Source organism: Paenibacillus sp. JCM 18996, assembly GCF_055392555.1.
This window is the reverse complement of the sequence record NZ_AP043884.1, coordinates 2387231-2444901: the sequence shown is the minus strand read 5'-3', so window position 1 is coordinate 2444901 and position 57671 is coordinate 2387231. Positions and strand designations below refer to the sequence as shown.

Here is a 57671-nt window from a genome sequence, read left to right as displayed (position 1 = left end):
CGGAGCTGTTTCCCTGAAAAGCTTGCCTTACGGCAAGGGTATTAGGGGGAATCGGAGAAGCACACGTTACCGTGCTGAGGTGTTCCATTGAATACCTGCTAAGGCTGCATGCTGTGAGGCATACGGCAAAATCTGGGTGGTACCACGGAAGATTTAACCCCTTTCGTCCCGTCAGGCACATATTGTGTCTTGGGATGTGAAGGGGTTTTTTGGTTTCATAAGAAACCGATCCATTCGGAAGGAGGAAAAAGCATGAGTATTGGAGCCGAACCGTTGCGCTCTAAGGAAGAGCTGATCAAGAAAGCAATGCAGCCCGACATCATCAGCGGATCAGAAATTCTGCTTCGCAGTTTATTATTGGAAGGTGTCGAATGCGTGTTTGGCTATCCGGGAGGTGCTGTTCTTTACATCTACGACGCTCTGCACGGTTTCTCCGATTTCCAGCATCTGCTGACCCGGCACGAGCAGGGGGCCATTCACGCGGCGGACGGATATGCCAGATCAACCGGCAAAGTTGGAGTATGTATCGCCACATCCGGACCGGGAGCAACCAACCTGGTCACCGGGATCGCAACAGCCTACATGGACTCCGTACCGCTGGTGGTCATTACAGGCAACGTGGCCACTTCCTTTATCGGAACCGATGCGTTCCAGGAAGCGGATATTACCGGAATTACGATGCCAATAACCAAACACAATTATCTGGTCCGCAAGGTGGAAGACCTGCCGCGGATCATCCATGAGGCGTTCCATATCGCAAATACAGGCCGTAAAGGTCCGGTACTGATCGACATTCCAAAAGATATCTCGGCCCAAACGACCGAGTTCAAGCCGGCGAAGGAAGTATCGATTCGTGGATACGAGCCGCAGCTTCCGCTGGCTACAGATCAGATCGAGAAGCTGGTGCAGCGGATTGAATCAGCCGAAAGACCGGTCATTATTGCAGGCGGCGGAGTCGTATACTCCGGCGCGCACAAAGAGCTTTTGGAATTCGTAGAAAAAACGCGGATTCCGATTACAACCACTCTGCTCGGACTGGGAGGCTTCCCAAGCGGCAATGAGCTGTGGATGGGAATGCCGGGAATGCATGGGACGTATGCGGCCAACCAGGCGATCCAGAATGCGGACTTGCTGATCTCCATCGGTTCCCGGTTTGACGACCGCGTAACGATGAAGCTGGAAGGCTTCGCCCCCAAGGCGCAATGTATAGCCCACATCGACGTGGATCCGGCCGAGATCGGAAAGAACGTAAAGACGGATATCCCCGTGATCGGTGACGTAAAAGCGGTATTGGCCTATGCCAACACCTTGGCGAAACCGGCGAAGTCGCAGCAGTGGATCGAACAAATCGCCGAAAACAAGAAAAACTACCCTCTGCGGTACAATGACTCCGACACCGAGCTCAAGCCTCAATACGTTGTTGAGATGATCAACGAGACGACTAAAGGGGAAGCGATTGTCACAACAGATGTAGGACAGCACCAGATGTGGGTTGCGCAGTTCTACAAGTTCCAGAATCCTCGCTCTTTTGTAAGCTCGGGCGGGCTCGGGACGATGGGCTTCGGATTCCCGTCGGCGATCGGCGCCCAAATGGGGAATCCCGATAAACTGGTAATCTCCATCAATGGAGACGGCGGTATGCAGATGTGTGCCCAAGAGCTTGCGATCTGCGCCATCAACAACATTCCGGTGAAGATTGTGGTCATCAACAACCAGGTGCTTGGAATGGTCCGCCAGTGGCAGGAGCTTATCTATGAAAACCGCTTGAGCCATATCGACCTTGCCGGAAGCCCGGATTTCGTCAAGCTGGCGGAAGCTTATGGAGTGAAAGGACTGACTGCCGGCAGCAAGGAAGAAGCGCGCAAAGCATGGCAGGAAGCGATGAACACCCCCGGACCGGTGCTGGTCGAGTTCAAGGTCAACAAGTCCGAGAACGTCTACCCGATGGTAATGCAGGGCAGCACGATCAGCGATATGGTAATGGGGGATGAGCAGCAATGATGACGAAGCATACGATTTCCATTCTTGTCAACAATCAACCAGGCGTCCTGCAAAGGGTCGCCGGCCTGTTCGGCCGCCGCGGCTTTAACATCGAGAGCATTACAGTAGGGGAGTCCGAGGAAATCGGGCTATCCCGGATGGTCGTCGTGACCATTGGCGACGACAAGACTTTGGAGCAGGTGACCAAGCAGCTGTATAAGCTGATCGATGTGATCAAAGTCATTGACCTCAGCTCCAACCCGATGGTGGCCAGAGAATTGGCACTCATCAAAGTGCAGGCCGAGCCCGCGTTGCGTCCCGAAATTCTTGGGCTGGCGGAGACCTTCCGCGCTGCCGTCATCGACATCGGCCCAACTTCATTGATCGTTCAAGTCATTGGAGAGTCCACCAAGATCGAAGCCATGACGGAACTGCTCAAGCCTTACGGCATTAAAGAGCTTTCCCGCACAGGCGTTACTGCCATGACCCGCGGCATAGCTGATTAAACGCAAGTTCAACCTCTTTTGCGGCATCCGCGTGTCCTATGAGTCTTTTATGCCGTAAAAGGTTAACTCAATAAACTATAAAACTTCATCATTCTAAGGAGGACTTATCCAATGGCAGTGAAAATGTATTATGAGAAAGATGCGGATCTAAGCGTACTGAAAGGCAAAACGATTGCGATTATCGGTTACGGAAGTCAAGGCCATGCCCAAGCTCAGAACCTGAGAGACAGCGGGCTGCAGGTTGTTATCGGACTTCGTGAAGGCCGTTCCTGGGAACAAGCAAAAAATGACGGCTTTGAAGTGTTAAGCGTAGGCGAAGCGGTTCAACGCGCTGACGTGGTTCAAATCTTGATGCCGGACGAAACCCAAGCGTCGGTTTACAAAGCAGAAGTAGAACCTAACTTGAAAAAGGGCGCAGCCCTTGTTTTCTCCCACGGATTTAATATCCATTTCGGTCAAATCGTGCCGACAGCCGACCTTGACGTATTGATGGTCGCTCCCAAATCCCCTGGTCACATGGTGCGCCGCGTGTACGTTGAAGGCTTCGGAGTTCCCGGCCTGATCGCTGTAGAGCAGGACGCTTCCGGTAAAGCTGCCGAGATCGGTTTGGCTTACGCCAAAGGTATCGGCTGCACCCGCGCGGGATTGATCGAAACCACCTTCCGCGAAGAAACGGAGACCGACTTGTTCGGTGAGCAAGCTGTACTTTGCGGCGGAACTTCCGCACTGGTGAAGGCAGGCTTTGAAACTCTTGTAGAAGCAGGATACCAGCCTGAGATTGCTTACTTCGAGTGTCTGCACGAACTGAAGCTGATCGTTGACCTGATGTACGAAGGCGGACTGGCTTCCATGAGACATTCCATCTCCAACACTGCCGAGTACGGAGACTATGTAACCGGACCTCGCGTCGTAACGGACGAAACGAAGAAAGAAATGAAGAAGGTTCTGGAAGACATTCAGCAGGGTAAATTTGCGCGCGACTTCGTTCTTGAGAACCAGTCGAACCGTGCGTTCCTGACTGCTACACGCCGCAGAGAATCCGAGCACCAGCTTGAGGTGGTAGGCCGCCAGCTGCGTGAAATGATGCACTGGATCAAGAAGTAATTAAGGCATAGATGTACGGGCACGTACATAAACGTGTTAAATAGCGGTCGAGGGTTAGAACCAGTCGGAGAGCCCTCGGCCATCGTTTATGTTAGATTAAAAACGAGAGATATCTTCATGGAGGTGATCCGATGAGAAAGATTTATATCTTTGATACGACTCTAAGAGACGGCGAACAGTCTCCGGGTGTGAATCTGAACATGCAGGAAAAGGTGGAAATCGCCCTGCAGCTCGAGAAGCTTGGCGTAGATCGAATGGAGGCGGGTTTTCCGGCGGCATCTCCAGGGGATCTTGCAGGTGTCGACGCGGTAGCCAAGGCAGTGAAGAACGCCACGGTTATCGGTCTGTCCCGCTCTCGCACACAGGATATTGACGCAGTCAGAGAAGCTTTGAGGAATGCCCAGGATCCCTGCCTGCATCTGTTTCTTGCCACGTCTCCAATTCACCGCCAGCATAAGCTGCGCATGGACAAAGGGCAGGTGCTTGAAACCGCGGAGGCAGCTATTCGATATGCCAGGAAATATTTTGCCAAAATCGAATTTTCACCGGAGGACGCAGGCCGCACAGAAATCGACTTCCTAATTGAAGTCACGGCTATGGCCATTCGCGCTGGAGCGACAGTGGTGAACATCCCCGACACCGTCGGCTATCTGTCTCCGAACGAATACGGCAGCATTTTCAAGACATTGAAAGAAGAAGTTCCGGGTATCGAAAATATTCAGCTAAGCGCGCACTGCCACGATGACTTGGGAATGGCTACCGCGAACGCGCTTGCCGCGATCATGAACGGGGCCGACCAGATTGAAGGCACGATCAACGGCATCGGAGAACGCGCAGGCAACACGGCGATTGAAGAAGTGGCGATGGCTCTTGAGACGAGACAGCATTTTTATAACGCGAAGACTTCGCTCGTCCTTGGCGAAATCTCCCGCACCAGCCGATTGGTGAGCAGATTGACCGGGATGGTCGTTCCGGCGAATAAGGCGATTGTGGGAGCGAATGCTTTTGCCCATGAATCCGGTATCCATCAGGACGGTATGCTCAAGGAGAAAACAACCTACGAGATTATGTCCCCCGAAACGATCGGACTCAAAGAAAGCAAGCTGGTGCTGGGGAAACACTCCGGACGCCATGCGTTCCGCGAGAAGCTGACGGATCTCGGTTACAAGCTGAATGACGAGCAGGTCAATCACGCTTTCGGGAAATTCAAGGATTTGGCCGATAAGAAAAAGGATGTTTCCGACGAGGACATTCGCGCGTTGATCGAAGAGAAGCTGATTACCAGCCCGGAGGTATTCACACTGGAGACGGTTCAAGTTTCCTACGGAAACCGCTCCGTTCCTACGGCAACGGTTCGCGTGAAGAAGATCGACGGACAAATTTTCGAAGAGGCCGCTCTGGGCAACGGTTCGGTTGATGCGATCTACAATGCGATTGACAAAGCCACTCAAGAGACGGTTGAGCTAGACGATTACACGATCCAATCCGTTACTCACGGAAAAGACGCCCTCGGCGAGGTACATGTTGTGCTGAAGCAGGACGGCATTTCCGAGCAGGGCAGAGGAGTGTCGACCGATATTCTGGAAGCCAGCGCTCGTGCGTACATCGACGCCCTGAACCGGTTGATCGATAAGCGCAGCCAGCCTGCCTCCCAACGCAATAATATGACATTGATTTAACATTTTCTGTATAAAAGTCCCCGTTCATCGGCTGTGAAGCCGTACAGCGGGGGCTTTTCTTGTGCGGGAGCATAGAGTTACACTGCGGTGGTGGAGCGTGAGAGTTGATCATCTACATTAATGGAAAAGGTTTCATCAGAGCCGGCAGGAGAACTGAAAGGACGATAGTACTGTATGTTAGAGCAGATCATGGAGGAAATTATACAAAACCGCATACTTCCGGATTCGATTTATCATTGGGGTGAATTAAAAGGGGGGACCGACAGTACAGTCGGGGTAATTGGGACCCAAGTTATGCCGGAAATGTATGTGGTAAAATCAAATACATCCGAGCGAATTGCCGCGGAGCTGCATTTTTACCAAATCTATCGGGGGTTGCCGTTGCTGCCGAACATCAAATATGCGGATGCGGAATACCGTTATATCATCTACGATTTTATCCCGGGAGAAACCCGTTATAGCCGTGGAACGAAGCAGGATCTCCTGCACAAATTGATAAGCTTGATGATTAAACACTACGTTCCTCCCGAATCGCCGGATGATTACGAATGGGTGGAGGATCCAAAACGTGTAGAGCATGACATTGATTATTCCGTCTCTGTAATTGGGCCTCATCTTAAGGAAGAGGACCATGTTCTGGTAAAGGAGATTCACAGGCGCCGGAGCAAGCGGATAACGAAAAAGGATCTCTATGTGCTGCACGGTGACTTCGGCGTTCATAATTTTTTGTTTGAACATGGAAAGCTATCCGGCGTTATAGACCCGATTCCTTCAGTCGGCCGCCGGTTGTACGATCTTTTGTATGCATTTTGTTCGTCGCCGGATGATCTGCATTTTCCCATTTTGCTGCAAGCTGTAGAACAAATGAACAGTGAATCGATTCATAGAAACGAATTAATAGAGGATATGGTTATGGCATTGTATTTTCGGATCGCTACATGTTTACTGCATCATCCGGAGGATCTGACTCAGTATCAGCATGCATGGAAGGAATGGAGACAATTGATTGATGGTAATGACGGACACTGAAAATTTTCAACAAAAATAAAAAAGGGAATATTAGGGAAAATATTGAAAACTGCGCTTCAAGTATTTTTGTGACGTGTGAGCTAAAGTGATAAGCGAGTACATAAATCTCTTTAAAAGATGTCTGTTGCAAAAAATTGAGCAGCATTTTGGATATCCGATTTGTAAGACCAAACAGGAGTAAGGAAACGGGGGCATTGTTAACGAAATGACTGGAAAAACTGCTGCCATAATTTATATCATCTCCGGTCCGTGCGGGGTGGGCAAGTCTACAACCGCCAGACAGCTTGCCAATATTTTAAATAATGCCGCACTGATAGAAGGAGATTCTGTCGACTCCATGCTGATAGGTAAAGAGGAGCTTCCTTGGGAGGAACGCCTGTCTTTAACGTGGGAAAACATACTTTCCTTGACGCGCAATTTTGTTCATAACGAATTTAACGTAGTGATTGATTACGTGATTGAAACGGAGCTCGACTGGTTTTGCAAAAATGTTTCAGACTTGCATGCACAAATCAGGTATTTCGTTTTAACTGCAGCAGAGGATTCGTTAATCCATCGTCTTAATGAACGAGGGAGCGGCGATTTGATTGAGCGTTCTCTATTTTTAAAAAATCAGCTGGAGAATTGTGCTTCAAACCGGCGGTATCTATATGACACTACTTCTAAACCGACGCCGGAGATTGTAAAAGAGATGGTTAATCGGTCAGATGATTACCAGTACCTGTTTGTACACTGAGATTAAATAAAACCGACTGTTCAAGCTAAGGGAACAACGTACTTGACAAAATGTATGTAACTAAAAGAGGGGCGGGGTGAACATGAAAATTGTTGCCGCAACTGATTCAGACTATGGATACATTCGAGACCGTGATCATCATATTTTAGAGAGCTTAATCCTGCCGAAAATTAAGGGTAAAGAAATATATATACTGCGCAACGATGATCAATGTATTATCGGATGGATGAGGCACGGATATTTTTGAGTTTTATGCAACGCTAGCGACGGAAAATGGAGTTAAATTCAGCATAAAAAAGGGCCTCATTACCCACTTAACAGTGGGGTTTGAGGTCCTTTCGCTTATAATTTGGGATGTGCCTATTAAATGCGAACATTTTTGGGACAGCCCCCTTAAGGGCGATTTATTTTTGGCTTGCTTGTTTTTTAGCTTCGTGTGCGGCTTCGTCCCGCCTCCACTCGTCAGAATGGAACGGGACGTTCTTCGTCACTTGCCACCGATTATAAGGTAAATGTATGAACAAGACAGGTCCCTGGTCCTGAGAAACAGGTTTCTTTCTTAATTCACCCGAAGGGTGATTGTGTTCTGAAAGGGACTGTTCCCAAAAAGAGGCTGTTGCCCAAATCTGCGGTCTTTTGCGTTAACTCAATTACAGCCCGACATGCGCTTCGTCGAACTTGTGCAGGGCGGCTGCCAGGCCGGCCATACCTTTGCGCATCGTTTCCTCGTTGGAATGGGAGAAGTTCATTCTCATCGTGTTATAAGCAGGATCTTCCGCGTAGAAGGAGGAACCGGGCACGAAAGCCACGCCTTCTTCGACGGCGGCTTTCAGCAGCTCTTCCGCTTTGATATGAGGCGGCAATTCGACCCAAATGAACATTCCGCCCTTAGGCTCATTCCAACGGAGCCCTGGCCAATTCATCTCGGTGAGCAGCCGCACCATCAGCTGCATTCTTTCTTTGTATTTCGCCCGGATCAAGGAAATATGCGCATCCAGGGCAAAATGCTCGAGCAGCTGATACAGCGCCTGCTGGTCCATCGTGCTGGAATGCAGGTCGGCGGCCTGCTTGGCCCGCGCGATATGACGGATCAGCCCGGCGTCGCCGATCACCCACCCGGTGCGGAGAGCGGGCGCCACCGTTTTGGAGAAGGTGCTCGTATAGACGACAACACTGCCCTCAGGGTGCTGGTCCAGGGAGAACAAAGTCGGATAATTGGCCTCCTCCTCAAACCGGATTTCTCCGTATGGATCATCCTCGAGAATCAACACTCCGTTCATTCGGCATTGCCGGACCACTCCCAGCCTTCTTTCCAGACTCCACACTCTTCCTGCAGGATTGGAGTAGGTCGGAATTACATAGACGACCTTCGGGTTATGCTCCCTGATTTTGGCGGACAGATCGTCCAGTACCATTCCCTGCTCGTCGGTTTCTACGGACACCAGCTTGGCGCCCCTCGATTTAAACACCTGAAGAGCGGCGAGATAAGTCGGCTTCTCCACAAGTATGACATCGCCCGGATCGATGTAGACACGCGTAAGCAGGTCGATTCCCTGCTGGGAGCCAGTGGTGAGCAGCATGTTGTCGGGCGTTACGTTCATGCCCTTGCGCGCCATTCTCCTGCAGATGCTTTCGCGCAGCGGCGTATAGCCTTCAGTGAGGCCATATTGCAGCGCCTGGTTCCCCCCGTCAAACACTCGCCCAAAAGCCTCTTTTACCGCCTGTAAGGGAAAATAGTCCTCGGCAGGCAGTCCCCCCGCGAAAGAGACGATGGATTTTCCCTGGGTAAGCTTGAGAATGTCGCGCACAGCGGATGAATTGAAGTTGTGGATCGTATGAGAAAAACGGTAATTCATGGACGATACTCCTCCCGATGGCATTTACAAATTTTTTATTTAATTATACAGCAAACACCCGTTGAGGCGAACTAAACTTTTTATCGCAGCAGGAAAGGGGGCGGAACGGGCGGAATGAATTATTTTGCATGAAAAATGATACAAAACCGGGCCGGGGACCGTCTTATCTATAGCTGCAGCTGAAAGGAGGCAATCCGCAGCTGGATGCTGTCGGTGCCTGGCTTCACAGGGTGCTTACGTCTGACCAACCGCCGTGCAGCGCCGTACCGCGTGCCGGGAGAACCGTCATTTCAAATCCTGAAAATTGGTTTTGTCCTTCCACAATTTCTCGAACTCCGAAGTCCATTCCTGAGCGACCTTGGAGTCGTGGATCACGACCAGAACTTCATCGTTGGCGGATGTTGCGTTTGCCGAATAATCGAACGACCCTGTGGTGACCGCAGATTGATCCACTACCGTGATTTTGAGGTCCATGACCCCTTTGTGGGTATTTTCCTTAACCGGTATTCCGGCTGCCTTCAGCAGCTTTAATTCTTTTGACTGTGCGGCGTTCCTGGATTCGTGCTGGTCGGTGATGATCCTTACTGCAGCGCCGCGTTTTTTGGCTTCGATAATGGCGCTTACGATATCTTTATTGGACAAAGTGTGGACGGCAATATCCAGCTTGGTTTTGGCTTGGGCGATTGCGTTGATCAGCACTTTCTCCGGTTGCTGTTTGTCGCGGGTAAAAGCATAATCGATTTGCGGCTTCGGGGCTTCGGATAACTGCTGCTTAGTTGCATCTGACGTTGGCTGCTGCTGTTTTGCGGAATCCGTCTGCTGCCCGCTTGCGGGCTTTTGGTTGTCAGCGGTTGCAGAACCGGTATCGGCGGGCGGTTTGGCTTGGGCATCGGCAGTATTGCTTTTGCTCTCGTTACATCCTGCAAGAGGGAGAGTCAAGGTGGAAAACAACAATAAGATTGCTGCGCTTTTTTTCATATATTATCTAACCTCCATACCAATATAAATCCAGCTTAAATCAATAGAATCGAGAAAGCTGTAGAACCGTGGCTCGGGAAAAAGCACTGATACTGTCCGAACGTGGCGGTAAAAACAGAATAGGCAGACAGTCCGCTGCGTCGCGGTAAAAACAGAGTATGAAGACAGTCCGCTCCGTAGCGGCAAAATAGAATAGACCGACAGTCTGCCTCGGAGCGGTCTTCGATGGTTTTTTATAGGCAATACCTATCAACATCATAGATTTTATATCTTTGTCAGCTATAACGTTTCTATGTTACAAATGTAGATATGATTATTGCGCTGAAAACAGGTTGAAGGAGTGGACAAGATAATGGCAGACGTAAAAAAGATTGCGGTCATCGCAGGGGACGGTATCGGGCCTGAGGTCGTTGCCGAGGCGGAGAAAGTGTTGAAGAAGACGGAGGAGCTGTTCGGCTATCGTTTCGAAACGGAGCATGGGCTGTTCGGAGGCATTGCGATCGACCGGAAGGGCACGCCGCTGCCGGAAGAAACGCTGCAGCTGTGCAAAGGCGCGGACGCTGTGCTGCTGGGAGCGGTAGGCGGACCCAAATGGGACAACAACCCAAAGGAACTGCGTCCGGAAACCGGATTACTTGGCATCCGCAAGGCGCTGGGGCTGTTCTCCAACATTCGCCCGGCTGTCGTGTTCGACTGCCTGAAAGAAGCCTCCACACTGAAGCCTGAAGTGCTGGAAGGCACGGACCTGATCGTGGTCCGCGAATTGACCGGCGGCATCTACTTCGGTGAGAAGTTCCGCAGAGAATCCGCGAACGGGGAGGAAGCCGTTGACACCTGCGTGTACAACGTGTCGGAAGTGGAGCGCATCGCAAGGCAGGCGTTCGAAATCGCGCGCACCCGCCGCAAGAAGCTGGCGTCTGTGGATAAGGCGAACGTGCTGGAAACTTCCCGCCTGTGGAGAGAGACCGTAATCCGCATCTCCGCGGATTATCCGGATGTCGAGCTGGAACACGTGCTGGTCGACAACTGTGCGATGCAGCTGCTGCGCCGTCCGTCCTCGTTCGACGTCATCGTCACCGAGAATATGTTCGGCGACATCCTGAGCGACGAAGCGGCCATGCTGACCGGCTCGATCGGCATGCTGCAGTCCGCTTCCCTCGGAGAGGGCAGCTTCGGCTTGTACGAGCCGGTGCACGGCTCAGCTCCGGACATTGCGGGACAGGGCATCGCGAACCCGATCGCAACGATTCTTTCCGTGGCGTTGATGTTCCGCCTCACGTTCGGGTACCACGAGGCGGCCGATTCCATCGAACGCGCGGTCAAGAACGTGCTTGACGCCGGCCACCGTACCGGCGACATCGCCGTGGACAAGAATAAAGCCATCGGCACGACGGCAATGGGCGACCTGATCGTAGCCGCCATCACGAAGTAATTCCCTTAGCCTTTCGCGGAGAATGATCCGGGGAAGGCTTTTTTTTGAAAATATTGAATTATGATTTTCGTCGGCTGTGGATAAGTGTTGACTAAATTCGATAAATTTGTGAATAAGTGTGGATTTAGATACGTGGATCGCTGAAATGTTGTTTTGCATCGCCAGATCCTCCGTTTCCAATCCAGAAGATCACCTTTGGAATCCAAGAGTTATATCGTCTAGAATCAATTCAGCTTCAGCGAAATGCCCCTGCTCTGACGGTCTGACCAGCCGCCGTGCATCGTCTGCCGGCAGAACCGCGAGTTGGGAAAAATTAAAGGGAATTCCTCTATTTAATTTGACTTAGATATTGTGAGAGGCGCATCTAACTGGAAAACCTCCATCTAAATCAGCGGCTATTCTAATTTTTGACTGAATGGATTGAATTAACGGGAGAATTTCCATCTATTTGCATAGGAAAGCAACCAAACAGGACAATTATCAGGAGATTTTCCAGTTAATCAAAGTAATCCAGCATTCCGCGGGCGAGCAGATATCGGACAACCCTTTCACCATTTACGCGCAAAGAAGGGAGCAGCCAGCCTTTTGTACATAACTTTTTCAACATCAATACCGCCGTCTTGTGATCAATCTCAAAATGACGCTCTACATCCTTAGGCTGGATCGGCCTATCCAGTTGAATCGCGGGACGTATGATTTCTTTCCCGGCAAGCAATACGCGCGAGACTGGCATCCGGCAGGGTTGATACCGGCACAGCACGGTGCGCAGCAATGTCACGCACAGCTCGGGCCGTTGTCCGACGTCGTCGTAAGCGAAGGAAATCACGTTAAATAAGATTTGCCCGCCAATCGAGCGAAGGGGGCGTGGTGACGTTCTTTTGTGAGGCTTGCAGCGGGTAAATTGCATCTTTTGCCATAATCCTCTATAATAATAATAATTATTACTTGTTTATAATAATTCTAATTATTGACTTTCACATCTTTGAATGCTACCATTTTAAGAGTGAAATTCGATGAAATTAAGGAGGAAATTACACAATGGCAGATCGTTTGGTCGGTAAGAAGGCACCTGATTTTACTATGGAAACTGCTCTTGGCAACGGCAAGGATTTCGGCAAAGCATCCCTGTCCGACTACAAAGGCAAATGGCTCGTTCTGTTCTTTTATCCTCTTGACTTTACATTCGTATGCCCTACGGAAATTACTGCGCTTAGCGAAGCTGCAGACCAGTTCTCCAAGCTGAACACCGAGATTATCGGCGTTTCCACGGACAGCATCCATTCCCACCGCGCATGGATCAATACTTCCAGAGACGACAACGGACTGGGCCAGCTGAACTTCCCGCTCGGAGCCGACCTGACTCATCAAGTTGCCCGCGACTACGGCGTACTGATTGAAGAAGAAGGTATTGCGCTTCGCGGATTGTTCATCATCGATCCGGAAGGCGAATTGAAATATCAAGTCGTTAACCATAACGATATCGGCCGCAGCGTGGAAGAAACCCTCCGCGTGCTTCAAGCGCTTCAATCCGGCGGATTGTGCCCAATGAACTGGAAGCCTGGACAAGCTAACTTGACTGCGAAGTAAGATTGGCCTTTGAAAGAAAAAGCTCTCTACCGCCTGCCCAGGCAGGGTGGAGAGCTTTTTTTGAAGAAAGATATATGTTGTTTGGGCGGCCCGCAGAGCATTTTTATGCGTCAGATGTAACTTTCCGAGCTGGCAGCAAGCTGCTCCAGCGGACATGCTTGGAAGGTTTTAAGCCGCTTTGCGGGATTTATTCTGCATGTTAAGAAGGAGGAGCCGTTCATGGATGTGCCAAAAGAATTGAAATACAGCCAGGACCATCATTGGGTGCAAGCAAACGGCAGGACGGCCGTCATCGGAATTACGGACTTCGCCCAGGACGAGCTCGGAATGATCGTATTCGTCGAGCTGCCTGAGGTTGGGGACACGCTGAAAGCGGGCGACCCGTTCGGCAACATGGAGTCCGTGAAGACGGTCTCCGAGCTGGTCATGCCGGTCTCGGGCAAGGTGCTTGAAGTAAATCCGCAGCTCGCAGCCGCTCCGTCTAAGCTGAACGTGGATCCTTACGGTTCGGGCTGGTTGATTAAAGTGGAGCTCACCGACGAGGCAGAGCTGGACAAGCTGTGGGACTCGGACAAATATGCTTCCGCTTATGTAGTGGAAGAAGAATGACCGGCAGTGCCGGCAGGCTGAACTTAAGGCGGAGATGTATGGTGCCGCAGGGTTCGGCCTTTTATTTTTTTGCGAGCATTTCTCCTGCTTGACACTTCTGTCTCCGGTCTTGTATAACGGATTTTGACGGACTTTTTAGCAATAAGAGCTGAGAGGGCAGATAGGAGGGAATAAATGTCCGCACGCTGCAGAATTTTTCAATGCACTCTATGTAAACTCATTATTATCCCTTTGTTCGCCTGCTTGTTAACTTTGAAGCTGTTTCCTTGTGCGGCCGTATATGCGCAGCCTTTGTTCACGGATCTGTCGGATTCTTATGCCCGGACGGAAATTGAGGCCTTGGCCCAGGCGGAAGTTTTGGCTGGATACCCCAATGGTACTTTTGCTCCCGCTAAATCGATCAACCGCGCAGAGTTTGCCAAGCTTATGGTGATGGCTCTGGGTCTGAAGGAAAATCCGGCATTTGCGGCCAAATTTGCCGATATCGATCCCAAAGCTTGGTACGCAGGATATGTAGGAGCAGTGGTGGAAGCCGGAATTGCCGAAGGCACTGCGGCATCTGCGTTTTCGCCTAACGCTGAGGTCAGCCGGGAAGAACTCGTCGTGTTCTTCACACGCGCGTTCGGACTGGAGGGTATGGCGAGGAAGCTTCCAATAGATACCCCTTTTACGGATATGGGCAAAATGTCCGACTGGTCCAAGCCATACGTGAACCTTGCCTACAAAATCGGTTTCGTGCAAGGGTTCGAGAACAAGGACGGCACCCTGAGCTTTCGCCCAAAAGAAACGACGGACCGGCAGGATGCGGCCAGATTGACCTATGAATTCATTGTAAATATCGCCAAATATATGGAAAAAGCCAACGAATTAACCAAACCCGCAGCCGCCAATCCGAAAAATTGACCGCTCCCACACCGGGAACGAGCCCCTCGAACTGCTGAGCCCCGCGGTCCTGTTAATGCATGCGGTTACTGTGACCAAAACCATATGCATAAAAAACAAAAAGGCTATCCCAAAAGCAGATTTTGTCTGCAAAAAGACGCCTCGGTTTGATTTAGTTTTATCGGTGTTCGGTTAGATAGCGCCCGATTAGGTCTCCCCGCGTATGACCACCCGCCGTGCAATGCCGCAACGGGCGCCGGGAGAGGCGCGCATTGGGAAAAAGCGCCCCGCGTAATTAAGAGTTAATCCGCCAGCAGCTTCTTATACTTGTTCAAATATTTCACCACTGTCAGCACATAAGTGGCATGCGACCAGGTCAGCGGCGCTACGGAAACCGGGCCTCCGTCGAACGGATCGAGCTGTTCAGGCAGGATGCCGCTTTCAATCGCGTGCTCGACCACCCACTCCAGCGTTTTTCTGGGGCTGTCAAGATCTGCCAACGTTTTGGCGCATTCGATTTCCCATTCCGCGATCCACAGCGTGCAGATGATCCAGGGATTTCCCGGCACATTCGCGATATCGGTGGACTTTTGAAAATAATAATCATGATGGTATCTGGCCACACCGCCTACGGCGGTATTGATCGTAAGGCCGTTCTTGTTGGCGGTCATCGTCTTCACGACGCGCTCATCGTCCGCGGGCAGCACGCCGAATTCGAAAATGCCGTATACGCTGCTTTCCAGCGTTTTGTCTTTGGCCCATTTGCCGTCCTCTATATATAGTCCCCGCACGAACCGCCCTTCTTGCTCATCCCAAAGATGAGTGAGTATGCCGGTTTTAATTTTTTCGGCGGTATGCTTGTAGCGTTTGCTTCTCTCGTCGTCCCCGAACAGGGAGCAGAAATTGGACGCAGCGATGAGGCCCCCGTACACCGCAGATGCGGTAAAAGTATAAATCCCGTACCGTTCCTCCCACAAGTCGTAGCTCGGTTTCGGCAGGTTCAGCTCCTGGTCGATATAGGAGGACATAAACCGGGCCGTTCTGCGGATCAGATTACGGAATAACGACTGCGCGAGCTCGATATTGCCATGCATCAGGAAATCGTTCCAAAGCGCGAAAAGCACCAGCGCCGTCTCATCCTCCTGGATCGGGAGCTGCTCTTTTCCCCCATGCACGTATGGATGCCAGGAGGAGCCTACCGTTCCGTCCGGATTGTATTTGTGGTGCAGATACCCTTCGGGCGAAAGCACATTCGCACAAAAGTGGAAGAACGGCTCGATCATCCCGTGATATCCGGCCTGCGACATCGCGTAAGCGATCAGCGCGCCGTCCCTCGGCCACATATAGCTGTAATGGTCCCGGTTGCTCTGCATGATGTCGGAGTCGTTGGCGGCGATAATCGCCCCGTTCACATCCGTCTGGGTGCGGACGATCAGAAGGCTTTTCTTGAACAAGCCCACGACCTCTTCATTCAGGTCTCCATAGTCTCTCGCCGCCTTATTGGCCCATCGCTGCCAGTAGATTTGCACACGATCGAGCAGCTTGCCCGGATGCGAATCTCTCACATAAGAATCCAGCGTCTTGACTTCTTCCAAATTTCTTCCTGCGGTCATCCAATAATACAGCGTTTGCTCTGAGGACGGCGGGACGAACAGCCTGAACGAAATGGTGGAATCCACAGAGCCTTGTGCGATCGGATTGCCCATCAAATGGCCGTCTTCCGCGTCTCTCCAGGTCCCCTCGGCTTGATAGAATCTTTTTACACCCGTAGTATATTGATAGATTCCCTGACTCCCGGTGCTGCCGCTGAACATGAAATACCGGTCCTTCTTGTAATGAAAAACGGTGTTGTTGCCCGGATAATAAGCCGCGGTATCGCCTACTTCGGTCTCGTTGATGACTAAATCCTGGTTGAAAAACATCCGCACCTCACGGACCGACCCATATTCGTTGTTGATGCGTACGCGCTTCAGATAAATGTCTTCCCTTTGATGGATACCATCGTTTATGACAAGAGAGATGCCAAGCCCCGGATGGGCCGCCTTGACTTCAGTCACCAGGGAATCCTGCAGATAGGATAGCCCGAAATTCCACTCGCTGTCGCTCAGCCAAGAGAATACGCCGTCAACCCAGATGCCGATTCGGCAGTGATAGCCTCCGATATGATTCAGCTGGCCGACATAGGGATAATATAAATCACGCATATACGTGTGTCCGTCAAGGTTAATGAGGAATTTTCCGTTTCCTATTACGAGTTGTCTTGGCAAAGCATTCACTTCCCGTCTACAAAGTATATTCCGGCTGGGGAACAATCGGTGGACTAATGATAAGTTTGCGTATATCGTACCTTTTTGAGAAAATAGGGTCAATCTCTGTCTCGGCATCCAGCTGGCTGGAGCGGCTTGAGGTCATTTTAATTCTATCGGTCTGGCGCTGGTCATTTTTACTATATAGTCATATCCATTAGTAGAGTTTATAATCATATGAAAGTCATCTTTTTTGATAGGGCTGAAAGAATCCCTGCGGCCGGTATGATACTGCACGACAAGTTCTAAGGCTTGATCGTCATAGCCGATAAGAGCAATTTGCTTGGAGCGGATGGGAAACATGTTCACTCTTTTCACCTCTTCCTTGGAATCAGGTTAGGCATAACTCCTACCCAATAAGTATGCGCACGCCCGGATGAATAGAATTTGTACACCTTTCGCTGACGCGCGCATATTCTGAGGCAAAAGCGACCGCCAAAGAGGAATCTTTCGTATCGCCATAGAATACATTAGCAACCAAAGGATTGAATGGAGGGAATCCTATGAGTTTTTGCTGCGGAGCCAGTATGATAGGAACCAAAGGGACTCTTAAATATATAAGGACCCAGATTCACAATGTGCCGATTGTGTTTTGTCCGGTGTGCCATAACGTGCGCGTCCATTATATGATCGAGAGCGAATATGAAATTTTGGCGGAATATGCGCATGGGGACGGGGCGGTTGAAGTCGATTTTCTCGACTATGTGGACGGGAAGGACAACGAAGCGCTGTATGAGAACTGCGTGAACCACGAAGGCGAAGAGCCGATGGCGGTGGTCAAAAGCCAGACGGACATGGCGCTCGACCTGCTCAGTGTGGCCAAACAGCTGAATGACGAGGAATGGAAGGACCAGCTGATCAAGAGGCTCACGACGCTCAGTTCCAGGAGAAGAAAGCTGGAGAAGAAGAAAACGGCCAGGAAATAGGCGAAGAAAGCTGGAACAGCAGAAAATGGCCGGGAAATAAGCGCGACAGACGCTGGACTGCAAAATGCGGTTGGCGTTTTTTTGTTATATAGCAAAATATGATTTCGGCCGCTATGGATAAAGAGTTGGTAAATTCGCTAAATTTAGGGATAGGTGTGGGTTTAGATATATTAATCCGCTGGGGGATACTGTTTTGCGCAAATCCTCCCGTTTCCCATCCAGAAGTCCAAGGTCATCTTCACGTTTGCACAATTTCCGCTGGTGGGCTGGACACATATGGTATAATAGCTTTGTTCAAGGCGGTACATTGCCAAAAAAGAAGATTGCGGCGAAATGTTTACCCCCGTAATTTCTACATATACTTCGAAACTATTTAGGTGAGGTGGCATGTTTGTTTCTGGTACTGTTTCAAAAATTTCTCGGCAAGCGCCAGTCGGACCACCCGAATAACAATGATATACAGAAATTAACACCCGAGGAGATGGTCGTAAGAATACAGCAGGGGAACCTCAAGCTGCGCAACCAGTTTATTACGGACTATCAACCGTATGTGGCCAAAGTGACAAGCAGGTTCTGCAAAAGATATATCGATCCGGCGCGGGACGATGAGTTCAGCATTGCGCTGGCCGCGTTCAACGAAGCGGTCAACCAGTATTCGGCGACGGTAGGACGGTCTTTTCTGGGATTTGCCGAAACGGTGATACGGCGCAGGCTGATCGATTATTTGCGCAAGGAGCAGCGGTTTTCCCAGCAGGCTCCGTACAGCTCTTTTGATGTGGAGGACGAGGAGGAGCAGATTGTCAATCCCGTCGAGATCCATCAGGCGATCGAGCAGTATGAGAAGCAGAAGGGAGCAGAGGAGCGGCGCAGCGAAATCTCCGACCTTAACGCCACCCTGCAGGAGTACGGCATCAGTTTCATGGACCTGGTGGAAAATTCGCCAAAGCATAGCGATTCCCGCAGGATTCTAAGCGAGATCGGCCGGGTGATTTCGGAAGACACCGAACTTAGCGGGATCCTCTACAACAGGAAGATGCTGCCTATTAAAGAGCTGCTGCAAAAAGTGCAGGTCTCTCGCAAAACGCTGGAACGCAACCGCAAGTATCTCATTGCCGTGGCGCTCATCTACAGCGGCCCATATCCCTACCTTAAGGAATATTTGCACACGGGAGTTAATACTGAAGAAAGGAGTCTACCTCATGAGTAAAGGCATCGTCATGGAAATGACGCGACGTCGGATTATTGTAATGACGCAGCAAGGAAGCTTTGAGCAGATTCCGCGCAAAGGCCAGAGCTGCGAAATAGGTGAAGAAATCTCATACAGCCCGGCGAAGCGTGCCTGGAAGCTGCCTGCCGTCATGACAACAGCCGCGGCAGCCGTTATTTTCTGTTTGTTCCTGGCCATCAGTTTGCCGGGGCAGCGGCAGCAAGCGGCGGATCCCGTAGTAGCGTACATTTCCATTGACATTAACCCCAGTGTGGAAATGGGGATTGACTCCCGCGAGAATGTGCTTGAATTAAACGGTCTCAATCAGGATGGGACCGATATCATACGCTCCATTCCGTATAAAGGCAAGACCCTTTCGGAGGTCGCTTCGCTCCTTCTGGACAAGGCGGAGCAGGGCGCTTTGGGCAGGGGCGAAGGGGACATTGTAATCGCTTCGACCGCTGTCGGTTCATCCGGCGCCGTGAACGACACACTTTTGGCCGCGAAGCTAAAAGATCAGGTTGCGCAGCATCTTCAAAAAGCTCATCCGGACAAAGTTTCGAGCTACGTGGTGACTGCTTTTGCCGCGCCTGTGGAGCTGAGGGTAAAAGCCAGGGAAGACGGCTTGTCGACAGGGAAATACGCGCTCTGGCTGGACGCGAAGAGCCAGGGAACCACGCTGCCGCTGCAGACATTCAGAGACACTTCGATCCGGCAAATCGCCAAAGAAAACAGCGACTTCGGACAGCTGATCCATAACGGTAGGCTCCCTGGCAAGGCGGATTTTAAAGAGCTTCTGGAGGAGGAAGTTTCCGGCAAGCTGGATCAAAAGATCAGGGATCAGAAGAACGGCAAAGCTCCGGCAAGCGGGATTACAAACGGAAGTGACGTCAGAGACAACAGCAGCGGCGACAAAAACAACGGCAAGACCGGCGGCAATTCCGCTGACAAACACAATATCGGCAGCGCCCCGGCGAGCAATATAAACGGCGGTAATGTCGGCCAGCAGAGCTCCTCCAAATCCAATAGCAGCAATAAGGATCGCAACTACGAACGCAGCAGCGATAACAATTCCGGCAATGGCGCTAAACAAAATAATGACAGGAACGGCAGCGACTATCGAAATTACATTCCCCCGGCAATCGTACCCGCACCCATCACACCCGCACCCGTAGTGCCCGTACAACCGGCTGTGACCGAGTCCCCTGGCACAAACAAGGGCAAGCGTGACGAACCAAATGATAACAACAATAACGACCCCAGGCGCGGAGAGGCAAAAAAGCAGTACGACCAGAAAAAAGACGATATGAAGAAGAAGGAAGAGAGCAGTAAGCAGGAAGACCGCAATAAACGGGAAGATATCAAAAATGAGAATGAACGCCAAAATGAAGACAGCAAGAGAAAGCAGCAGGAGAACTCTCCACGCACCCAACCCGGCTCCTCGAACGAGGGGCAGCATTCCACTGATCATCGCAATGAGAGATCGGGGGACTAGCTTCCTTATACTTTTGTCGCAATGCTTGTATGCACAGAGAAATCTCTGTTCGTACAGGCTTTTTTACTATCATCCCGGTCAGAGGAGGCATAAATAATTATCTCGAAGTAAAGTCCATATTATGGTAAAATTAACAGACGGTGTATAAATTCGTGTGACCGGACTTTTTTGGACGATTTCACTTCGACCTAGCCGGCAAATTGCAAAGTATCCCCAACCTGCAGGTAGAAGCAGAGGTTCAGGAGGAGATTATTTTTGTCGAAAACGAAAAGGGACTTATATCAAGAGCATTCGGAAAGCTGTCATCAATCGTTATTGAACGTCAAAAATAAATACGAAAACATTCTCCAGTATATGGACTGCGGAATCGCTTTGATCAATGAGGAGGGATTTATTACTTTTGCAAATATGAGATTGGCGCAGCAGCTCCGAGTGCCCAGAACGGAAATCGTGGGGAGGTCTATAAAGAAGCTGATCAGATTGCGGGTGCTGCCGAAAATGCTGCGGAAACAAATCCACCGAATGTATAGAGAGATGTATTTGTACCGCTCGCCTTACAAAGAGATCATGGATGACAAGGGACGGCACTTTTTTGTCACGGCTACTTACGGTGAGGAGCTTGACGGCGAAATTTTGATCAGTGTCAAGGACGTCACGGAGTTTAAACAGATCGAGCAATCCGTTTACCACAACGACAAGCTGGCCATGCTCGGGAAGATCGCCGCTTCCATCGCCCATGAGATCCGCAATCCCCTCACTTCCATCCGCGGCTTTATTCAGCTCCTGGAGCCGGACCTTAAACATTTGGGCAAGGAAGATTACGCCAAAATCATCATCAGCGAGATCGACCGGGCGAACGACATCATATATGAGTTTCTCAATTCTTCCAAACCAACGGCGCCTTCAAGGAAGAAGATCCAGGTGGCCGAGCTCATTCAGGAAGCGGCCCTTTTATGCGAGAGCGAGGCCCTGCTGAAAGGATGCGAGATTGTAGTCGAGCCCATCGATCCCTCCATTACTTTCCACGTGGATGTCAAACAGATCAAGCAGGTGATACTCAATTTGCTGAAGAATGCGCTTGAAGCGATAACCACCCACACTTTATACCGCAAGGGAATGATCTGGGCTCGTGTCAAGAGGGTCGATGCCTGTGTCGTGATCAGTATACAAGACAACGGGAGCGGGATGGACAAGAAGACGCTCAGCAAGCTGTTCGATCCCTTTTTCACTACGAAGAAGGAAGGGACGGGGCTTGGCTTGTCCGTGTGCTACCGCATCATTAAAAATCACAGCGGCACGATTAAGGTCGAAAGCGAACTCGATAAGGGCACGGAATTCCACGTTTATCTGCCGGTCGGCGGCACTGATTTTTGCTAGAATCATGCTTTGAAATTTAACTTCAAGCCGCTGTCGAAGGATATGGCAGACCCGGCTTTTTTGGTTTACAATGGGAAAGAACATGGTGGATGGAAGGAGAGCGGACATGAGATACACGACATTCGGCAAAACGGGATTTTCTGCGTCATCGCTCGGTTTCGGGGCCATGAATCTGCCAGGCGTCCCGTTCGAGCAGGCCAAAGCGGCGCTCAATTACGCGCTGGACCAAGGAATCAACTACATCGATACGGCTGCGGGCTACCGCAACAGCGAGGAGATCATCGGCGACAGCATTTCCTACCGGAGGGGAGAGTACTTTCTGGCCACCAAGACTAACAAAAGGGATTACACTGCCGCCAAAGAAGAGATCGAGCGCAGCCTGACCCGGATGAAGACCGATTACGTGGATTTATTGCAAATCCATTATGTCAATACAGTAGAGGAATATAATTCCGCGATGGAGGAAAATGGCGCTTATCAGGCTGCCCTGGAAGCAAAGCGCGAAGGAAAAGTCCGCTTCATCGGCATCACCGGGCACCGGCCGGATCTGTTGGCCGAATGGGTCAGCAAAGGGCAGTTCGACCAAGTGCTGTTCCATTTGAATTTGGCCCAGCCGTTCGCGCTGAAAGAATTGATACCGATGGCAAGCTCGCTGGGAATGGCTAAAACCGCAATGAAACCGCTTTCCGGCGGATTTATTCCATCCATTGAGAAAGCGATCCGGTACCCTTACAGCCAAGACGTGCATGTGCTGATTTCGGGCATGGTCAGCGTGGAAGAAGTCAAGATGAACCTGGCTGCAATGGCGACTGAAGTGGAAGAGGAGGAGCGAGCCGAGCTGGAGCAGTTGGCTGCGGAATTGGGCAAGCACAACTGCAGACGCTGCAATTACTGCTCCTGTCCGCTTGGCGTTAAGATACCGGATATTATGATTTCCAGCGAGTTCCGCAGGACCTTCGGCCTGCTTCCCAAAGGCCAGGGATTTTATAAAGACCAAAAGGATAAAATAGTATCCTGCGCGGATTACGAGCCATGCAAGGAAACGCCTCTCTGCGAGCAGAAGTGCCCTTACCACCTGCCTATGCGGCAGGTGATTATGAATACAGCAGCGGAATTGGCGTAATGAACGATTAAGGAGATTAGCTTTTTATGAATGCTTATAATATTTCATTCTCTGCCGCGCCCTTGAACGAAATCCGGGAGCTGCTGCAGCCGCCGGCCAAGGCGGATGCTTTGGTACTGCCCCTGTGTTCGACCGAAACGGGCAGAGCAAGCTGGATTCATCCCGCGTTGGATGCGGAAATCAGCCGGCTTGTAAGCCAGGGTTTATACACAGGGCTGCCAGGCCAAGTGGAGCTGCTGCCTGCATTGGGCATGTTGCCGTATTCCTATTTGATTCTCGCAGGAGTGGGGGAAGGGAACGCCTCGAATTATAGAGATGCCGGCGTGTATATCGCGAGAGCGATGTGGACCAGGAAGATCGGCAGCGCTGTCGTGTTGATTGACTCTGATCCTGCGCGTCCGCTCCAGTCGGACGACCAGGCGGCCCTGCTGTCGGAAGGGCTGCTATTGGGCCAGTACCGGATTCGCAGCTACCGCAAGGATCAAGTTCAATCGCATGCCATAAGCGATATTACTTACGCATACATAACGGCTCCGGCCGCGCAGGCGCATTCTCAGTGGATTCTGAGAGGAATTGAAAGAGCCGAGTGCTTCGCCGACGGAACCAACTACGCCCGGGATCTTACGAACGCTCCCGGCAATTTGCTCGTACCCGAGAATTTGGCGCAGGAGGCGGCCAAGTTAGCTGAGCGTCACGGGTTCGGAGTCGAGATCCTGGATGAGCGGGCCATCGATGCCGAAGGCATGGGCGGCCTGTACCACGTAGGAAAAGGCAGCGTCAATCCGCCGCGTATGATTACGCTGAAATACCAGGGCAAGCCTGAGTGGGAGGATGTTTGGGGCTTGGTCGGCAAAGGCATTACGTTCGACACAGGCGGGATTTCCATGAAGCAGCCGGAAGGCATGGAAGAGATGATCAGCGATATGGGAGGCGCCGCGACGCTGCTCGGTTTTATGGAGATCGTCGGGAGGTTGAAGCCTCGGCAGAATATTCTGGTTGTAATCCCGTCCGCGGAGAATATGCCGTCGGGAGGCGCATTGAAGCCCGGGGACGTAATCCCGACGTTAAGCGGCAGGACCGTCGAAGTGTTGAACACGGATGCAGAAGGCCGCATCGTGCTGGCCGATGGAGTAACCTACGCCAAGCGGCTGGGTGCAAGCCGGATTATTGACGTCGCCACTTTGACCGGCGCGGTGCTGGTGTCATTCGCGGACGTGGCGACCGGTGCGGTCACCAACGACGAGGCGTTTCTCGCCGAGCTGCTCGCTGCGGCCAAAGACGCCGGCGAGAAGGTATGGCCGTTTCCGAATTATCCGGAATACCGGGAGATGCTGCGGAGCGACGTGGCGGATATCAAGAACGCCACTGCGAAGCGCTGGGCCGGCAGCATAACGGCGGGCTTGTTCATCGGCGAATTCGCCGAAGACACTCCGTGGATTCACCTGGATACGGGAGGCACGGCATGGCTGTGGGGAGAGCGGGGCGTCGACCCGAAGGGCGGAACCGGCGTGATCGTCCGGACTTTAGCCCGACTCATCTGCGGCGAACAATAGACCTGTCGTCGCACCGGCACGGGAGAACGGCACCGTCACCGGCAGAACCGGCACGGCACGGGAGAACGGCACCGGCACCGGCAGAACCGGCACGGCACGGGAGAACGGCACCGGCACCGGCAGAACCGGCAGGGGCACCGGTAGAACTGCGGGTTGGGAAAAATTAAAGGGAAATCCTCCATCTAAATTGACTTCGTTATCGTAGGAGATGCATATAACTGGAAAACCTCCATCAAAATTAACGGTTATTCTAATAATTCTCCGGAATGGATGGAATTAACTGCACATTTTCCACTTATATGGCTACCAAGGCAATCAAACTGAGCAATAACAGTATGTTTTCCCGTTAATCAAAGTAATCCAGTGTGCCTCGGGCCAGCACATACCGGACAACCCTTTCGCCGTTGCCGCGCACGGAAGGCAGGAGCCAGCCCTTTTCACATAACTTCTTCAGCATCAGGACCGCCGTCCTATGATCAATCTCAAAATGACGCTCTACATCCTTCGGCCGGATGGGCCCACCGAGTTGAATCGCAAGACGTATGATTTCTTTCTCGGCAAGCAGTGCCCGCGAGACTGGCATCTGGCCGGGTTGATACCGGCTCAGCACTGTGCGCAGCAATGTCATGCACAGATCGGGCCGCTGTTCGACGTCGTCGTAAGCGAAGGAAATAACGTTATATCCCATGGCGTGAAGGAACGTTTCGCGGTTCAACTCGTTACAGTATTTTTGCCGGTCCATGTCCCGTACATGCGTGGCGAAGCCTTTGATTTCAAATAAAAGCTTCACGAATCCCGGCAGCCAAGCAAAATCGGCAAAATAAGATCTGCCCCGCCAATCGAGCACTTCGTACTCCGGATGAAGATCTTCGAAACTTCCCCGCAGCGGCCACCAGACATTGCTTAAAAACAGCGATTCACCATGCCGATGCCCCCTCTCCAGCCGGCCCCGGCGCTCCCCCGTCCTGCTTTCGAGCTGATGCCGGATAAATGTGCCGTACGCTTCTTCAAAAGTCAACTCTCTCATCCCCCCAGAAAAACAGAAAACGTCCCGCTTCCACTCGTCAGAATGGAATGGGACGTTCTTCGTCACTTGTCTCTGATTATAAGTTAAATGTATGAACAAGACAAGTCTCTGTCCTGATAAACAGGTTCTGTCTTAATTCATCCGAAGGGTGATTTTGTTAGGGACTCTCCAAGACAAGCGGAGATGAGGCGTATCAGGTTTGGCTTATGCATGACGGCAAGCGTTACAATTGTGGTACCCTGCTGGTCGATAGCCAAGGCACCGGAGTACTGACCTACCCGATCAAGAAAGGAGCTGCATTTGAAGCGATCGGAGTAACTCTTGAGCCTGACGCTAAGGGTACGCGTCCCCGCGGTAAGAAGGTGCTCGGATCGTAGTTCAATGGAGTGGATATACAAAAGGAATGCAAGCGATTAAGCCTGCATTCCTTTGTTTTGCGAAGGGATAAAAGGGGCGCTCGGACCGATAAATTGCTGCAAATCGACCATACGGATGGTAAACCGGCTCACTTTGTCGACTGGATAGCTTTGACCTGCGGTTCTGGCCTTAACTTGGTCGAGTAGAATACCGAAGAAATTTCTGCGGCGGGGATGAGGAACCAGATCATGCTGAAGGACGGGTATAGAAATTGTTTTGTCTTCAGAGACCAATTTATCGAAAGCAGGAATGTCCTCAACGGAAACATATAGAAGCTTTTTGTTCCACTTTATGGCTCCCGGCTCAAAAGTAATGACCAGAAGGTCGGAATCCGAGGGAACCGTTCCTCCGAGCCGAATAATTTTTGCTTTTCCTTTGGGCCGGTTTGGCTTAAGATATTGATGTGCCTGAAGGTCGGGCAGGAAAGGGACGATCAATAATGGAATGACGCTTGCCAGGTACAGCAGGGTGCTGGATTGATAGACGATGGCGAGTGCAAGTACAACAATGAAAACGAGTGACCCAAGTGACAGCAGCATACGGCGTTTGGACATGTGATTCAGTTCCCCCAAATGATGGTTCTATTGGTCAGTTTAAGCACAGATGAATCTATTTTAACATAAGCGCTGCCAGGTTAGAAGAAATTTTCAATAAATCAACAATGAGAGGCTAAATACGAATGAATTTACAACGCAGAACAACGATCAGGAGGCTGGCCGGAAGGGGGATGTCCGATACCAGGAGATATTTATGGGTGGCTTTATTGGAAGGCTTCCCTGCCATCATTATCCAGCAGCTGTTAGGGGGCCCGTTCCTTACGGGTTACCTGATTTATTTGGGGGCAAGCGCCCAGCAGATCGGTATCGTGCTTGCGATCACCACTTTAGTTAACGTAGCACAGATTTTCATCGCCTATTTTATGCAAAAGGTTACGAACCGCCGGTACGCCCTGCTTATTTTCGGAACTCTGTTTCGGATTCTGTGGACCGGGACGGGCCTAATTCCTTTCCTGGTTCCGAAGGATTGGTGGGTGCCGGTTTATATACTGGTTTATACGCTGGCGCATCTATGCAACGCGACGGGAGGGATCCTCTGGTCCTCGCTAATCAGCGATATGGTGCCGAACAAGGTCATGGGCAAATATTTCGGAATAAGGAATACCGTGCATTTTGCGGCGGGGGCTCTGGCATTGTACGCGGGCGGCCAAATTCTGGACCATTATCCGAAAGGGGACGGCTTCTCGATCCTGTTTGCAGTGTGCGCGGTGTGTACAGTCATCAATGTCGTGGCCTACTGGTATTACCCCAATCTTCCGTTTGAAAAATCCGAGAGCGGGCGCTTTTTCATGATGCTTGGAAAGCCGTTTGCGGATTCCTCTTTTTTAAAAACGATCCTGTTCCTCTCAGTCTGGCTGTTTCTCCAAGGTGTCGCGGTTCCGCTGTTCAGTTATGTCATGCTCGACGTGATGAAAATCGGCTATCAATGGGTATCCATCTACACGGTCGTGCAAACGGTGGTCATGATGATTGGTTACTACGTGTGGGGAAATTTGAACGCCAAATATTCCTCGCAGACACTGCTCTTCTGGACTCTGCCGATTATTGCGCTCTCCTGCGCGGTGTGGGGGGCCATGGCGGTGCTTCCGGCTTTTGTCGTGCTGACTTTGGCGCATGTGCTGCTGGGGGTGGGGACCGGCGGATTCAATCAATTGGTGTTTAATTACATTATAGGGGATACTCCCAAAAGCGAGCGTCCCATGTATCTTGCCGTTTACGCCGCTTTGACCGGGTTTGCCGCATTTTTGGGGCCGATCCTGGGAGGCTGGCTGTACAAGGCATTAAAGGACATGCCGCTGGAAATCCAGACATATGGGGTATCGCTCGGTATCGGGCTGCTGCTGCTGATCCTTTCTTTTGCCGGACGGCCGATCTTTCTCGCGCGCTCCAGGTAGCTTTGTTTTTGGGCAAAAGCATGGTAAAGTATGGGGGAAAAATAAAGCGCAGAGGAGGAAGCGAATGATGTTGAATCAAGGCAAAGACACGCAGGACAGAGTGCCGCCCGGACAGACTTTGACACAGGGGTTTCCGGTGCTGCATTACGGGGATGTCCCCTATTACAGGGATATGGGCAAATGGGATTTGCGGATTTTCGGCCTAGTCGATGAAGAAGTGTCGATATCGTATAAAGAAATGATGTCGCTGCCGCGCCGGGAGTTTGCCAACGACATTCACTGCGTGACCACTTGGTCGAAGCTGGACAATGTATGGGAAGGCGTTGCGGTATCCACCGTCATGGAGCGGGTCAAGCTGAAGCCGGAGGCCAAGTATGTGATGCTCCACGCCGAGCAGGGCTGGGACACCAATCTGCCTTTGGAGGACTTTCTGGCGGAGACGAGTTTCTTCGGGATCAAGCATAATGGAGAGCTTCTGAGCCCCGAGCACGGCTACCCGGTCAGGATGGTCGTGCCGCATCTCTACTTCTGGAAAAGCGCCAAGTGGCTGCGCGGGATCGAGTTTATGGAGAAGGACAGGCCGGGCTTTTGGGAGCGGAACGGGTACCATATGTACGGCGATCCGTGGAAAGAGCAGAGGTATGATTTTGATTGACGGGGCACCAGTTCTAAAATGACCGGCATATTGTAGCGACCAGGTGCCGGTTTTCCTTTTGGCTGTTCAGCATAGCTTGCTCTAGCCTTCCGGAATGAATGGCCGGCATCTTGCATGTACCGGCATTCGCCCGGCAGTGCATCGGTAAAATCTCGCACCGCGGCTAAACCCTACCATCGCCTTGCCGCATCTTCCGCATTTGAGGAGGCCGGAAAAGGCATATATTGATCGGTCATCGTTTAACACGGCCATGGATCCAGGTTTATAGCCCGGGTGCTGCCTCTGATTCCAAAGATCGACCTCTGCCTGGTCATTGAATAGCATAAAAATCAGCAACGACCGGGAAAGGTACACCCCGTAAGGGGATTCCCCATCTCCGCGGCAGGCGACGGATTCTCGCGCACCAATTGGCGACAGAATCCCTTTCGGAGAAAGAGGATTATTATACGGTACAAGAAGTAGCCGAGCGCTTTAAAGTTTCATATAAGGCTGTATATAAATGGATTAACCAACACAAAATACAGTATGAGCGATCAAGTGAAAATAGTCGGGATATCCGGATCCCAAAGGCACCGTTCAGAAATCCCCCATCCAAAGAAACGGTTAATCGGCGGGAGCGCGAGTTGTTTGAAGGTGCTGTAGAAATGGAGCTCGTCCGCCGCAAAGACCTCTACCATGATGAGGAATAATAATGAACGAGCCCGTTAAAATCATCATATGGGACAGGTGCGTTTGAACTGAAAGATAGTTTATCCAAATAGGCAGGGAGAGCCAAACTCAAAATGAATACTCAAGCACTGACTCAGGCAACCTTGCGCTCAGGTCCGATTTTCGGCGTGATGTTTGTGGGAGCGTTTGTCGCTTTTCTAAACCAAACGTTGATCAACATCGCGCTTCCGCAAATAATGGACCATTTAAAAATCTCGGCCGTTACCGCCAACTGGTTAACGACGGCTTTTATGCTGGTGAATGGAATTGTCATCCCCATCACCGCATTTCTGTTGGAGCGGTTCACGACCCGCCAGTTATACATAACCTCCATGGCACTTTTCGCGGCGGGGACGCTCATTTGCAGCCTGGCGGCGAATTTCCCGGTCCTCCTGGTGGGCCGTATCGTGCAAGCCGCGGGCGCGGGCATTCTTTTTCCGCTCATTACCCATGTGATCTTCACCCTTTATCCTCCGGACAAGCGCGGCGCGGCGATGGGAATGCTGGGAGTGGCCTTGAATTTTGCGCCTGCGATTGGCCCCACTTTATCGGGATGGACCGTGCAAACCTACTCTTGGCGGGTCCTGTTCTTCATCATTTTTCCCATCGCCTTTTTCAATTTGGTCGTCGCCATCTTTTTGGTGAAAAATATTTCGGAGACCGCACGTCCCAAACTGGATGTGGCGGGCGTCATTCTTTCCACGATCGGTTTCGGCGGATTGTTATATGCCTTTGCTACCGTAGGGACTGCCGGTTGGGGCAGCACAACTGTAGTCGCAGCGTTCACTGCAGGCGGGCTCGCGTTACTCTTGTTTATTTGGCGCCAATTGGCGGTGAGACATCCGATTCTGGAATTTCGCATTTTTCGGTATCCCATGTTTACGCTGACGACGATCATCAACGTCATCGTGACGATGGCCTTGTTCTCCGGCATGATCCTGATGCCTCTGTATATGCAGCATGTTCGCGGATTTACGCCTCTAATGTCGGGACTCACGCTTTTTCCGGGCGGCATTATTATGGGGGTCATGTCCCCCATTACGGGAAGATTGTTCGATAAAATCGGTGCGAGATGGCTGGCCGTCGTCGGCCTGTTTATCACGGTAATCACCACTTATGAGCTCTCGCGTCTGGCAATTACGACATCCTTCACCTATGTCACTTCTATATTTACCGCCCGCATGTTCGGCATGTCGATTCTGATGATGCCCATTTTTACTGCCGGATTGAATGCTTTGCCCCGCACCTTGAACCGGTACGGCAACGCAATGGTGAATACGCTGCGCATGGTAGCCGGTGCCGTCGGCATGGCTTTTTTCGTCTCCATCATGACGAGTAAAGCGGCTGCGCATCTTAAGGAGATCGCGGCGGCGCAACACATCCCGTTGGATGATCATGCCCGAATGGCGCCGGCGGCGAACGAAAGCATGGTGCTCGGGATCAATGACGCGTTTTATGTGGCCACGATGTTGACGGTCGTCGCATTCGCGCTATCCTTTTTTATCCGCAAAACGGAACCCCCGGAGGATCCGGCTTAACTATTCCAGCTACCCTGTGACCATCTTTATCACCAATCGTCTGTAGTACATGAAAGTTCCACGGATCGAATTGGCTCACATCTTCCGGAGCTTCATTGGGATGATAGTGAGCATGAAATTCTTGAAGGACTTCCCCATTTTCCATGAAGATTTCGAAAATCCCCGCGTAAGAATAACGGAATTCATTTCCGCTATTTTTGGAAAATAGGCTATTTACCTGTCCAGACTAGCGTTTTGCCCGGAATTTACGGAATCACAGTTCGTTAATTCCGGGCAATAACCGGGAAATAGTCAGTGAACGGGAAGACATCCCGGAGTACAACCAAAAACATAGGGTGGAAACTGCAGGTAATAACAATTTGCGTAAGCATTTAAGTTAAGAAAGCGTTGACATATAATTTGGAAGCGGTTATAATTCAGGTAAACGTTTACGTAACTTCCTTTTACTAAGCTTCAATCTGCAGTATAACAAGTGTTTAAAGAAGGAATCGTTATGAACCCAACGATCAAAGATGTGGCCAAGAAAGCCGATGTCTCCGTTGCAACCGTTTCCAGAATACTGAACAACCTGACAGGCTATTCGGACAAGACCCGTCAGAAAGTGATGCAAGCCATCCGGGAGCTGGGCTACCAGCCCAACGCAATCGCACGCGGTCTGGTCAACAAACGCACCGAAACCATCGGCGTACTCGTTCCCGACCTGTCCGGCTCCTTTGCTTCCGAAGTGCTGTCCGGGGTTGAAGATTTTGCCCAACTTCACGGCTACAGTGTAATCGTTTGCAACACGGATGAAGATGGCAAACGGACGATGAACTACCTGCAGGTACTGAGGGAAAAGCAGGTGGACGGAATTCTTCTCGTCAGCGAGCCGCTGAAGGAAGAATATTACCGTACGCTTCAGGATATGAGGACTCCCTTTGTGCTCATTTCCTCCTTATCCCATCGTTACTCGGTGCCTTATGTGAAGGTCGATGACAGACAGGCCTCTTACCATGCGGTGGAATATCTGATCCGCCAAGGACACAGAGAAATCGCGATGATCAGCGGAACGAAGGATGACATCATCGCAGGTACGACGAGGGTGGAAGGTTATTTGCAGGCACTGCGGGATCACGGGATCGATCCTGTGCCGGAACGGCTGGTGTACGGCGATTTTCGCTTTCAGAGCGGACGTTTGGCTATGGAAACTCTGCTCGACACCGCTCCCGGCTTTACGGCGTTGTTTGCCGCCAGCGACGAAATGGCTTTAGGCGCGCTTTCCGCGGCAGCCAGACGGAACATCCGGGTACCGGATCAACTGTCGATCATCGGATACGACAACCTAAAACTTGCCGAAATGGCGATTCCGCCTCTTACGACCGTTGCACAGCCGCTTTTTGAAATGGGAAGCAATGCATCGCAGAAGCTGATCGCCCTCATCGAGGGACGGGAGCTTGTCGGGGGGACGATCCTGCCGCACTCGGTGGTGGAAAGACAAACGGTCCAAGCCATCCGCTGATTTTTTTCACCTTAACGTAAACGTTTACTCTTTTTTTCAAGATTAACATAATATGGAAAACTTTGCGGCGGAGGTGTTGCGAGGAATAAAGGAATTCGACGGGCCATTATTTTTTTATCCTCAGAGTAAACGTTTACTTTTTCTACTAAAAATAATCTTAGGGGGATTTACCATGTTGAGAAAATGGATGCCTGTAATGGCGGGTGTTATGACTGTCTCTCTCGTAGCGGCAGGATGCGGTTCTACTAAACAAGCGGGAGAACAGGGAAGCTCGAAAGACAGCTCTGCAAGCGGCAAAGTGAAGGTCGAGTTTTTCCAAAACAAGACGGAAGCAAAGGGCACTTTTGACAAGCTGATCAAAAAATTCAATGACGCAAACCCTAACATCAATGTGGTACAAGTGAATCCGCCCGATGCGGAAACCGTTCTCAAGACAAGAGTTTCCAAAAATGACGTTCCCGACGTAGTCGGAATCGGCGCGGTGGATACTTTTACCCAGCTCGCTAAAAACGGGACCTTCAAAGACTTCTCCAACGATGCACTCGCCAAAAACATTCAACCCGCTTACCTTGATATGGTCAAAAAGCAGGGCGGCACAGCCGAATTGAACGGCCTGCCTTTCGCAGCCAACGCGAACGGCGTCCTCTACAACAAAGCGATGTTCAAGGAACTGGGACTGACTGTACCGAAAACATGGGACGAGTTTGTGGCAACCGCCCAAAAAGTGAAAGACGCAGGCAAGATTCCGTTCTATTTCACCTTTAAAGATTCCTGGACCACGCTTCCGATGTTTAATGCTCTAGCCTCGAATATTCCGGGTGACAAGTTTATGGACGACCGTACAGCCGGAACGACGACTTTCGCGCAGGGCTACAAAGAAGTGGCAGAAAAACAATTGAAGCTGGTTGAGTTCGGCCATAAGGACAACTTCGGCAAGGGCTATGCTGACGGCAACGCCGCTTTCGCCAAGGGCGAATCCGCGATGTACCTGCAAGGCGTATGGGCGATTCCTGAGATCAAAAAAGCAAATCCGAACGTGGAGCTTGGCTCCTTCGTGTTCCCGGCAACCAATGATCCGGCCAAGAACAAATTGATTTCCGCTGTTGACACTCTTCTGACAGTATCCAAATCCTCGAAGCATTCTGCAGAAGCGGCCAAATTTGTGGAATTTTTGCTTCAGCCGGAGAACATCAAAGCCTATATCGATGAACAAAAACAATTCTCCGCGGTGCAGGGCGTAACACAAGACGATCCAAGCCTGGCGGAGCTGAAACCGGCGTTCGACAGCGGATCCCTGGTTGACTTTGCTGACCACCGTATCCCTTCTGCCATGAAGGTGGACAAGATCGTCCAGGAGTTCCTGCAGAAGAAAAATGTCGATAACTACTTGAGCACGCTTGATAAAGAATGGGACAAGGTCCAAACCCGCAAATAACAAGAAAGACATGGGCAGTCCAGCTTTGAATGCACAGTTTTAGCGGAAATGAGGGAGGGACCAAGGGGGCTCACAGAGACTCCCCTTGTCCTTTCAGATTTTCGGTGAAACGTCGGTTCGATCTCGGGGCGCCCTGCTACAAAAGGAGGATGGCTGAATGTCTAAGCGCCGGTCCGTTTATTACTTGATGACACTTCCGGCTTTGCTTTTGTTCTTCGCATTTCATACTTTGCCGACACTTCAGGGGATCTTTTATTCTTTTACGAACTGGGACGGCTTGGGCAAAAGCTATGATTTCGTCGGGCTCAAAAATTACATCAATATTTTCAAAGACGATAACGTCCTGAATTCCTATGTTTTTACGTTTAAATATGCAATCGTCTCTACAATTCTCGTTAACGTGCTGAGCTTGCTCATCGCACTCGGCCTGAACGCCAAGATCAAAGGAAAGAACTTTTTCAGGGGCGTCTACTTTCTCCCCAACATCCTTAGCGTGCTGATTGTCGGTTTTATCTTTAACTACCTGTTTTCCAACGTGGTCCCAATGCTCGGGACGAAGTGGGGGAGCGACCTGCTGTCCACCAACATTTTGGGGAATGAAAAATGGGCCTGGCTCGGAATCGTCCTGGTCGGCGTATGGCAGTCCATCGCTTATAATACCATCTTGTACCTCGCGGGTCTGCAGACGATTCCAGCAGATATGTACGAAGCTTCCAACCTGGACGGAGCAAGCAAGTGGAGGGAATTCTGGAGCATTACGTTTCCGCTCCTCGCCCCTTCCTTTACGATAAATATGGTACTGGCAATGAAAGGCTCCTTGATGGTCTTTGACCTTATCATGGCGATGACCGGAGGCGGCCCCGGACGTGCGACGGAGTCGATTTCCCTGCTCATCTACACAGGCGGCTTCCAGGGCGGAGAATTCGCTTATCAATCCGCGAACTCGGTGATCTATTTTATCGTCATTGTCGTCATCTCTGTCCTCCAGATCAAATTCCTGCAGAAAAGGGAGTTGAGCCTGTAATGGATAAAAAAACAAATTGGGTGTCCACCGTCCTTATCGCTCTTGGCTCCCTGCTTATAATTTTGCCGCTGTACTTGACGGTAGCCATTGCCCTGAAGAATCCGGAGGAGATGGCCCAGTCGATATTTGCTCTGCCCACCGGGCTGCATTTTGAGAACTTCTCCAAGGCCATCGAATTGACGAACTTCTGGCATGCCTTCTCCAACAGCGCCGTTATTACGGTAAGCACCGTGATTCTGACCCTGCTGTCCAACTCGATGGTGGCTTATGCCATTTCGCGGAATCTGGACCAGAAGTTTTTCAAAGGGTTGTACTATTACTTTATCAGCGCCATGTTCATTCCGTTTCCGATCATCATGCTCCCTATCGTAAAAGAAACTACAGCGCTGCACCTGAATAACACCTATGGCCTGATTTTTCTTTACATCGTTTACGGACTCTCTTTCAACATCTTTGTTTACGTGGGCTTCCTGAAGTCGATTCCTAAAGAACTCGAAGAGGCGGCAGTCGTGGACGGGGCGACCATATTAGGAACGTTCTGGAGAATCATTTTCCCGCTGCTCGCTCCTATGAACGCTACGGTAGGAATTCTCACCTGCCTGTGGGCATGGAACGACTTTATGCTGCCGCTCATCATTCTGAACGATCAGGAGTCGTTTACGCTTCCTCTCGTGCAGTATGTATTCCAAGGGCAGTTCAGCACCGACTACAACACCGCATTCGCATCTTACCTGTTGGCGCTGCTGCCGATGGTTTTTATCTATCTGTTCGCGCAGCAATGGATCATCAAAGGCCTGACTCAAGGGGCGGTCAAATAATCCGGATATCCGGGCCAGAAGGAGGCAGCATGAGCTATGGACAAAAAATGGTGGAAAGAAAGCGTCGTATATCAGATTTATCCCCGCAGCTTCATGGACAGCAACTGCGACGGCATCGGGGACCTGCGCGGGATTATCTCCAAGCTGGACTACTTGAAGCAGCTGGGAACGGATGTCATCTGGCTTTCTCCCGTTTATCAATCGCCTAATGACGATAACGGGTATGACATCAGCGATTATCAAGGCATCATGGACGATTTCGGCACTCTCGCCGACTGGGAGGAACTGCTGAAGGGGCTGCACAACCGCGGCATGAAGCTGATCATGGACCTGGTCGTAAACCACAGCTCGGATGAGCATGCATGGTTTATCGAATCGCGGAAGTCCAAGGATAACCCTTATCGGGATTATTACATCTGGCGTCCGGGCACAGATGGCAAAGAGCCGAACAATTGGGGCTCGTTCTTCAGCGGCCCTGCGTGGCAGTATGACGACAAGACAGACGAGTATTTCCTCCACCTCTTTTCGAAAAAGCAGCCCGACCTGAACTGGGAAAATCCGAAGCTTCGCCGGGAAGTGTACGACATGATGACCTGGTGGCTGGAAAAAGGCATCGACGGCTTCCGCATGGACGTGATCAATTTGATCTCGAAAGTGAAGGAGCTGCCGGATGTTCAACCGGTGGACGGGGGATATCATTTTGGCGGCGAGTATTTCATGAACGGGCCGCGGGTGCATGAATTTATGCAGGAGATGAATCGCGAGGTTCTGTCGAAGTACGACATCATGACCGTAGGAGAGGCACCGGGCGTGACTCCGGAAGAAGCGGCCCTCTATGTCGGGAATGACCGCGGCGAGCTGAATATGGTCTTCCAGTTCGAGCTGATGGATGTGGATTCCGGTCCCGGAGGCAAATGGGACGTCACTCCATGGAAGCTGCTTGATTTCAAGCGGATCATGAGCAAATGGCAGACCGAGCTGCACGGCAAGGGCTGGAACAGCCTTTATCTCAACAACCACGACCAGCCGCGGATGGTATCGCGCTTTGGCAATGACACAACACACCGCAAGGAATCGGCCAAAATGCTGGCCACACTCCTTCATACCCTTCAGGGAACCCCTTATATTTACCAAGGGGAAGAAATCGGGATGGCCAACGTAAAATTCGAGACGATCGACGAATACCGGGATATCGAGACGCTCAACATGTACCGGGAGAGAGCGGCTGCGGAAAACGCGGACTTAAAGCAAATCATGAATTCGATTTACGTCAAAGGCAGAGATAACGCGAGGACGCCGATGCAGTGGAATGCCAGTGCCAATGCCGGCTTCACGACAGGCACTCCTTGGCTTGCGGTCAATCCGAACTTCAAGGAGATCAATGTGGAGGAAGCGGTGAACGATCCGGATTCCATTTTCCATTATTACCGCGCATTGATCGAGCTGCGCAAAAGGCACGACATTATCGTTTACGGCGATTATCGCCTGCTTATGGCGGAAGATGAGCAAATCTATGCGTACCTGCGTACGCTGGAGGACGAGCAGCTGCTGGTAGTGCTCAATTTCTTTGAGCAGCCCGCTGAGTTCGTACTCCCGCAGGACATCCGCTTCTCCCGTCAGGAGCTGCTTATTGCCAACTACGCGGTAGATCCGGATGAGAACTGGAGACGGATAGCGCTGAGACCTTACGAAGCAAGAGTGTACAAGTTGTCTTGATGATCTGCGCAAAAACGCCTGCACTGGTGATTCCTCCAACAGTGGCAGGCGTTTTGCGTTTGATCTCTTTGCGCGGCTGGATAGCTGGATAGCTGGATAGAGGCAACATGCCTGCGGTCAGTGTGGGACTATACTTTTTTGTGGTTCATATAGACCCCGACAACAGTAGCTACAGCCGCTGCTCCATTGGCGATTGCGTTGATATCATTGTCTGTGATGATATCTAATCCGAAGGAGTTCAGTATCAATTTCGAGGCACCTAATAAGCCTATAGCTAACGAGTAATAGTTAACTTGCATTTTACCACCCCCGCTCTATGGAGATAGTACAATGTATGAAAATGATGAATACGATGACAGATCAATATTCCTCAATATACACACCCTTTTTTTAAAAAACAGGTAAAGCAGAGTACCAATATGCTATATTAAACGGAAAAGCTTTAACGGGGAGACTGTCACTGTGTTAAAAAGGACACGATGGTTATTGATTGCAAGCTTCATTGTGATGATCGTATTTTTATTTGCCGGCAAGTTCTTGGTAGTGAATGAGACCCCGGTAAAATCTGATGTGATAATCGTCCTCGGGGGCGGATCAGGTGAAAGGGAGCTGCAAGCAAGCAGGTTGTACAAGGAGCATTATGCGCCTTATATAATCGTATCGAATGGTGGAACAAGAGGAAAGCCGTCGACTGAAATGGCCGAGAAGGAGATAGAATGGCTGAGGGGCTACGGAGTGCCCGACACAGCCATCATTCCGGAACTTCAATCGCAGAGTACATACGGAAATGCTGTATTTAGTGAAGTCACCATGGAGAAGTATAACTTCCGGTCAGCGATTGTCGTATCGTCCTCTTACCATATGAGAAGAGGGCAGTACATTTTCAATAAAGTGTTCAAAGGATCCGGCATCAGGCTGACCTATTGTGAGGCGAAAGTTCCAGATTACTCTCCCAATTTGTGGTGGACTACTCTGCGCGGATGGGGATTTACAATGAGCGAATATGAAAAGCTTGCAGGGTATTTGATTCTATATGGTGTATTTAACAACAAGGATTACTCCATATCTTTTTCGGGGAGCGCCCATACGGATACGCTTCCTCCGTTTACGGGAAAGTCAGCGAAGCCGTCCTCCTGAATGGAAATGTGTTCGCCCCTTGTGCCCGTTAAATCGACCCATACCTCTCCGGCTCGTTCTTTTCCGACAAACATCCGTTTGTTCCCTTCATCGCCGTTAGAAATGACCACGGCACAGCCGGAACGCTCTATTTCCTGCACGCCGCGGCGAACCCAACCGATCGTATTCGGATGATCCCAATAGTCCTCTTGTTTTCCGTAAGCCTTATGGTAACGGGCATAAAGAAGGGAATCTATGGCCGCTTTTTTTCCCTCTATCGGTTCTTGTCCGCCAATGCCGTAATAATCGCCGTAAAAGACAACGGGGTAACCCTCTTGACGAAGCAGGATCAGCGCATAGGCGCTTGGCTTGAACCAATCCGCTACCCAGGACTCCAGAGATTGATGGGGCTGTGAATCATGGTTATCGACGAAAGTGACCGCGTTCAATGGATGCGATTTCACCAAGGTATCATCAAAAATCGTCCTTAGGTCAAAATCCCGTCCGGCTTGCGAGGCGGCATGCAGTTTGTAATGAAGAGCAACATCGAATAAATCGATTTTGTAATCAACCGTGTCCAGAAAATGCTGGCAAGCTGCAAGCTCGGAATTCCAAAACTCACCCACAATATAAAAGCTGTCTCCGACCTTTCTATAAATAGCATTGACAAACTCTTTTATAAAATCATGGTTGATATGTTTAATTGCATCCAACCGCAAGCCGCCGCATTGTAGCGTATCGACCAGCCATTCCCCCCATTTAATCATCTCTTCCCGCACTTTCGGATGATTGTAGTCGATATCCGCGAACATTAAGTAATCGTAATTCCCGAATCCGTCGTCCACGTTCTCATTCCAGTGTTTATTTTCACCCAGTATGCGAAAGATTCCAGTCCTATTCTGCCTCGCATCATAATCCGTTCCGTTAAAATGTTCAAAATTCCACTTAAAAGCAGAATATTGATCCCCCCGGCCTGGAAATGTGAATTTCGTCCAGCCTTCAATTTCAAAAGGCTCTGAAATTTCTTTCAACCGATTCTCCCGATCCACTTCAACCACTTGAAAAACTTCCGTTTCATCCGCTCCCCCTTTATGGTTCATCACTATATCCACGTATACGGGAATTCCATGCTTACGACAGACTGCGATGGCATTCATTAGTTCCTCTTTGGTCCCATACTTGGTGCGAACAGTACCCTTTTGGTCGAATTCCCCCAAATCATAGAGATCATACACAGCGTATCCTGTGTCTTCTGCCGATAAGCCTTTGGTGGCGGGCGGAATCCACACGGCATCCATCCCCGCTTTTTTAAGTTCGGGTGCGAGCTCCGCCAGGCTGTTCCAAAGAGAGCCGTCTGCTTCTACATGCCATTCAAAAAATTGCATGATTGTATGATTGCGTTCCATATCTTGTTTTCCCCCTGGGCCCCTTTGAGTTACGGGTGTGACCTGAAATATTTAATCTCCTTAAATAAAACATTACCCAAAGGAAGTCAGCGGTTAAACATCGGCTAAGTAAATGAAGGGTAGAAGCTGCCGCGGCAGCTCTCTATTTGTGTATTGCTTCGAAAATAATCCATAATCCAAGCAGACCTAACACAACCCCCGCCATTTTTTCAGACCATTCACCTAACAAATATTTAAATTTCGATCCAAAGGTAAGCCCCAAAAAAGTGAATATAAAGGCTTGCAGGGCAATAAGGAAAATGGTTAAAGCAGTAGGGACTCCTACAAACCCCAGGGAAAATCCAACGGCCAGTTCATCTAAAGAAATGCTTACAGCAGTTGTAATAAGTGTCCATCCAACAAGGTTTCTTTCTAATTTCTCCTCTTGTTGATCTTCATTTTCAAAAAATAATACCCATAGAGCAACGCCAATCAGCAGTATTCCTCCAACCATGGAAGTCCAGGAGCCAATGATCTGTCCAAGACCTTTGCCAATAAATAAACCGATAAGCGGCATAATAGCTTCTGCCAATGCAAATACAATGGCAATTTTCAATTTTCCCTTCGTTTGTAAAACGCCCAGGGATGTTGAAATCAAAAACGTATCCACTCCTAACGATAAGACCAATACAATCATTTTTAAGAAAGTCGTCATCCTTTTCCTTCCCCCAACTTGTTCCTTGATAAATGGATCATATCAGAAGACACCCGTGCTTGTGGAAAGATTTTTTTGGTCGTCGAAAACACTGGTTGTCCATATTGCCCACTTTAAAGCGGGACAACTCTCAGCGGAAAAGTTTGATACTTTACAAATACTTAATATCACGTTTATCGCATGGTAACGATCTTTCCTTTAGAATAAAAGAAGATTCACATTAAAATCCAGAAAGAGGGATGGGAATGGTGAGTTTTAAGATGAAAGGTTTCACCGCGGCGGCTGTTGCGGGTTCTCTGATCGTTGCACCGTTGTTCAACGGGCTTCGCACGGTGAACGCGGAACAAGCGGCTCCGACAACGACGCCAATCAAGCATGTCGTTGTGATTTTCCAGGAAAACGTATCCTTCGATCATTACTTCGGTACATACCCTAATGCGGCTAATCCAGCCGGACAGCCCGTGTTCAAGGCAGCACCGGGTACGCCGTCCGTGAACGGATTGTCGCAGGATTTGCTGACGCACAACCCTAACCAGGCCAACCCGAAGCGTCTGGACCGGTCGCAGGCCATGACCGACGATATGGACCATGAATACAAGGCGGAACAGCAGGCTTTTAACGGCGGCAAAATGGACAAGTTTATGGAGTACACCTCCGGTAAATCCAAAGATAAATCTCTCGTAATGAACTATTACGACGGCAATACGGTTACGGCTATGTGGAATTACGCACAGCAGTTTGCGATGAGCGACAACTCGTTCAACACCGTGTTCGGTCCTTCCACTCCGGGTGCGCTGAACCTGATTTCGGGCCAAACGCATGGAGCCGTCGGATACAAAAACGGACAAAAACTCGGCGACATTGAGGACAACGTCGTCAATGGAACCGTAATTGGCGATCCGGATCCGTATTATGACAATTTTTCCGACCCTAAAAGAGCGCAGGCCGCCGTCACCGGCAAAAACGTCGGTGATTTGCTTAATGCGAAGAACTTGACATGGGGCTGGTTCCAAGGCGGCTTCCGCGACAACACCAGTACGCACAAAAACATGGCGGGCGTTTCGCAGAAAGACTATAACGCCCATCACCAACCTTTCCAATATTACCAGTCGACGTCCAATCCGAAGCATCTGCCGCCAAGCTCCCCGGACATGATCGGCCGCACCGACCAGGCCAACCACCAGTATGATTTGGCGGATTTCTGGACTGCAGCCGATGCGGGGAATTTGCCGGCCGTCAGCTATCTGAAGGCGGCTAACTATCAGGATGGACATGCCGGTTATTCGGATCCGCTGGATGAACAGCATTTCATCGTGGAAACGATCAATCACCTGCAAACACTTCCGAGCTGGAAAGATACTGCGGTCGTCATCGCCTATGATGATTCCGACGGCTGGTATGACCACGTAGCGGCTCCGATTGTGAACCATTCCAACGATCCGGAGAACGATGTCCTTACCTATCTGGGCAATCCGGATCTGGGCAGCTATCAGGATCGCGCCGGCTTTGGCCCGCGGCTTCCGCTGCTGGTCATTTCACCTTACGCCAAGAAGAACTTCGTCGACCATACGCTGACCGACCAGACCTCGATCCTGCGGTTTATCGAAGATAACTGGAACCTGGGACGCATCGGCGATTTCTCGTTCGACGAACAAGCGGGAACGCTGAACAACATGTTCGATTTCAAAAAAGAACCGGAGAATTCGAAACTTTACCTTGACCCTATTACGGGCATGAAAGTCAAGGAAGACGACGAGAAATCGGGAGTGAAGCGCGTCCTGATGGTCAGCGTCGACGGCCTGCATGCAAGCGACCTGGCGAATTACGTCAAAGCCAATCCCGACTCCGCATTGGCCGCAATGAGCCAGCACGGCGTTACCTATACGAATGCCACATCTTCCAAGCCTTCGGACTCGTTCCCGGGTCTTCTGGCTCTCGTCACCGGCGGAACGCCCAAATCGACAGGTGTGTTTTACGACAACAGCTATGACCGTAAGCTGCTTCCTCCCGTTTCCGCGAAAGCAGGGGATAAGCCGGGCACAAATGTGCTTTACGACGAGTCGATCGACAAGAATGCCGACAAGATTGACGGCGGCGGCGGAATCGATTCGGACAGCCTCCCTCGCGATCCGGCTACGAAGCAGCCTGTATATCCCCACTCTTTCTTAAAAGTGAACACCGTTTTCGAAGCGGCCAAAGCGGCTGGACTCTACACAGCATGGAGCGACAAGCATCTCGCGTACGACCTTGTTAACGGTCCTTCGGGAAAAGGCGTGGACGATCTGTATACGCCTGAGATTGCAGCTAACGGAGATGCCACCAAAGGGATCGCCACTACGGAAGCAAACGACGACTTGAAGGTAGCCGCCGTGATGAATGAAATCGACGGCAAAACGCACGACGGAACAGCTTCCGCCCCTGTGCCAAACCTGTTCGGAATGAATTTCCAAGCTGTGAGCGTCGCTGAGAAGCTGCCTGGCAACGGCTATACCGATGCCAACGGAACATTCAGCAAAGGATTGGCCGAAGCACTGCAGCATACCGATCAATCGCTCGGCAAAATCCGCAACGAATTGAAAAAGCAAAACCTGCTGGACTCGACTTTGATCCTGATTACCGCCAAACACGGTCAATCTCCGATCGATCCGGCAAAACTGAAAATCACCGATGAAAAGAAGATAACAGCCGGCGTTGCGGACGGCATGATCGCCCAATTGACGACAGACGATGTCGCCTTGATCTGGCTGACCGATTCGACGAAAACCGGCGAAGTCGTCTCAGCTCTCCAAAAAAATAAAGATGCGGCGAACATCAAAGATATTTATACCTCGGCAAGTCCTGAATGGCCCTTCAATAATCCGGCCACCGATTCCCGGACTCCGGATATCGTAGTTCAGCCGCAGGATGGCGTCATCTACACAAAACCTGGCAAGAAAATCGCCGAACACGGCGGATTCAGCGCAGACGACACGCATGTGGCGCTGCTGGCTTCCTACAACGGACTTGAAAAAGCAAGTGTTAACAACGACGCCGTGCAAACGACGCAGGTTGCGCCAACGATGCTGCAGGCCCTTGGATTAGATCCCGCAGCGCTGCAAGCGGTGCAAGCCGAGCATACGCAGGTGCTGCCGGGCCTTGATCTGACGAAGAAGAAACGTAATGAGCACGAAAAGAAAACACGCCAGAACGTGCTCGACCAATTGAAGAGCTTGCCCGCAGTAGACGAGTACTATAAGGAAGCTGCAGACATGTTCAAGGACGGCAAGGAACTAGGAATCAAAGTCATTGCCAACGGCGAGTTGATCGATTTTTCAAAATTCAACAATGTCCAGCCGGCGTCCCGTAAAGGCAGAACATTCATTTCGGCAAAAGCGCTGGCAGATGCTTTGGGTGCGAAAGCGGACTGGAATGGAACGTCAACCGTTGCCCTCTCTCTGGATGGAAAAACGATCGAATTTAAGGCGGATGCATCGGAAGTGAAGGTAAGCGGGGTTTCCCAAACGTTAGAAGTTCCGGCCTCCCTCGATAACGGGGAGTGGATGGTGCCTCTACGGTTCGTTTCCGAAGTGTTTGGCAAAAGAGTGGGCTGGGTGCAGTCCGGCGATGTTCAAGTGATTTCGATCCACAACTGACCTTTCTTTGTATAACTTATCGTAACTATTAAGGGCTTTTCCCAACAGCAGACAGCTGCTTACGGGAAAAGCCCCTTTTATCGTTGTAAGGAAATTATGTATTTTTCGGCCGAAGAATGATTTTGCTATTTAAGGAGCTGTTATATTAGATTAACAAATAATCAACATCCATATTTTCATTTTATTTGGTAATATAAAACATATAAAATGATACAAATTGTATCTAAAAAGAGGAGGTAAAGAAGTGCCGTATTTATACTTTAAAGAGTCTTGGACGCCGCTTAAAATCATTGGGATTCGGTTTTTTACAGATGACGAAGGAGGTTTTTGGATCAAAATTTGGAATTTCCACAGACGACAGATCATAAAGAAATTACCAAGCTATCTTCGGCGGACGTAAACAGCAATCTTTAAATCATTTTCCTTATACACAAAGCCAGGGACACAACAGGAGTGTCCTTTATGCGTGTCCCACCGCTGCTTCACAGCTTCATATATCCGCATAGGCGGCACAGTTTTGCGTGCCATAATATGTTAGGCACTTGATCGCCTGTTCTTGCTCGTCTTTGGATTTCAGTTCATAGGCCCCCGGCGGGTTCCGTATCGCTATTTCACAGCTTCATAAATCCGCATAGGAGGCACGTTCCAGAGATAATACTCATCTTTAGCCGTGGCGAATGTATCTCTCATATGATCGAGGAGATGGCGGTTGTGCTGGAAGAAGGTCTGATAAGGCAAAAATTTTCCTCCCTCGCGGAGAATGCGGTGTGTTTGACGGACGATATCTTGTCGCGTGGGTGTGTCCAAGAAAGAGAAAGGGATCCCCGAAAGCACATAATCGGCGCCCTCGTCAGTAACTCGCGATACAAGCTCGGCCACTCTCTCGGCACTGTCATGGTAAATCGTCAAGCGGTGATCGGAAAACGTCTCCCGCAGTATAGAAACAAAGTTCGGATTCCGCTCGATCACGATAATTTTGGAACCAGGAGTCATATTTTTCAGGATATAGCTTGTAAATACGCCCGTAGCCGGACCATACTCGACAAAAAGATTATCTTTGGAAAAGTCGATTTTGCTGCATACCTTTTGGACGCCCGACGCGGAAGTAGGCATGATCGACGCAATATGCTTGTCTGTGATCACATTTTTTAAATATACAAAGGCACTCACCAGATTCTCCCCATTCATATACTGTCATATTTTGGACTCTAACTAATGTCCCCCGGCAGAAGAAACTTATTCGCTTGTATTGCAAAAACCCCCGCCAAAAGAAAGCATAAAACACTCCCGCCGCGCATAAAAGCTACAAGAGCATTCCGCTATTAAGGGGGGAGTACCTTGCCTATAAAGCCCAAGGCTTTACGAAGTGGAGACACGATTGGATTGGTGACGTTAGGCAGTCCGCTCGACCGCTCGGTCATTGATGAAAGGGTGGGCACTTTACAGGATATGGGATTCAAAGTCGTTATGGGCAAAACGGTCTACTTGGAGACAGGCTTCCTCGCAGGCACCGACGAAGAGCGCGCAGCCGACCTGATGAGCATGTTCCGCAATCCCGCTGTGAAAATGATTCTGCCCGTGCGTGGAGGCGTAGGAGTTGCCGGCATCCTGCCTTACCTTGATTATAAGGTGATAGGGAAAAACCCTAAAATCATAACGGGGTACAGCGACATTACGATTCTGTTAAACGTCCTTTATGAATTAGTCGACCTGATCACCTTTCACAGCTTGCTGCTGATCGACTTCAAACCGGAGACTCCGGACTACAGCTTCAACCAGTTTTTTTCGGCGGTGTCGGTGGTTTCGCCTACCCGTACAATCGAAAATCCGCCGGGCATGCCATTGGCAGGAAGAGGAGGAGGCAGCGCAACAGGGCGTATCGTGGGAGGGAATATAACTTCTTTTGTGGGAATGCTCGGGACCCCTTACGAGATCGATACCCGGGGCAAAATCCTGCTGCTGGAAGAGACCCACGAGGCGATCAATACGGTGTACCGGTATCTGAACCATCTGAAGCTGGCCGGCAAGTTCAAGGGCTGCGCAGGCATCGTACTGGGGGAATGCACCAACTGCGTGCCAGCTTATGGGGTGGATTACGAGGAGCTGATCAGTACCTTCTTCGAACCGATGGGCAAACCGCTTATCACCGGTCTCGCTTCGGGCCACGGCCGCTATAAGGCAGCGATTCCGATAGGCGCGAATGTGCATATGGATGCAGATGAAGGCACGCTCACGATCCTCGAACCCACGGTACAGTGAAGGCAGCCTGTAAATTCTACATCTTTCGCCAAGGTTTACCCAGGAACTTAAAATATTTGTAAAAGGAAGAAAAGAGCTGCCGCAGCAGCTCTCCTCTAGACGGATAATTTATTATTTACTACAGGCTTCGCAGCGGCAAGAGGAAATTGAAACGACGGTGGAGCCGAATCGGTTGGGGATAAACGGTTCTCGCCTTCCTGCCACTGCTTGAAGCTTTCCGGATCGATTCCCAACTGTGCGACGATAGTGCATAAGTCCAATTTCCTTCTGCTTAACATAAATCCATCCTCCCTTAGAAGACGGTCGGTTGCACTACTCGCTCCTTCGAATCCAAGTGCCCAGATACAGATTCAATATCATCGCTTCCAATTTTTTATTTACCCATAGTTTATCAGATAAATAGAGAGTAATTTGTCGAAACAGGTCGCCGAATCAATCATACTTTGTCTCAATTTTTGTATCAAGGGATTAAGGCTGTCTCACGGATACGGATGAACTATACATTTTTCCCAAAGGCATAACCCAAGAACTTAACATATTCATTGAACAGCCAAAAGAGGCCCTTACTGTAAAGCGCTCCTTTTGGCTGTCATTATCAGACTGCTATGTATAGTATACCTTGTTAATTTTTAGTCTCCTAAATGTAAATATCCGGTAAAACCATTGACACCGATACATTACGTATCGTAAATTAAGGGAAGTAAATTACTTGTCCCTGATGGAACGCTCGGCGCGGATGAATGCAATGAACCGCATAGCTTCCTCCGGAGTCAGCTTCTTGCCGTCAATGGTCAAATCAAACTTATTCAGAATCTCGCGGTCCGACAGTTCAAGGCTGTCAACGAACTCGCGCACATCCTCGTCCAGTTCCCTGTCGGGTTCATTCGTCCTTCCGATCAGGTAGTCGACGGAAACGTTGAACAGATTCGCTATTTTTTCAATCGTTCTGTAGTCGGGCTCTCTTCTGTTATTCTCGTAGTGGGACAGAGAAGCCCGGGTGATACCCAGTTTATTGGATAAATCTTCTTGCGTAAGGGAATGTTTTTCTCGAAGCTGAGCTATTCTCTCCCCGTATTTCATTGTTGTATTCCCCCAGTCACAAACAATATGCGGCTATCCGTTCTATTCATCATCGAAGCTGGTATACGGCCACAATATAGTGACTTCTTTCGACATTATGATACATAATTTATCTCATTCTTATACTCTGTCGAATTATTGTTTAACACAGCCTTATTTATTTTACCTAAAAAAAATGATTATGGGAAGATGCCAAGTGGACCAAAAAAATCTCAGCACTGAACTGCCTCGCCCGAGATCGGCAAACACATTCTATGTATCTTTCGGCCCACAATATCATTGTCTCCCGCTTATAGATTTTAAAACCTGTGCCAGACGAGGAGAGTCAATATGAACAGAGAAGCGTCAAAGCCGATTAAGACGGTGATCAGCATGGATAAAATTCTGTCACAATTGAAGTTGAACGATTATACTGCCAGCAACGATTCCGGCCGGAACGGCAGGTGCACTGCATCGGACCAACAGGACGGCAAAGGTAAAGAATTTATAAATCTATGAAAATTACGTTGACATGATACGACTTGTATCGTAAAGTGAACTCATGTGAAATTGATACATTGCGTATCTGAGTATGGGGCTGATGTTCTCATGCAAGAACGAAAATCGGCAAAGGAGATCCAATTAGGAACTAATCTGCGCGCGATGATACAAAATGTATCTTGCTCAATAACTTTCGAGGAGACGTGGAAAAACGGTATGGAATTAGAGTTGAAAGAATACTTCGGCATTATCAAGAAGCGCATATGGATGATAACGGCGATAGTGTTAGTTGCAAGTATCACGACAGGAATCATCAGTTTTTATTATATGAAGCCGGTGTACTCCGCCAATACGAAGCTGATCGTCAGCAAATCAAGCGACAAGCAGATCGAAAATTTAAATTCCGACTTCGTAAGGTCCAATATCATGCTGGTCAATACGTACAAGGAGATCATCAAGACTCCGGCCATCATGGATAAAGTGGCGGCCAAGTATCCGGAGCTCGGGTTACCTACGGACCAGCTGATCAAGAAGGTAAATATTTCCTCAGTCAACGACACGCAGGTGATCACCCTCACTATAGAAGACAACTCTTATGAGAAAGCCGTCAAGACCGTAAACGCCATATCGGAAGTGTTCAAGAACGAGATTCCTTCCATTATGAAAGTCGACAACGTAATGATCCTTAATGAAGCCCAAATGGTGGATAAGCCTTCACCGGTCAAGCCCAATAAGCAGCTCAATCTCGCCATTTCCTTCGTCGTTTCATTGATGGCTGCAGTCGGACTGGCCTTCCTGCTGGAGTACCTCGACGATACGATCAAAACCGAGGCTGATGTCTACGCGACTCTGCAGCTGCCCGTCCTGGTCACGATCCACCAAATCAAAGAAGAAGAGTTCAAGAATTCCAAAACAAGCAAGCAGAACAGCAAAGTAGGTGAAACGCAGTATGCGGGCATCAGCCAATGATTACAGATTGATTACCAGCGAGAATCCTCGCTCCTTTATTTCAGAAGCATACCGGACATTAAGAACGAATATTCAGTTTTCATCTATCGATGAACCGATCCGAAGCATAGTCATCACCTCTCCCGAGCCGTCGGAAGGCAAATCGACCACCATCGTGAACCTCGCCGCAGTGTTTGCCCAAGAGGGAAAGAAAGTCTTAATCGTCGATGCCGACATGAGAAAGCCAACCCTTCACAACTATTTTCAAAAATCGAACCGGGCCGGCTTATCCAATCTGCTGGCGAATCAGTTTCCGATAGCTCAGGGCATACAAGAAACCTCTATCGATAATCTGGCGATCATCACCTCGGGTCCCGTACCGCCCAACCCGGCGGAAATGCTCGCGTCCAGACATATGGATCAGCTGCTGAAGGAGCTTAAGGACAGTTACGATATGATCTTTCTGGACTCTCCGCCTACCTTGGCGGTAACCGACGCTCAAGTATTGAGCGCCAAAGCCGACGGGGTCATCCTCGTTCTCAATAGCGGCAAAGTGAAGAAGGAATCCGCGAGGAAAGCACTGGATCGTCTCGCACATGTCAACGCCAAAGTGCTTGGAGCCGTCCTGAACAACAAAGAGCGCCGGAAGAGCGAAGCGCCTTACTACTATTATTACGGAGCAAGCTCGGCAGAATAGAGCAATTTGCAAGATCGGTTTTTGGTAATGTCTACCGCACCATTATCACTGTAGGCACTCGTTCATGCCGTGGGCACAAGCTGCCTTAGACGTAGATCGTCAAGGGTGTGAAGTGAGGAAGGGTTTGATGCCCTGTTTGCACATAAAAGTGCAAGTTATGCCGTTTTTGGCAAAACGGTATAGCTTACATTTTTATTCGACAAACGAGTAATCATTTAATAGAAAAATTAAAAAGAAGGATGTTGAGCAGGGGATGTATGTAAAGCATAGTAGCACAGAAATAACCGGCGGAATTCGTGGATTGAACTTTTTAATTCACAAGCGGCTGTCTATTCTGATTGGAATGGATATGCTGATCGTATGGGTAAGCATCCTTTCGTCCTATTACTTGCGGTTCGAAGGTCACGTACCCGGCCTGTATATGCAGCAGATGCTGATTTATTCCATTATCTCGACCGTTGTTTGTACCTGCTGCATGTTTTATTTCAAGCTGTATAATCGCATCTGGCAGTACGCCAGCGTTGGTGAAATGGTATCCATTTTCAAAGCGGTCTTGGCAGGGTGCTCCATCTCTTATGTAATCGGCCTTGTGCTCACAGGGTGGAGAATTCCGCTGCAAGTTTATATGCATTCCTTTGAAACGATCTTGTTTCTGGAAGGCGGGTCCCGGTTCGTATGGAGAATAGTACGGGATCGGTATTCAAGGAATACCAATATGAGCAAAGCTCTCATTATCGGCGCCGGCGCCTGTGGGGCGAACATTGTCAAGGAGCTTAAACAGAATGCTTCAGCAACTATGTATCCTTTTGGATTTATAGACGACAATCCTATGAAGCACCGGCAGCAGGTGAACGGAATAACAGTACTCGGCGGCCGTGACCGGATTGTGCAAATAACGGAAGAGAATGACATTGAACATATTATTATTGCTATCCCCTCACTTACCAGAAAAGAAACATCGGAAATCATTGAAATTTGCAAGCAAACCAAAGCCAAGCTGAAGCTGATCCCCAAACTGGATGAATTGATACAAGGAGAGGCTTTCCTCAATAAAATCAGAGATGTCCAGGTCGAAGATTTACTGGGAAGAGAGCCTGTCAAGATCGATCTGCACGGTGTAGCCGATTTCGTCGAAGACAAGGTTGTCCTTGTTACTGGAGCCGGAGGATCTATCGGTTCTGAGCTCTGCAGACAGATCAGCGGGTTTAAACCGCGGACGCTTCTTTTATTGGGGCATGGTGAGAACAGCATCTATACGATTGAGATGGAGTTAAGAGCCAAGTTCCCGAAGCTGCGATTAGAGACCATCATTGCTGATGTCCAGGACAGAAGCCGGATTTTCCATGTGTTTGATACATTCAGACCGCAGATTGTATTTCATGCAGCAGCCCATAAGCACGTGCCGTTAATGGAAAGGAATCCATCGGAAGCCATTAAGAACAATGTGTTTGGCACAAAGAATGTAGCTGACGCTTCAGATAAGTATAAAGTAGAAAGATTTGTGCTCATCTCGACGGATAAAGCGGTTAACCCGACAAGCATCATGGGCGTAACCAAGAGGATCGCCGAGATGTTTATCCAATCGTTGGACAAGACTAGCAGCACTAAATTCGTAGCTGTCCGTTTCGGGAACGTGCTCGGAAGCAGAGGCAGCGTAATTCCAAGATTCAAACAGCAGATTGCCGCAGGCGGACCCGTCACCGTAACTCATCCCGACATGATCCGTTATTTTATGACCATTCCGGAGGCGGTACAGCTGGTCATCCAAGCCGGATCCTTCGCCCAAGGAGGAGAGGTATTCATCCTGGATATGGGAAGTCCGGTGAAGATTGTCGACCTCGCCACGGATTTGATCCGGCTTTCTGGCTTCGAGCCAGGCGAAGATATTGAGATTGAATTCTCCGGTATACGTCCGGGAGAGAAGCTGTTTGAGGAGCTGTTGATGGACGAGGAAGGCATCACGGATACTTCGCATAACCGGATATTCATCGGAAAGCCGATGTTTATCAATCACAAGGAATTAGAGCTTGAAATCAAACGGTTAGAAAAAGTAGTCGGCGAAGGACATGAAATGATCCGCGACATGGTAAAGCAGCTGGTGCCCGGGTTCCAACATGAATCTAAAAAAGTGCTTGTTCAAGTGTAACAAGAGCATTGTGCAATGATGAAGATAGTACAAACCGGAATAAAAGGAGAAAAATACGGAATGAAGGTACGCAAAGCCATTATCCCGGCAGCTGGACTTGGAACAAGGTTTCTGCCTGCCACCAAAGCCATGCCTAAAGAGATGCTGCCTATCGTTGATAAACCGACTATCCAATACATCGTTGAAGAGGCAGTCGAATCGGGAATTGAAGATATCATCATCGTCACCGGTAAAGGCAAAAGAGCGATCGAAGACCACTTCGACAATTCCTTTGAATTGGAACAAAGCTTGCTGGAAAAAGGAAAGCTTGAGCTGCTGAACGAAGTGCAGAAATCCTCCAAAATGGTAGACATTCATTATATCCGCCAAAAGGAAGCCAGAGGATTGGGCCACGCCGTCTGGTGTGCACGAAAGTTTATAGGCAACGAACCATTCGCTGTGCTTCTGGGAGACGATATAGTACAAGCCGAAAAGCCTTGCTTAAGACAAATGATTGAGCAATATCAACGTTACAAAGCATCGGTTATCGGGGTACAGCGTGTATCTGATGATGAGGTTTCACGTTATGGAATAGTTGACGCCCAACAATTAAATGATCGCTTTTACAGCGTAAATAGTTTAGTAGAGAAACCGAAAAGAGAAGACGCCCCGTCTAATCTTGCTATCATGGGTCGCTACATTCTTAGCCCAAGAATTTTTGAGATTCTTGATCATCAATCGCCTGGAGCAGGTGGAGAAATCCAACTGACTGATGCTATTGCGCAGCTGAATCAACATGAAGCTGTTTATGCTTACGATTTTGAAGGCGTTAGATATGATGTTGGTGAAAAAATGGGTTTTATCAAAACGACTATTGAATTTGCATTACAACGTGAAGATTTAAGACACAGTATACTTGAGTATCTTTCGAAAGTAATGGAACAAGAATTAATAATAAAATAGATTTAACAGTTATATACCATAACTTGAAATGGGGACTAGATTTTATTAAACATTATTAAAAAGTAGGTTTATTACTTGATTTTAAGTTAGTCAGGAAGGAACAATTTTGAATGAAAATTTTATATGTATCCACGATAGCTAGTACCATAAATGCATTTATGATTCCGCACATCAAACTGCTAATAGAGCAAGGTCATTATGTGGATATTGCATGTAATATCGATCGTGAGATAAGCAGTAGTTTGACTGAACGTGGTTGTCAAGTCTTTAATATAGAATTTCAACGTTCACCGTTAAAAAAAAGTAACTATATAGCTTACAAAAACTTGAAAACAATTATAAAAAAAGGCGGGTATGATACAGTCCATACCCATACCCCTGTTGCTTCAGCATGTGTAAGACTTGCGTGTAGAAAAATGAAGAATGTGAAAGTCATATACACTGCCCACGGATTTCATTTTTATACAGGAGCTCCTCTTAAAAATTGGTTAATATACTATCTTATTGAGCGCAATTTGGCAAAATATACTGATGTACTGATTACCATTAATAAAGAGGATTATGAAAGAGCTAAGAATTCCTTCAATGCACGAAGAATTGAATATGTCCCTGGAGTTGGGCTAGATACTCGAAGATTTGATGAATTAGTTGTCGATAAAGCAGCAAAGCGTAAAGAAATAGGAGTGCCGGAGGATGCTGTTGTTATACTTTCAGTTGGTGAACTTAATAAGAACAAAAACCATCAAACTGTTATTAGAGGAATAGCAAAGCTAAACCGTCCGAATATTTATTATGTCATATGTGGACGAGGAGAATTGGAAAATAGTTTAAGGAACTTATCTAAAGAACTAGGAATAGAAGATCAAGTAAAATTGTTAGGCTACCGTACAGATATAGCTGAAATTTGCAAGGTAGCAGATATTTTTGCCTTTCCTTCTTTCAGGGAAGGTTTACCTGTATCCTTGATGGAAGCCATGGCCTCAAAATTGCCAGTTGTTTGTTCTAACATTAGAGGAAACAATGATCTCATTCAGGAAGGAAAAGGCGGGTTTTTAATTCATCCAATTAATGATGAGGGATTTGCTAAAGCAATTGATAAATTATTAGAGTCACGAGTAGCAATGGGTGAATATAATTTCGAAAGAATACAATACTTTAGTTTAAATAATGTAAAAGAGAAGATGAAAGAAATTTATAAATTAGTTGGTAATGAGGCGCTGTGATATGAAAACTAGTGTTGTACTTTTAAGATCAAACCCTGTTGACCCTGATTCAAGGGTTGAGAAGGAGGCTAGTAGTCTTATAAAGGCAGGATATGACGTTAACATACTGGCATGGGATAGAAGTTCGAAATATAACATTAAAGAATCTTTTATAGATTTTAGTCATGGAAGGGCAAAAATATACAGATTTGGTATCCCAGCTGCATATGGAGCAGGATTACTCAGCTTAAAACCCTTTATTTTATTTCAACTGCGCCTGCTGACGTGGCTTATGAAGAATAAAAATCAATACCAAATCATTCATGCTTGTGATTTTGATACTGCTTTCACTGCATATCATTGTTCTAAATTACTTAGAAAAAAGTTAGTATTTGATATCTTTGATTATTTATTTACTGAAACAGACGGTAGATTTGGTTTTCTAAAGAAGTATATTGTATATTGGCAACACAAAATAATTAATCATGCAGATGCCACTATTATCTGTACAGAGCATAGGATAAAACAGATAAAAGGGGCAAAACCGAAAAAATTAATTATAATTCATAATAGTCCTCCTGAGTTAAATGAAAAATTATCCATATTAGAAGTAAATGAAAATAAAGTGAAAATTGTGTATGTTGGAATACTTCAAGACAAGAGATTTATAAAAGAATTAGCGGATATTGTTAAGGACAATAATGAATGTGAGTTGCACATAGGTGGGTTTGGAAAATTTGAAAATTATTTCCAATATATGGCATCAAAATATGAAAATATTAAATATTATGGAAAGCTGCCCTATCAAAAAACATTAGAACTAGAAAAAAGTTGTGACATTATGACTGCAATTTACGATCCAGCAGTCGGTAATCATTATTATGCTGCTCCTAATAAATTTTATGAGGCCTTAATGCTTGGAAAGCCAGTAATAATGGTAAAGAATACCGGCATGTCGGAAGTAGTTGCAAATAATAATATTGGAGAAGTAATTGACTTTAATACCGAAAGTCTGAAAGCAGCGATAGAAAATCTAATAAGAAGAAGAAGCCAATGGCAGGACATATCAAATAAAATGAAAAATTTATATAAGAACGATTTTAGCTGGAATGAAATGGAAAGAAGGTTAATTGGAATATACAAAGGATTAGAACACTAGATTAAAGCAAGTTAGAAATTACAGACGTTATTGTGAAGTGATGAAGGGAAAAAAGTATGAAAATATTATTTGTAGCACAAAACTTACAAATGGGTGGTATTCAAAAAGCACTAATAAACACGATTAAAGAGTTAAAAGAAGAGAGCGGACAAAAAGATTATCCTATTCCCGATATTGATATCTTTTTATTTGGAGACGGGATTCTTGTCAAAGAATTACCAGATAACATTAACGTATATCGAGGATCATTGTTACTAAGATTAATTTCAACACCTTTTTCAGTAGTAAAAGATCAAATGAATATACTTTATATATTACTTAGAATTTTTTGTATGTTACTTGTCAGAATAATCGGCTCTGAAAAGTTTTATAGACTTCTTTTTAAGATGCAAGAAAGATTAGATGGATATGATTATGCAATTTCTTATTTTAACGATGTGCAAGGCGGATATTTTAACCGTGGAACTAACCAATATGTTGATGAATTTGTAGACGCCAAAAAGAAGATTGCATGGATCCACACAGATCCACTAAAAGCAGGATTTAACCGAGAAACCGTATTAAATACTTACAAAAAGTTTGATAATATTGTTTGTGTCTCAGCTGCTAACAGACAAAATTTAATTGAACTGGTGCCAGAATTTAAAAATAAAGTATGTGTTGTTAACAATTTTTTCTCAATAGATGAATTAAAAGCAAAGGCAACTTGTTACACTCCTTTCGAGCCGAAAGGGGTTAGTATTGTTTCTGTGGGAAGAATAGATGATTCAACAAAGCGCTTCGATTTGATACCGAGGATATGCAAAATGCTAAAGGAGGATTCAATAACAAATTTTTATTGGAGAATCGTTGGTAACGGACCAGATTATGAGTCGAATAAACATCTTGCAGAATCTTTAGGTGTGTCAGATTTAGTTGAATTTGTTGGCGAAAAAGACAATCCATATCCTTATATAAAAGAAAGTAAAATTTTTGTTTTAACGTCTGCATACGAAGGCTATCCTATGGTAGTGTCAGAGTCATTAATGCTCGGAACACCAGTATTAACAACTAGATACGCTGCCGTTTCCGAGCAGGTCATAGAGGATCATAACGCAATTGTTACTGGAATGGAAATAAATAATATTTATTTGGGACTCAAATATCTTTTAATTCATCCACATATCGTTGATAAGATGAAAGAAAACTTAAAATTAGATCACTTTTCGAATGATAAGGTTTTACATCAGTTTTTCAATTGTTTGTGTAGTTAATTTATATTTAAGCCCTCCAGCTTACTGGTAATTAACTCCACAAAACATAGGAGATGGATTTTGTGAATACGTTAGAAAAGGTACGAGAAAAGAAATTTACTATATTTTTTCTAGGGGTTTATATATTTTTATATCCTCTTTTAGAGGGGTATTCTAATGATTCACATACTCCGATAGGAACGAAATATTTAGGTTTCTTTCTGGTGTTTATTTGGTTAATGGAAACGTTGATTAATACAAAAATTAGATTCAACAATAAAGTGATTTGTCTGTTATTATTTTGCGGCTGGAGTGCTTGTAGTATTTTATGGTCTGCAAATTACTCAGCATCTGTAATTTCGATAATGGGGTACTTCCAGGTATTTACTTTATATTTTCTTATATTTGATGTGATTAAAATAAGAGAGACTCTTGTACGATTGATGTCCTCTTATGTCTTAGGTATTGCGATGTTGTCCGTTTCAGCTGTCATTAATATTTTTACGGGTTCAGGTTTTAACGGATTTGAAAACCGATTTAGCGCTATGGGTATAGACCCTAATGATTTTGGCATTACTGTTACTTCTAGCATTCCAATCGCTTATTTTCTCTTTGTCGAGAAGAAGTCAAAATTAAGTATTCTGTACATCATACTAGCTATACCTATCGTTATCGCCACATCTTCAAGAGGCGCTGTTGTGGCGCTTTCCATCATAGCGATCGCTTACACTTTTATTTCTCTACAATCTGTAAAGAAAACAGTGTTTTTGACTGTAACGATAGCAGGTTTAATATTACTAGTTGGACAGTTCGTGCCTGAAACTGCTTTAATGCGAATAGGTCAAAGCTCGGCAGATGCTACAGGCTCAGGGCGGACATTGATATGGGAAGTAGCATGGAATTTAGGAAGTGCCTCTCCGTGGTTCGGCAACGGGGTCGGCACTTTTATTTTTGTTTCGCCCACACAAACTCTTACTCACAATACATTTTTATCAAATTGGGCTGATCTTGGGATCATTGGATTCGGATTATGGAGTATTTTATGGATCTTACACTTCAAAAAAATAATCACTATGAAATTGTCATATTTTAATGATTTAGCATTGAAAATGTCTTTATTCTTCTCCTTGACGGTGTTACTCGTTGGCTCTTTAACTCTAAACTGGGAAATCCACAAAGCTATCTTCATCATTTGGGGATTTATATCAGTATTAGAACCAAATATGCCAAATGAATCGAATTACCATGCAAAGATATCGAGGAAAGAACAACTTAAAATAAAATCATTACAGACAACATGAGTCAAGCAGAGATACACCACCGGGCGGTTTTTGCCTTGTTATGTTGTAAAAGAAAGAAGACTATCTTAACTAACGAAGTTCTATGGTTCAATAATATAACAGGTCCTTCGCTAAAAAAGGAATATCCGCATGAACAGAAAATTCTATTTATTATTTAACATTCAACTGTTCTCTGAGGAGGAGTTGTTGATTCCGGCCTAAAAAACGTTCCTGCCGCCGAGAGCC

General features: G+C 48.4%; 51 protein-coding genes, 1 pseudogene and 1 riboswitch. Of the genes and pseudogenes, 38 read left to right on the top strand and 14 right to left on the bottom strand.

The window, feature by feature from the left end:
* The first annotated feature begins 252 nt into the window (after positions 1 to 252).
* The 6 genes from ilvB to ACZ5N7_RS11925 all read left to right on the top strand — a co-directional run bounded on the left by ilvB (position 253) and on the right by ACZ5N7_RS11925 (position 7034).
* On the top strand, positions 253 to 2001 hold the full coding sequence (gene ilvB / locus ACZ5N7_RS11950; protein WP_464654393.1) for a biosynthetic-type acetolactate synthase large subunit: 1749 nt from the start codon (positions 253 to 255) through the stop codon (positions 1999 to 2001).
* Positions 1998 to 2486 carry an acetolactate synthase small subunit gene (ilvN, locus tag ACZ5N7_RS11945; protein WP_464654391.1) on the top strand — a complete coding sequence of 163 codons (489 nt, stop codon included), beginning with the start codon at positions 1998 to 2000 and terminating at the stop codon, positions 2484 to 2486. Before ilvB ends, ilvN begins: the two co-directional genes overlap by 4 nt.
* A 111-nt stretch (positions 2487 to 2597) precedes the next feature.
* Entirely contained in the window at positions 2598 to 3590 is a 993-nt protein-coding gene (gene ilvC / locus ACZ5N7_RS11940) for a ketol-acid reductoisomerase (RefSeq protein ID WP_464654390.1), read from the top strand.
* Positions 3591 to 3721: 131 nt separating this feature from the next.
* Entirely contained in the window at positions 3722 to 5269 is a 1548-nt protein-coding gene (locus ACZ5N7_RS11935) for a 2-isopropylmalate synthase (protein WP_464654389.1), read from the top strand.
* A 174-nt stretch (positions 5270 to 5443) separates the two neighbouring features.
* Positions 5444 to 6298 carry a phosphotransferase gene (locus tag ACZ5N7_RS11930; protein WP_464654388.1) on the top strand — a complete coding sequence of 285 codons (855 nt, stop codon included), beginning with the start codon at positions 5444 to 5446 and terminating at the stop codon, positions 6296 to 6298.
* A 205-nt stretch (positions 6299 to 6503) separates the two neighbouring features.
* Positions 6504 to 7034: a P-loop nucleotide/nucleoside kinase family protein gene (locus ACZ5N7_RS11925; protein ID WP_464654387.1), complete on the top strand. Its 531-nt coding sequence runs from the start codon at positions 6504 to 6506 to the stop codon at positions 7032 to 7034.
* Between the two features lie 650 nt (positions 7035 to 7684).
* On the opposite strand, the gene ACZ5N7_RS11920 is transcribed toward ACZ5N7_RS11925, so the two are convergent.
* Together ACZ5N7_RS11920 and ACZ5N7_RS11915 are read right to left on the bottom strand one after the other, a co-directional pair.
* Positions 7685 to 8890: an aminotransferase-like domain-containing protein gene (locus ACZ5N7_RS11920; protein WP_464654386.1), complete on the bottom strand. Its 1206-nt coding sequence runs from the start codon at positions 8888 to 8890 to the stop codon at positions 7685 to 7687.
* A 285-nt stretch (positions 8891 to 9175) separates the two neighbouring features.
* Positions 9176 to 9868: a phospholipase D-like domain-containing protein gene (locus ACZ5N7_RS11915; protein WP_464654385.1), complete on the bottom strand. Its 693-nt coding sequence runs from the start codon at positions 9866 to 9868 to the stop codon at positions 9176 to 9178.
* Between the two features lie 352 nt (positions 9869 to 10220).
* Here ACZ5N7_RS11915 and leuB point away from each other — a divergent pair, with 352 nt between their 5' ends.
* Positions 10221 to 11300, top strand: a complete 1080-nt coding sequence (gene leuB / locus ACZ5N7_RS11910; protein WP_464654384.1) for a 3-isopropylmalate dehydrogenase — start codon at positions 10221 to 10223, stop codon at positions 11298 to 11300.
* A 496-nt stretch (positions 11301 to 11796) separates the two neighbouring features.
* Here the strand turns inward: leuB and ACZ5N7_RS11905 are convergent, their stop codons facing one another.
* Positions 11797 to 12207, bottom strand: a complete 411-nt coding sequence (locus ACZ5N7_RS11905) for a hypothetical protein (RefSeq protein ID WP_464654383.1) — start codon at positions 12205 to 12207, stop codon at positions 11797 to 11799.
* Positions 12208 to 12338: 131 nt separating this feature from the next.
* Between ACZ5N7_RS11905 and ACZ5N7_RS11900 the strand changes: the two genes are divergently transcribed.
* The 3 genes from ACZ5N7_RS11900 (at position 12339) to ACZ5N7_RS11890 (ending at position 14399) form a co-directional block, all read left to right on the top strand.
* Positions 12339 to 12887, top strand: a complete 549-nt coding sequence (locus ACZ5N7_RS11900; protein WP_464654382.1) for a peroxiredoxin — start codon at positions 12339 to 12341, stop codon at positions 12885 to 12887.
* 219 nt (positions 12888 to 13106) lie between these two features.
* A complete protein-coding gene (gene gcvH / locus ACZ5N7_RS11895) occupies positions 13107 to 13496 on the top strand; it encodes a glycine cleavage system protein GcvH (RefSeq protein WP_464654381.1) in 390 nt (129 codons plus the stop codon).
* 174 nt (positions 13497 to 13670) lie between these two features.
* On the top strand, positions 13671 to 14399 hold the full coding sequence (locus tag ACZ5N7_RS11890) for an S-layer homology domain-containing protein (RefSeq protein ID WP_464654380.1): 729 nt from the start codon (positions 13671 to 13673) through the stop codon (positions 14397 to 14399).
* Positions 14400 to 14680: 281 nt separating this feature from the next.
* On the opposite strand, the gene ACZ5N7_RS11885 is transcribed toward ACZ5N7_RS11890, so the two are convergent.
* Together ACZ5N7_RS11885 and ACZ5N7_RS11880 are read right to left on the bottom strand one after the other, a co-directional pair.
* Positions 14681 to 16645: a glycoside hydrolase family 15 protein gene (locus ACZ5N7_RS11885; RefSeq protein WP_464654379.1), complete on the bottom strand. Its 1965-nt coding sequence runs from the start codon at positions 16643 to 16645 to the stop codon at positions 14681 to 14683.
* A gap of 141 nt (positions 16646 to 16786) precedes the next feature.
* The gene (locus ACZ5N7_RS11880; protein WP_464654378.1) at positions 16787 to 16993 is read right to left on the bottom strand and encodes a KTSC domain-containing protein; all 207 of its coding nucleotides are present in this window, start codon (positions 16991 to 16993) and stop codon (positions 16787 to 16789) included.
* Between the two features lie 194 nt (positions 16994 to 17187).
* On the opposite strand from ACZ5N7_RS11880, the gene ACZ5N7_RS11875 reads away from it, so the two are divergent.
* The 6 genes from ACZ5N7_RS11875 to ACZ5N7_RS11850 all read left to right on the top strand — a co-directional run bounded on the left by ACZ5N7_RS11875 (position 17188) and on the right by ACZ5N7_RS11850 (position 24365).
* Complete coding sequence (locus ACZ5N7_RS11875) at positions 17188 to 17610, top strand: hypothetical protein (protein ID WP_464654377.1); 423 nt, start codon at positions 17188 to 17190, stop codon at positions 17608 to 17610.
* A 391-nt stretch (positions 17611 to 18001) separates the two neighbouring features.
* A complete protein-coding gene (sigI, locus tag ACZ5N7_RS11870; protein ID WP_464654376.1) occupies positions 18002 to 18817 on the top strand; it encodes an RNA polymerase sigma factor SigI in 816 nt (271 codons plus the stop codon).
* Positions 18810 to 20312 carry an anti-sigma factor domain-containing protein gene (locus ACZ5N7_RS11865; protein ID WP_464654375.1) on the top strand — a complete coding sequence of 501 codons (1503 nt, stop codon included), beginning with the start codon at positions 18810 to 18812 and terminating at the stop codon, positions 20310 to 20312. Before sigI ends, ACZ5N7_RS11865 begins: the two co-directional genes overlap by 8 nt.
* A gap of 255 nt (positions 20313 to 20567) precedes the next feature.
* Positions 20568 to 21689, top strand: coding sequence for a two-component system sensor histidine kinase NtrB (locus ACZ5N7_RS11860; protein WP_464654374.1), 1122 nt, complete (start codon positions 20568 to 20570; stop codon positions 21687 to 21689).
* Positions 21690 to 21795: 106 nt separating this feature from the next.
* Positions 21796 to 22812, top strand: coding sequence for an aldo/keto reductase (locus ACZ5N7_RS11855; protein WP_464654373.1), 1017 nt, complete (start codon positions 21796 to 21798; stop codon positions 22810 to 22812).
* 26 nt (positions 22813 to 22838) lie between these two features.
* Positions 22839 to 24365, top strand: coding sequence for a leucyl aminopeptidase (locus tag ACZ5N7_RS11850; RefSeq protein ID WP_464654372.1), 1527 nt, complete (start codon positions 22839 to 22841; stop codon positions 24363 to 24365).
* Positions 24366 to 24711: 346 nt separating this feature from the next.
* On the opposite strand, the gene ACZ5N7_RS11845 is transcribed toward ACZ5N7_RS11850, so the two are convergent.
* Positions 24712 to 25383: a hypothetical protein gene (locus ACZ5N7_RS11845; RefSeq protein WP_464659250.1), complete on the bottom strand. Its 672-nt coding sequence runs from the start codon at positions 25381 to 25383 to the stop codon at positions 24712 to 24714.
* 185 nt (positions 25384 to 25568) lie between these two features.
* Between ACZ5N7_RS11845 and ACZ5N7_RS11840 the strand changes: the two are divergent.
* A pseudogene (locus ACZ5N7_RS11840) lies at positions 25569 to 25769 on the top strand (anti-sigma factor); the annotation flags it as partial.
* 36 nt (positions 25770 to 25805) lie between these two features.
* On the opposite strand, the gene ACZ5N7_RS11835 reads toward ACZ5N7_RS11840, so the two are convergent.
* Entirely contained in the window at positions 25806 to 26363 is a 558-nt protein-coding gene (locus tag ACZ5N7_RS11835) for a hypothetical protein (RefSeq protein WP_464654371.1), read from the bottom strand.
* Positions 26364 to 26488: 125 nt separating this feature from the next.
* Here ACZ5N7_RS11835 and ACZ5N7_RS11830 point away from each other — a divergent pair, with 125 nt between their 5' ends.
* Entirely contained in the window at positions 26489 to 27760 is a 1272-nt protein-coding gene (locus ACZ5N7_RS11830; protein WP_464654370.1) for an MFS transporter, read from the top strand.
* 64 nt (positions 27761 to 27824) lie between these two features.
* Positions 27825 to 28415: a sulfite oxidase-like oxidoreductase gene (locus ACZ5N7_RS11825; RefSeq protein ID WP_464654369.1), complete on the top strand. Its 591-nt coding sequence runs from the start codon at positions 27825 to 27827 to the stop codon at positions 28413 to 28415.
* An 81-nt stretch (positions 28416 to 28496) separates the two neighbouring features.
* Here the strand turns inward: ACZ5N7_RS11825 and ACZ5N7_RS11820 are convergent, their stop codons facing one another.
* Positions 28497 to 28667, bottom strand: coding sequence for a recombinase zinc ribbon domain-containing protein (locus ACZ5N7_RS11820; RefSeq protein ID WP_464659248.1), 171 nt, complete (start codon positions 28665 to 28667; stop codon positions 28497 to 28499).
* A gap of 155 nt (positions 28668 to 28822) precedes the next feature.
* Between ACZ5N7_RS11820 and ACZ5N7_RS11815 the strand changes: the two genes are divergently transcribed.
* The 7 genes from ACZ5N7_RS11815 (at position 28823) to ACZ5N7_RS11785 (ending at position 37152) form a co-directional block, all read left to right on the top strand.
* Complete coding sequence (locus tag ACZ5N7_RS11815; protein ID WP_464654368.1) at positions 28823 to 29104, top strand: helix-turn-helix domain-containing protein; 282 nt, start codon at positions 28823 to 28825, stop codon at positions 29102 to 29104.
* A 93-nt stretch (positions 29105 to 29197) separates the two neighbouring features.
* Complete coding sequence (locus tag ACZ5N7_RS11810; RefSeq protein WP_464654367.1) at positions 29198 to 30661, top strand: DHA2 family efflux MFS transporter permease subunit; 1464 nt, start codon at positions 29198 to 29200, stop codon at positions 30659 to 30661.
* Positions 30662 to 31154: 493 nt separating this feature from the next.
* Positions 31155 to 32159, top strand: a complete 1005-nt coding sequence (locus ACZ5N7_RS11805; RefSeq protein WP_464654366.1) for a LacI family DNA-binding transcriptional regulator — start codon at positions 31155 to 31157, stop codon at positions 32157 to 32159.
* Positions 32160 to 32331: 172 nt separating this feature from the next.
* The gene (locus tag ACZ5N7_RS11800) at positions 32332 to 33594 is read left to right on the top strand and encodes an ABC transporter substrate-binding protein (RefSeq protein WP_464654365.1); all 1263 of its coding nucleotides are present in this window, start codon (positions 32332 to 32334) and stop codon (positions 33592 to 33594) included.
* Between the two features lie 157 nt (positions 33595 to 33751).
* Positions 33752 to 34618 carry a carbohydrate ABC transporter permease gene (locus ACZ5N7_RS11795; RefSeq protein ID WP_464654364.1) on the top strand — a complete coding sequence of 289 codons (867 nt, stop codon included), beginning with the start codon at positions 33752 to 33754 and terminating at the stop codon, positions 34616 to 34618.
* Positions 34618 to 35436, top strand: coding sequence for a carbohydrate ABC transporter permease (locus ACZ5N7_RS11790; protein WP_464654363.1), 819 nt, complete (start codon positions 34618 to 34620; stop codon positions 35434 to 35436). The genes ACZ5N7_RS11795 and ACZ5N7_RS11790 overlap by 1 nt, the downstream gene beginning before the upstream one ends.
* A gap of 36 nt (positions 35437 to 35472) precedes the next feature.
* Entirely contained in the window at positions 35473 to 37152 is a 1680-nt protein-coding gene (locus ACZ5N7_RS11785) for a glycoside hydrolase family 13 protein (protein ID WP_464654362.1), read from the top strand.
* Between the two features lie 128 nt (positions 37153 to 37280).
* Here the strand turns inward: ACZ5N7_RS11785 and ACZ5N7_RS11780 are convergent, their stop codons facing one another.
* Entirely contained in the window at positions 37281 to 37451 is a 171-nt protein-coding gene (locus ACZ5N7_RS11780) for a hypothetical protein (protein WP_464654361.1), read from the bottom strand.
* Between the two features lie 163 nt (positions 37452 to 37614).
* Between ACZ5N7_RS11780 and ACZ5N7_RS11775 the strand changes: the two genes are divergently transcribed.
* Positions 37615 to 38289: a YdcF family protein gene (locus tag ACZ5N7_RS11775; RefSeq protein WP_464654360.1), complete on the top strand. Its 675-nt coding sequence runs from the start codon at positions 37615 to 37617 to the stop codon at positions 38287 to 38289.
* Here ACZ5N7_RS11775 and ACZ5N7_RS11770 read toward each other — a convergent pair.
* A complete protein-coding gene (locus tag ACZ5N7_RS11770; protein ID WP_464654359.1) occupies positions 38208 to 39674 on the bottom strand; it encodes an alpha-amylase in 1467 nt (488 codons plus the stop codon). The genes ACZ5N7_RS11775 and ACZ5N7_RS11770 overlap by 82 nt on opposite strands.
* Positions 39675 to 39816: 142 nt before the next feature.
* Positions 39817 to 40368 carry a manganese efflux pump MntP gene (locus ACZ5N7_RS11765; protein WP_464654358.1) on the bottom strand — a complete coding sequence of 184 codons (552 nt, stop codon included), beginning with the start codon at positions 40366 to 40368 and terminating at the stop codon, positions 39817 to 39819.
* A 245-nt stretch (positions 40369 to 40613) separates the two neighbouring features.
* Between ACZ5N7_RS11765 and ACZ5N7_RS11760 the strand changes: the two genes are divergently transcribed.
* The gene (locus ACZ5N7_RS11760) at positions 40614 to 44000 is read left to right on the top strand and encodes an alkaline phosphatase family protein (RefSeq protein ID WP_464654357.1); all 3387 of its coding nucleotides are present in this window, start codon (positions 40614 to 40616) and stop codon (positions 43998 to 44000) included.
* Between the two features lie 606 nt (positions 44001 to 44606).
* Here ACZ5N7_RS11760 and ACZ5N7_RS11755 read toward each other — a convergent pair.
* Positions 44607 to 45170, bottom strand: coding sequence for a class I SAM-dependent methyltransferase (locus tag ACZ5N7_RS11755; protein ID WP_464654356.1), 564 nt, complete (start codon positions 45168 to 45170; stop codon positions 44607 to 44609).
* A gap of 168 nt (positions 45171 to 45338) precedes the next feature.
* On the opposite strand from ACZ5N7_RS11755, the gene ACZ5N7_RS11750 reads away from it, so the two are divergent.
* Positions 45339 to 46259, top strand: a complete 921-nt coding sequence (locus ACZ5N7_RS11750) for a S66 peptidase family protein (protein WP_464654355.1) — start codon at positions 45339 to 45341, stop codon at positions 46257 to 46259.
* Between the two features lie 95 nt (positions 46260 to 46354).
* On the opposite strand, the gene ACZ5N7_RS11745 is transcribed toward ACZ5N7_RS11750, so the two are convergent.
* Both ACZ5N7_RS11745 and ACZ5N7_RS11740 read right to left on the bottom strand, forming a co-directional pair.
* Complete coding sequence (locus ACZ5N7_RS11745) at positions 46355 to 46537, bottom strand: hypothetical protein (RefSeq protein WP_464654354.1); 183 nt, start codon at positions 46535 to 46537, stop codon at positions 46355 to 46357.
* A gap of 14 nt (positions 46538 to 46551) precedes the next feature.
* Positions 46552 to 46635: riboswitch (cyclic di-GMP riboswitch) on the bottom strand.
* 329 nt (positions 46636 to 46964) lie between these two features.
* Entirely contained in the window at positions 46965 to 47339 is a 375-nt protein-coding gene (locus tag ACZ5N7_RS11740) for a helix-turn-helix domain-containing protein (RefSeq protein ID WP_464654353.1), read from the bottom strand.
* A 330-nt stretch (positions 47340 to 47669) separates the two neighbouring features.
* Here ACZ5N7_RS11740 and ACZ5N7_RS11735 point away from each other — a divergent pair, with 330 nt between their 5' ends.
* The 9 genes from ACZ5N7_RS11735 to ACZ5N7_RS11695 all read left to right on the top strand — a co-directional run bounded on the left by ACZ5N7_RS11735 (position 47670) and on the right by ACZ5N7_RS11695 (position 57446).
* A complete protein-coding gene (locus ACZ5N7_RS11735; RefSeq protein WP_464654352.1) occupies positions 47670 to 47837 on the top strand; it encodes a hypothetical protein in 168 nt (55 codons plus the stop codon).
* Between the two features lie 198 nt (positions 47838 to 48035).
* Positions 48036 to 48788, top strand: a complete 753-nt coding sequence (locus tag ACZ5N7_RS11730) for a YveK family protein (protein WP_464654351.1) — start codon at positions 48036 to 48038, stop codon at positions 48786 to 48788.
* Positions 48769 to 49464 carry a CpsD/CapB family tyrosine-protein kinase gene (locus ACZ5N7_RS11725; RefSeq protein WP_464654350.1) on the top strand — a complete coding sequence of 232 codons (696 nt, stop codon included), beginning with the start codon at positions 48769 to 48771 and terminating at the stop codon, positions 49462 to 49464. Before ACZ5N7_RS11730 ends, ACZ5N7_RS11725 begins: the two co-directional genes overlap by 20 nt.
* A gap of 343 nt (positions 49465 to 49807) precedes the next feature.
* Positions 49808 to 51610, top strand: coding sequence for a polysaccharide biosynthesis protein (locus tag ACZ5N7_RS11720; protein ID WP_464659247.1), 1803 nt, complete (start codon positions 49808 to 49810; stop codon positions 51608 to 51610).
* 60 nt (positions 51611 to 51670) lie between these two features.
* The gene (galU, locus tag ACZ5N7_RS11715; RefSeq protein WP_464659246.1) at positions 51671 to 52552 is read left to right on the top strand and encodes a UTP--glucose-1-phosphate uridylyltransferase GalU; all 882 of its coding nucleotides are present in this window, start codon (positions 51671 to 51673) and stop codon (positions 52550 to 52552) included.
* A gap of 110 nt (positions 52553 to 52662) precedes the next feature.
* A complete protein-coding gene (locus ACZ5N7_RS11710; protein ID WP_464654349.1) occupies positions 52663 to 53775 on the top strand; it encodes a glycosyltransferase family 4 protein in 1113 nt (370 codons plus the stop codon).
* 1 nt (position 53776) lies between these two features.
* Positions 53777 to 54913 carry a glycosyltransferase family 4 protein gene (locus ACZ5N7_RS11705; protein ID WP_464654348.1) on the top strand — a complete coding sequence of 379 codons (1137 nt, stop codon included), beginning with the start codon at positions 53777 to 53779 and terminating at the stop codon, positions 54911 to 54913.
* A gap of 56 nt (positions 54914 to 54969) precedes the next feature.
* Positions 54970 to 56166 carry a glycosyltransferase gene (locus ACZ5N7_RS11700; protein WP_464654347.1) on the top strand — a complete coding sequence of 399 codons (1197 nt, stop codon included), beginning with the start codon at positions 54970 to 54972 and terminating at the stop codon, positions 56164 to 56166.
* A gap of 62 nt (positions 56167 to 56228) precedes the next feature.
* Positions 56229 to 57446 (top strand): O-antigen ligase family protein, encoded by a 1218-nt coding sequence (locus tag ACZ5N7_RS11695; protein ID WP_464654346.1) that lies wholly within the window; start codon positions 56229 to 56231, stop codon positions 57444 to 57446.
* Positions 57447 to 57671: the final 225 nt, after the last annotated feature.

What these genes read in the sequence shown, in the direction of transcription:
- ACZ5N7_RS11730 (WP_464654351.1), top strand. Translation starts at nt 48,036, where the DNA reads ATGGAATTAGAGTTGAAAGAATACTTCGGCATTATCAAGAAGCGCATA.
- ACZ5N7_RS11805 (WP_464654366.1), top strand. Translation starts at nt 31,155, where the DNA reads ATGAACCCAACGATCAAAGATGTGGCCAAGAAAGCCGATGTCTCCGTT.
- ACZ5N7_RS11900 (WP_464654382.1), top strand. Translation starts at nt 12,339, where the DNA reads ATGGCAGATCGTTTGGTCGGTAAGAAGGCACCTGATTTTACTATGGAA.
- ACZ5N7_RS11790 (WP_464654363.1), top strand. Translation starts at nt 34,618, where the DNA reads ATGGATAAAAAAACAAATTGGGTGTCCACCGTCCTTATCGCTCTTGGC.
- ilvN (WP_464654391.1), top strand. Translation starts at nt 1,998, where the DNA reads ATGATGACGAAGCATACGATTTCCATTCTTGTCAACAATCAACCAGGC.
- ACZ5N7_RS11825 (WP_464654369.1), top strand. Translation starts at nt 27,825, where the DNA reads ATGATGTTGAATCAAGGCAAAGACACGCAGGACAGAGTGCCGCCCGGA.
- ACZ5N7_RS11925 (WP_464654387.1), top strand. Translation starts at nt 6,504, where the DNA reads ATGACTGGAAAAACTGCTGCCATAATTTATATCATCTCCGGTCCGTGC.
- ACZ5N7_RS11820 (WP_464659248.1), bottom strand. Translation starts at nt 28,667, where the DNA reads ATGGCCGTGTTAAACGATGACCGATCAATATATGCCTTTTCCGGCCTC.
- ACZ5N7_RS11735 (WP_464654352.1), top strand. Translation starts at nt 47,670, where the DNA reads ATGAACAGAGAAGCGTCAAAGCCGATTAAGACGGTGATCAGCATGGAT.
- ACZ5N7_RS11850 (WP_464654372.1), top strand. Translation starts at nt 22,839, where the DNA reads ATGAATGCTTATAATATTTCATTCTCTGCCGCGCCCTTGAACGAAATC.
- ACZ5N7_RS11720 (WP_464659247.1), top strand. Translation starts at nt 49,808, where the DNA reads ATGGATATGCTGATCGTATGGGTAAGCATCCTTTCGTCCTATTACTTG.
- ACZ5N7_RS11915 (WP_464654385.1), bottom strand. Translation starts at nt 9,868, where the DNA reads ATGAAAAAAAGCGCAGCAATCTTATTGTTGTTTTCCACCTTGACTCTC.
- ACZ5N7_RS11770 (WP_464654359.1), bottom strand. Translation starts at nt 39,674, where the DNA reads ATGGAACGCAATCATACAATCATGCAATTTTTTGAATGGCATGTAGAA.
- ilvC (WP_464654390.1), top strand. Translation starts at nt 2,598, where the DNA reads ATGGCAGTGAAAATGTATTATGAGAAAGATGCGGATCTAAGCGTACTG.
- ACZ5N7_RS11800 (WP_464654365.1), top strand. Translation starts at nt 32,332, where the DNA reads ATGTTGAGAAAATGGATGCCTGTAATGGCGGGTGTTATGACTGTCTCT.
- ACZ5N7_RS11700 (WP_464654347.1), top strand. Translation starts at nt 54,970, where the DNA reads ATGAAAATATTATTTGTAGCACAAAACTTACAAATGGGTGGTATTCAA.
- ACZ5N7_RS11705 (WP_464654348.1), top strand. Translation starts at nt 53,777, where the DNA reads ATGAAAACTAGTGTTGTACTTTTAAGATCAAACCCTGTTGACCCTGAT.
- gcvH (WP_464654381.1), top strand. Translation starts at nt 13,107, where the DNA reads ATGGATGTGCCAAAAGAATTGAAATACAGCCAGGACCATCATTGGGTG.
- ACZ5N7_RS11745 (WP_464654354.1), bottom strand. Translation starts at nt 46,537, where the DNA reads ATGTTAAGCAGAAGGAAATTGGACTTATGCACTATCGTCGCACAGTTG.
- ACZ5N7_RS11760 (WP_464654357.1), top strand. Translation starts at nt 40,614, where the DNA reads ATGGTGAGTTTTAAGATGAAAGGTTTCACCGCGGCGGCTGTTGCGGGT.
- ACZ5N7_RS11835 (WP_464654371.1), bottom strand. Translation starts at nt 26,363, where the DNA reads ATGTCCAAACGCCGTATGCTGCTGTCACTTGGGTCACTCGTTTTCATT.
- ACZ5N7_RS11855 (WP_464654373.1), top strand. Translation starts at nt 21,796, where the DNA reads ATGAGATACACGACATTCGGCAAAACGGGATTTTCTGCGTCATCGCTC.
- ACZ5N7_RS11930 (WP_464654388.1), top strand. Translation starts at nt 5,444, where the DNA reads ATGTTAGAGCAGATCATGGAGGAAATTATACAAAACCGCATACTTCCG.
- leuB (WP_464654384.1), top strand. Translation starts at nt 10,221, where the DNA reads ATGGCAGACGTAAAAAAGATTGCGGTCATCGCAGGGGACGGTATCGGG.
- ACZ5N7_RS11810 (WP_464654367.1), top strand. Translation starts at nt 29,198, where the DNA reads ATGAATACTCAAGCACTGACTCAGGCAACCTTGCGCTCAGGTCCGATT.
- ACZ5N7_RS11785 (WP_464654362.1), top strand. Translation starts at nt 35,473, where the DNA reads ATGGACAAAAAATGGTGGAAAGAAAGCGTCGTATATCAGATTTATCCC.
- ilvB (WP_464654393.1), top strand. Translation starts at nt 253, where the DNA reads ATGAGTATTGGAGCCGAACCGTTGCGCTCTAAGGAAGAGCTGATCAAG.
- ACZ5N7_RS11865 (WP_464654375.1), top strand. Translation starts at nt 18,810, where the DNA reads ATGAGTAAAGGCATCGTCATGGAAATGACGCGACGTCGGATTATTGTA.
- ACZ5N7_RS11780 (WP_464654361.1), bottom strand. Translation starts at nt 37,451, where the DNA reads ATGCAAGTTAACTATTACTCGTTAGCTATAGGCTTATTAGGTGCCTCG.
- ACZ5N7_RS11905 (WP_464654383.1), bottom strand. Translation starts at nt 12,207, where the DNA reads ATGCAATTTACCCGCTGCAAGCCTCACAAAAGAACGTCACCACGCCCC.
- ACZ5N7_RS11740 (WP_464654353.1), bottom strand. Translation starts at nt 47,339, where the DNA reads ATGAAATACGGGGAGAGAATAGCTCAGCTTCGAGAAAAACATTCCCTT.
- ACZ5N7_RS11725 (WP_464654350.1), top strand. Translation starts at nt 48,769, where the DNA reads ATGCGGGCATCAGCCAATGATTACAGATTGATTACCAGCGAGAATCCT.
- ACZ5N7_RS11920 (WP_464654386.1), bottom strand. Translation starts at nt 8,890, where the DNA reads ATGAATTACCGTTTTTCTCATACGATCCACAACTTCAATTCATCCGCT.
- ACZ5N7_RS11765 (WP_464654358.1), bottom strand. Translation starts at nt 40,368, where the DNA reads ATGACGACTTTCTTAAAAATGATTGTATTGGTCTTATCGTTAGGAGTG.
- ACZ5N7_RS11710 (WP_464654349.1), top strand. Translation starts at nt 52,663, where the DNA reads ATGAAAATTTTATATGTATCCACGATAGCTAGTACCATAAATGCATTT.
- ACZ5N7_RS11830 (WP_464654370.1), top strand. Translation starts at nt 26,489, where the DNA reads ATGAATTTACAACGCAGAACAACGATCAGGAGGCTGGCCGGAAGGGGG.
- ACZ5N7_RS11935 (WP_464654389.1), top strand. Translation starts at nt 3,722, where the DNA reads ATGAGAAAGATTTATATCTTTGATACGACTCTAAGAGACGGCGAACAG.
- ACZ5N7_RS11890 (WP_464654380.1), top strand. Translation starts at nt 13,671, where the DNA reads ATGTCCGCACGCTGCAGAATTTTTCAATGCACTCTATGTAAACTCATT.
- ACZ5N7_RS11875 (WP_464654377.1), top strand. Translation starts at nt 17,188, where the DNA reads ATGAGTTTTTGCTGCGGAGCCAGTATGATAGGAACCAAAGGGACTCTT.
- galU (WP_464659246.1), top strand. Translation starts at nt 51,671, where the DNA reads ATGAAGGTACGCAAAGCCATTATCCCGGCAGCTGGACTTGGAACAAGG.
- ACZ5N7_RS11795 (WP_464654364.1), top strand. Translation starts at nt 33,752, where the DNA reads ATGTCTAAGCGCCGGTCCGTTTATTACTTGATGACACTTCCGGCTTTG.